This window comes from Mesobacillus sp. MER 48, assembly GCF_023714225.1.
Classification (GTDB): Bacteria; Bacillota; Bacilli; order Bacillales; family Cytobacillaceae; genus Mesobacillus; species Mesobacillus oceanisediminis_A.
This window is the reverse complement of sequence record NZ_JAMAUR010000001.1, coordinates 173,015-230,419: the sequence shown is the minus strand read 5'-3', so window position 1 is coordinate 230,419 and position 57,405 is coordinate 173,015. Positions and strand designations below refer to the sequence as shown.

The 57,405-nt window shown below is 41.4% G+C and carries 59 protein-coding genes (1 of these 59 running past the window's edge); 38 read left to right on the top strand and 21 right to left on the bottom strand.

Annotation, left to right across the window (positions count from 1 at the left end):
• Positions 1-522, top strand: the 3' portion of a protein-coding gene (locus M3593_RS01120; protein WP_144480724.1) for a VUT family protein. It extends 18 nt beyond the left edge of the window; only the last 522 of its 540 coding nucleotides appear in the window; its start codon lies off the left edge, out of view; the stop codon is at positions 520-522.
• Between the two features lie 61 nt (positions 523-583).
• Here M3593_RS01120 and M3593_RS01115 read toward each other — a convergent pair whose 3' ends face one another.
• Positions 584-1,411 carry an SDR family oxidoreductase gene (locus M3593_RS01115; RefSeq protein WP_251540302.1) on the bottom strand — a complete coding sequence of 276 codons (828 nt, stop codon included), beginning with the start codon at positions 1,409-1,411 and terminating at the stop codon, positions 584-586.
• Positions 1,412-1,523: 112 nt separating this feature from the next.
• On the opposite strand from M3593_RS01115, the gene M3593_RS01110 reads away from it, so the two are divergent.
• From M3593_RS01110 to M3593_RS01095, 4 genes are all read left to right on the top strand, one after another.
• On the top strand, positions 1,524-1,814 hold the full coding sequence (locus M3593_RS01110; RefSeq protein WP_251540301.1) for a hypothetical protein: 291 nt from the start codon (positions 1,524-1,526) through the stop codon (positions 1,812-1,814).
• A 193-nt stretch (positions 1,815-2,007) separates the two neighbouring features.
• Positions 2,008-3,042 carry a Delta(5) desaturase DesA gene (desA, locus tag M3593_RS01105; protein ID WP_144480895.1) on the top strand — a complete coding sequence of 345 codons (1,035 nt, stop codon included), beginning with the start codon at positions 2,008-2,010 and terminating at the stop codon, positions 3,040-3,042.
• A gap of 122 nt (positions 3,043-3,164) precedes the next feature.
• Entirely contained in the window at positions 3,165-4,304 is a 1,140-nt protein-coding gene (locus M3593_RS01100) for a sensor histidine kinase (RefSeq protein ID WP_144480730.1), read from the top strand.
• A complete protein-coding gene (locus M3593_RS01095; RefSeq protein WP_144480732.1) occupies positions 4,301-4,900 on the top strand; it encodes a response regulator transcription factor in 600 nt (199 codons plus the stop codon). The genes M3593_RS01100 and M3593_RS01095 overlap by 4 nt, the downstream gene beginning before the upstream one ends.
• A 27-nt stretch (positions 4,901-4,927) precedes the next feature.
• On the opposite strand, the gene M3593_RS01090 is transcribed toward M3593_RS01095, so the two are convergent.
• A complete protein-coding gene (locus tag M3593_RS01090) occupies positions 4,928-5,302 on the bottom strand; it encodes a nucleotide excision repair endonuclease (protein WP_023614140.1) in 375 nt (124 codons plus the stop codon).
• Positions 5,303-5,516: 214 nt separating this feature from the next.
• On the opposite strand from M3593_RS01090, the gene M3593_RS01085 reads away from it, so the two are divergent.
• Positions 5,517-7,073 carry a DEAD/DEAH box helicase gene (locus tag M3593_RS01085; RefSeq protein WP_251540300.1) on the top strand — a complete coding sequence of 519 codons (1,557 nt, stop codon included), beginning with the start codon at positions 5,517-5,519 and terminating at the stop codon, positions 7,071-7,073.
• A gap of 55 nt (positions 7,074-7,128) precedes the next feature.
• On the opposite strand, the gene M3593_RS01080 is transcribed toward M3593_RS01085, so the two are convergent.
• Complete coding sequence (locus M3593_RS01080; RefSeq protein WP_041965366.1) at positions 7,129-7,248, bottom strand: DUF4023 domain-containing protein; 120 nt, start codon at positions 7,246-7,248, stop codon at positions 7,129-7,131.
• A gap of 90 nt (positions 7,249-7,338) precedes the next feature.
• On the bottom strand, positions 7,339-7,881 hold the full coding sequence (locus M3593_RS01075) for a histidine phosphatase family protein (protein ID WP_251540299.1): 543 nt from the start codon (positions 7,879-7,881) through the stop codon (positions 7,339-7,341).
• 118 nt (positions 7,882-7,999) lie between these two features.
• Between M3593_RS01075 and M3593_RS01070 the strand changes: the two genes are divergently transcribed.
• The 6 genes from M3593_RS01070 (at position 8,000) to M3593_RS01045 (ending at position 13,351) form a co-directional block, all read left to right on the top strand.
• Positions 8,000-8,155: a hypothetical protein gene (locus M3593_RS01070; RefSeq protein ID WP_251540298.1), complete on the top strand. Its 156-nt coding sequence runs from the start codon at positions 8,000-8,002 to the stop codon at positions 8,153-8,155.
• An 87-nt stretch (positions 8,156-8,242) separates the two neighbouring features.
• Positions 8,243-9,283: a LacI family DNA-binding transcriptional regulator gene (locus M3593_RS01065; protein ID WP_251540297.1), complete on the top strand. Its 1,041-nt coding sequence runs from the start codon at positions 8,243-8,245 to the stop codon at positions 9,281-9,283.
• A gap of 42 nt (positions 9,284-9,325) precedes the next feature.
• Positions 9,326-11,008, top strand: coding sequence for a glycoside hydrolase family 13 protein (locus M3593_RS01060; protein ID WP_251540295.1), 1,683 nt, complete (start codon positions 9,326-9,328; stop codon positions 11,006-11,008).
• A 165-nt stretch (positions 11,009-11,173) separates the two neighbouring features.
• Positions 11,174-11,899 (top strand): SDR family NAD(P)-dependent oxidoreductase, encoded by a 726-nt coding sequence (locus M3593_RS01055; RefSeq protein WP_251540294.1) that lies wholly within the window; start codon positions 11,174-11,176, stop codon positions 11,897-11,899.
• On the top strand, positions 11,899-12,936 hold the full coding sequence (locus tag M3593_RS01050) for an S-adenosylmethionine:tRNA ribosyltransferase-isomerase (protein WP_251540292.1): 1,038 nt from the start codon (positions 11,899-11,901) through the stop codon (positions 12,934-12,936). The genes M3593_RS01055 and M3593_RS01050 overlap by 1 nt, the downstream gene beginning before the upstream one ends.
• A gap of 64 nt (positions 12,937-13,000) precedes the next feature.
• Positions 13,001-13,351 carry a VOC family protein gene (locus tag M3593_RS01045; RefSeq protein ID WP_144480746.1) on the top strand — a complete coding sequence of 117 codons (351 nt, stop codon included), beginning with the start codon at positions 13,001-13,003 and terminating at the stop codon, positions 13,349-13,351.
• A gap of 44 nt (positions 13,352-13,395) precedes the next feature.
• Here M3593_RS01045 and M3593_RS01040 read toward each other — a convergent pair whose 3' ends face one another.
• Positions 13,396-13,851 carry a DUF2062 domain-containing protein gene (locus tag M3593_RS01040; protein WP_251541218.1) on the bottom strand — a complete coding sequence of 152 codons (456 nt, stop codon included), beginning with the start codon at positions 13,849-13,851 and terminating at the stop codon, positions 13,396-13,398.
• Between the two features lie 269 nt (positions 13,852-14,120).
• On the opposite strand from M3593_RS01040, the gene pssA reads away from it, so the two are divergent.
• Positions 14,121-14,816, top strand: coding sequence for a CDP-diacylglycerol--serine O-phosphatidyltransferase (gene pssA / locus M3593_RS01035; RefSeq protein ID WP_251540290.1), 696 nt, complete (start codon positions 14,121-14,123; stop codon positions 14,814-14,816).
• Between the two features lie 56 nt (positions 14,817-14,872).
• On the opposite strand, the gene M3593_RS01030 is transcribed toward pssA, so the two are convergent.
• On the bottom strand, positions 14,873-15,067 hold the full coding sequence (locus M3593_RS01030; RefSeq protein ID WP_144480752.1) for a CsbD family protein: 195 nt from the start codon (positions 15,065-15,067) through the stop codon (positions 14,873-14,875).
• A gap of 265 nt (positions 15,068-15,332) precedes the next feature.
• On the opposite strand from M3593_RS01030, the gene M3593_RS01025 reads away from it, so the two are divergent.
• Complete coding sequence (locus M3593_RS01025; RefSeq protein WP_251540289.1) at positions 15,333-16,382, top strand: ATP synthase beta subunit C-terminal domain-containing protein; 1,050 nt, start codon at positions 15,333-15,335, stop codon at positions 16,380-16,382.
• 320 nt (positions 16,383-16,702) lie between these two features.
• On the opposite strand, the gene M3593_RS01020 is transcribed toward M3593_RS01025, so the two are convergent.
• Both M3593_RS01020 and M3593_RS01015 read right to left on the bottom strand, forming a co-directional pair.
• On the bottom strand, positions 16,703-17,191 hold the full coding sequence (locus M3593_RS01020) for a hypothetical protein (protein WP_144480756.1): 489 nt from the start codon (positions 17,189-17,191) through the stop codon (positions 16,703-16,705).
• A complete protein-coding gene (locus tag M3593_RS01015; protein WP_251540288.1) occupies positions 17,184-18,632 on the bottom strand; it encodes a sensor domain-containing diguanylate cyclase in 1,449 nt (482 codons plus the stop codon). The genes M3593_RS01020 and M3593_RS01015 overlap by 8 nt, the downstream gene beginning before the upstream one ends.
• A 248-nt stretch (positions 18,633-18,880) precedes the next feature.
• Between M3593_RS01015 and M3593_RS01010 the strand changes: the two genes are divergently transcribed.
• Positions 18,881-19,888: a DUF3231 family protein gene (locus tag M3593_RS01010; RefSeq protein ID WP_251540281.1), complete on the top strand. Its 1,008-nt coding sequence runs from the start codon at positions 18,881-18,883 to the stop codon at positions 19,886-19,888.
• Between the two features lie 436 nt (positions 19,889-20,324).
• Positions 20,325-20,729 (top strand): DUF6188 family protein, encoded by a 405-nt coding sequence (locus M3593_RS01005; RefSeq protein ID WP_251540279.1) that lies wholly within the window; start codon positions 20,325-20,327, stop codon positions 20,727-20,729.
• 379 nt (positions 20,730-21,108) lie between these two features.
• Here the strand turns inward: M3593_RS01005 and M3593_RS01000 are convergent, their stop codons facing one another.
• Positions 21,109-21,474 (bottom strand): hypothetical protein, encoded by a 366-nt coding sequence (locus tag M3593_RS01000; protein ID WP_251540277.1) that lies wholly within the window; start codon positions 21,472-21,474, stop codon positions 21,109-21,111.
• 228 nt (positions 21,475-21,702) lie between these two features.
• On the opposite strand from M3593_RS01000, the gene M3593_RS00995 reads away from it, so the two are divergent.
• Positions 21,703-22,332, top strand: a complete 630-nt coding sequence (locus M3593_RS00995; RefSeq protein WP_144480766.1) for a pyridoxamine 5'-phosphate oxidase family protein — start codon at positions 21,703-21,705, stop codon at positions 22,330-22,332.
• Between the two features lie 48 nt (positions 22,333-22,380).
• Here M3593_RS00995 and M3593_RS00990 read toward each other — a convergent pair whose 3' ends face one another.
• Together M3593_RS00990 and M3593_RS00985 are read right to left on the bottom strand one after the other, a co-directional pair.
• The gene (locus M3593_RS00990) at positions 22,381-23,256 is read right to left on the bottom strand and encodes a glycerophosphodiester phosphodiesterase (protein WP_251541216.1); all 876 of its coding nucleotides are present in this window, start codon (positions 23,254-23,256) and stop codon (positions 22,381-22,383) included.
• 114 nt (positions 23,257-23,370) lie between these two features.
• Complete coding sequence (locus M3593_RS00985) at positions 23,371-24,675, bottom strand: MerR family transcriptional regulator (protein WP_222125087.1); 1,305 nt, start codon at positions 24,673-24,675, stop codon at positions 23,371-23,373.
• A 308-nt stretch (positions 24,676-24,983) separates the two neighbouring features.
• On the opposite strand from M3593_RS00985, the gene aspA reads away from it, so the two are divergent.
• Positions 24,984-26,408 carry an aspartate ammonia-lyase gene (gene aspA, locus M3593_RS00980; protein ID WP_251540276.1) on the top strand — a complete coding sequence of 475 codons (1,425 nt, stop codon included), beginning with the start codon at positions 24,984-24,986 and terminating at the stop codon, positions 26,406-26,408.
• Positions 26,409-26,451: 43 nt separating this feature from the next.
• Here aspA and M3593_RS00975 read toward each other — a convergent pair whose 3' ends face one another.
• Together M3593_RS00975 and M3593_RS00970 are read right to left on the bottom strand one after the other, a co-directional pair.
• Entirely contained in the window at positions 26,452-27,693 is a 1,242-nt protein-coding gene (locus tag M3593_RS00975; protein ID WP_251540274.1) for an MFS transporter, read from the bottom strand.
• A gap of 11 nt (positions 27,694-27,704) precedes the next feature.
• Positions 27,705-28,307 carry a PadR family transcriptional regulator gene (locus tag M3593_RS00970; protein WP_251540272.1) on the bottom strand — a complete coding sequence of 201 codons (603 nt, stop codon included), beginning with the start codon at positions 28,305-28,307 and terminating at the stop codon, positions 27,705-27,707.
• 183 nt (positions 28,308-28,490) lie between these two features.
• Between M3593_RS00970 and M3593_RS00965 the strand changes: the two genes are divergently transcribed.
• Positions 28,491-29,327 (top strand): formate/nitrite transporter family protein, encoded by an 837-nt coding sequence (locus M3593_RS00965; RefSeq protein WP_251540270.1) that lies wholly within the window; start codon positions 28,491-28,493, stop codon positions 29,325-29,327.
• A 60-nt stretch (positions 29,328-29,387) separates the two neighbouring features.
• On the opposite strand, the gene M3593_RS00960 is transcribed toward M3593_RS00965, so the two are convergent.
• Positions 29,388-30,176 (bottom strand): HAD family hydrolase, encoded by a 789-nt coding sequence (locus M3593_RS00960; protein WP_251540268.1) that lies wholly within the window; start codon positions 30,174-30,176, stop codon positions 29,388-29,390.
• A 161-nt stretch (positions 30,177-30,337) separates the two neighbouring features.
• On the opposite strand from M3593_RS00960, the gene M3593_RS00955 reads away from it, so the two are divergent.
• The 7 genes from M3593_RS00955 to M3593_RS00925 all read left to right on the top strand — a co-directional run bounded on the left by M3593_RS00955 (position 30,338) and on the right by M3593_RS00925 (position 37,973).
• The gene (locus tag M3593_RS00955) at positions 30,338-30,484 is read left to right on the top strand and encodes a lmo0937 family membrane protein (RefSeq protein ID WP_144480782.1); all 147 of its coding nucleotides are present in this window, start codon (positions 30,338-30,340) and stop codon (positions 30,482-30,484) included.
• Between the two features lie 1,081 nt (positions 30,485-31,565).
• Positions 31,566-32,195 (top strand): NUDIX hydrolase, encoded by a 630-nt coding sequence (locus M3593_RS00950; protein WP_251540266.1) that lies wholly within the window; start codon positions 31,566-31,568, stop codon positions 32,193-32,195.
• 295 nt (positions 32,196-32,490) lie between these two features.
• On the top strand, positions 32,491-33,315 hold the full coding sequence (locus M3593_RS00945) for a M55 family metallopeptidase (protein WP_251540264.1): 825 nt from the start codon (positions 32,491-32,493) through the stop codon (positions 33,313-33,315).
• Between the two features lie 89 nt (positions 33,316-33,404).
• Positions 33,405-34,337 carry an ABC transporter permease gene (locus tag M3593_RS00940; RefSeq protein ID WP_251540262.1) on the top strand — a complete coding sequence of 311 codons (933 nt, stop codon included), beginning with the start codon at positions 33,405-33,407 and terminating at the stop codon, positions 34,335-34,337.
• A complete protein-coding gene (locus M3593_RS00935; RefSeq protein ID WP_144480789.1) occupies positions 34,337-35,290 on the top strand; it encodes an ABC transporter permease in 954 nt (317 codons plus the stop codon). The genes M3593_RS00940 and M3593_RS00935 overlap by 1 nt, the downstream gene beginning before the upstream one ends.
• A 5-nt stretch (positions 35,291-35,295) precedes the next feature.
• On the top strand, positions 35,296-36,291 hold the full coding sequence (locus M3593_RS00930; RefSeq protein ID WP_144480791.1) for an ABC transporter ATP-binding protein: 996 nt from the start codon (positions 35,296-35,298) through the stop codon (positions 36,289-36,291).
• Between the two features lie 77 nt (positions 36,292-36,368).
• Positions 36,369-37,973 carry a peptide ABC transporter substrate-binding protein gene (locus tag M3593_RS00925; RefSeq protein ID WP_144480901.1) on the top strand — a complete coding sequence of 535 codons (1,605 nt, stop codon included), beginning with the start codon at positions 36,369-36,371 and terminating at the stop codon, positions 37,971-37,973.
• Between the two features lie 65 nt (positions 37,974-38,038).
• Here M3593_RS00925 and M3593_RS00920 read toward each other — a convergent pair whose 3' ends face one another.
• The gene (locus M3593_RS00920; RefSeq protein WP_186326871.1) at positions 38,039-38,209 is read right to left on the bottom strand and encodes a hypothetical protein; all 171 of its coding nucleotides are present in this window, start codon (positions 38,207-38,209) and stop codon (positions 38,039-38,041) included.
• 239 nt (positions 38,210-38,448) lie between these two features.
• Between M3593_RS00920 and M3593_RS00915 the strand changes: the two genes are divergently transcribed.
• The 7 genes from M3593_RS00915 to M3593_RS00885 all read left to right on the top strand — a co-directional run bounded on the left by M3593_RS00915 (position 38,449) and on the right by M3593_RS00885 (position 45,117).
• Positions 38,449-39,369, top strand: coding sequence for a S66 peptidase family protein (locus M3593_RS00915; protein WP_251540261.1), 921 nt, complete (start codon positions 38,449-38,451; stop codon positions 39,367-39,369).
• Positions 39,370-39,388: 19 nt separating this feature from the next.
• Complete coding sequence (locus M3593_RS00910) at positions 39,389-40,477, top strand: mandelate racemase/muconate lactonizing enzyme family protein (protein WP_251540259.1); 1,089 nt, start codon at positions 39,389-39,391, stop codon at positions 40,475-40,477.
• A 3-nt stretch (positions 40,478-40,480) separates the two neighbouring features.
• A complete protein-coding gene (locus M3593_RS00905; RefSeq protein ID WP_251540257.1) occupies positions 40,481-41,410 on the top strand; it encodes a C40 family peptidase in 930 nt (309 codons plus the stop codon).
• A 2-nt stretch (positions 41,411-41,412) separates the two neighbouring features.
• Positions 41,413-42,423 (top strand): ABC transporter ATP-binding protein, encoded by a 1,011-nt coding sequence (locus tag M3593_RS00900; protein ID WP_251540255.1) that lies wholly within the window; start codon positions 41,413-41,415, stop codon positions 42,421-42,423.
• 9 nt (positions 42,424-42,432) lie between these two features.
• Positions 42,433-43,239, top strand: coding sequence for a serine hydrolase (locus M3593_RS00895; RefSeq protein ID WP_251540248.1), 807 nt, complete (start codon positions 42,433-42,435; stop codon positions 43,237-43,239).
• 313 nt (positions 43,240-43,552) lie between these two features.
• Entirely contained in the window at positions 43,553-44,425 is an 873-nt protein-coding gene (locus M3593_RS00890; RefSeq protein ID WP_251540242.1) for a carbon-nitrogen hydrolase family protein, read from the top strand.
• A 20-nt stretch (positions 44,426-44,445) separates the two neighbouring features.
• A complete protein-coding gene (locus M3593_RS00885; protein ID WP_251540241.1) occupies positions 44,446-45,117 on the top strand; it encodes a GNAT family N-acetyltransferase in 672 nt (223 codons plus the stop codon).
• Between the two features lie 342 nt (positions 45,118-45,459).
• Here M3593_RS00885 and M3593_RS00880 read toward each other — a convergent pair whose 3' ends face one another.
• Positions 45,460-45,819 (bottom strand): hypothetical protein, encoded by a 360-nt coding sequence (locus M3593_RS00880; RefSeq protein ID WP_251540240.1) that lies wholly within the window; start codon positions 45,817-45,819, stop codon positions 45,460-45,462.
• Between the two features lie 214 nt (positions 45,820-46,033).
• Between M3593_RS00880 and M3593_RS00875 the strand changes: the two genes are divergently transcribed.
• A complete protein-coding gene (locus tag M3593_RS00875; RefSeq protein WP_251540238.1) occupies positions 46,034-49,525 on the top strand; it encodes a hypothetical protein in 3,492 nt (1,163 codons plus the stop codon).
• A gap of 140 nt (positions 49,526-49,665) precedes the next feature.
• Positions 49,666-50,214: an HD domain-containing protein gene (locus M3593_RS00870; RefSeq protein ID WP_144480808.1), complete on the top strand. Its 549-nt coding sequence runs from the start codon at positions 49,666-49,668 to the stop codon at positions 50,212-50,214.
• A gap of 52 nt (positions 50,215-50,266) precedes the next feature.
• Here M3593_RS00870 and M3593_RS00865 read toward each other — a convergent pair whose 3' ends face one another.
• A complete protein-coding gene (locus M3593_RS00865; protein WP_144480809.1) occupies positions 50,267-50,773 on the bottom strand; it encodes a YhcN/YlaJ family sporulation lipoprotein in 507 nt (168 codons plus the stop codon).
• A gap of 174 nt (positions 50,774-50,947) precedes the next feature.
• Here M3593_RS00865 and M3593_RS00860 point away from each other — a divergent pair, with 174 nt between their 5' ends.
• Positions 50,948-51,670 carry an esterase/lipase family protein gene (locus M3593_RS00860; RefSeq protein WP_251540236.1) on the top strand — a complete coding sequence of 241 codons (723 nt, stop codon included), beginning with the start codon at positions 50,948-50,950 and terminating at the stop codon, positions 51,668-51,670.
• Positions 51,671-51,785: 115 nt separating this feature from the next.
• On the opposite strand, the gene M3593_RS00855 is transcribed toward M3593_RS00860, so the two are convergent.
• Positions 51,786-52,853 carry an AI-2E family transporter gene (locus M3593_RS00855; RefSeq protein ID WP_144480811.1) on the bottom strand — a complete coding sequence of 356 codons (1,068 nt, stop codon included), beginning with the start codon at positions 52,851-52,853 and terminating at the stop codon, positions 51,786-51,788.
• A gap of 207 nt (positions 52,854-53,060) precedes the next feature.
• Here M3593_RS00855 and M3593_RS00850 point away from each other — a divergent pair, with 207 nt between their 5' ends.
• Both M3593_RS00850 and M3593_RS00845 read left to right on the top strand, forming a co-directional pair.
• Positions 53,061-53,207 (top strand): hypothetical protein, encoded by a 147-nt coding sequence (locus tag M3593_RS00850; protein WP_186326872.1) that lies wholly within the window; start codon positions 53,061-53,063, stop codon positions 53,205-53,207.
• A gap of 166 nt (positions 53,208-53,373) precedes the next feature.
• Positions 53,374-53,796, top strand: a complete 423-nt coding sequence (locus M3593_RS00845; protein WP_251540234.1) for a hypothetical protein — start codon at positions 53,374-53,376, stop codon at positions 53,794-53,796.
• Between the two features lie 46 nt (positions 53,797-53,842).
• On the opposite strand, the gene M3593_RS00840 is transcribed toward M3593_RS00845, so the two are convergent.
• From M3593_RS00840 to M3593_RS00830, 3 genes are read right to left on the bottom strand one after another with little or no spacing between them, the layout of a single operon-like run.
• Positions 53,843-55,474 (bottom strand): PhnE/PtxC family ABC transporter permease, encoded by a 1,632-nt coding sequence (locus tag M3593_RS00840; protein WP_251540232.1) that lies wholly within the window; start codon positions 55,472-55,474, stop codon positions 53,843-53,845.
• A 1-nt stretch (position 55,475) separates the two neighbouring features.
• Positions 55,476-56,222 (bottom strand): phosphonate ABC transporter ATP-binding protein, encoded by a 747-nt coding sequence (locus M3593_RS00835; RefSeq protein WP_251540230.1) that lies wholly within the window; start codon positions 56,220-56,222, stop codon positions 55,476-55,478.
• A 9-nt stretch (positions 56,223-56,231) separates the two neighbouring features.
• Positions 56,232-57,089, bottom strand: coding sequence for a putative selenate ABC transporter substrate-binding protein (locus M3593_RS00830; RefSeq protein ID WP_251540228.1), 858 nt, complete (start codon positions 57,087-57,089; stop codon positions 56,232-56,234).
• Positions 57,090-57,405: the final 316 nt, after the last annotated feature.

Sequence of the window (57,405 nt, the reverse complement as noted above, 5' to 3'; positions counted from 1 at the left end):
TTGATTTCAATTATAACTGCCAACGTGATTACAGCGGCACTTGCACCACTTCAGTTTGGTATGTTCATTGTGCCGATGGGTACATTATTGATAGGAGCCACATTCATTTTCCGTGACCTTGTCCAAAATAAGTATGGCCGAGCGAAAACATACATGTTCATTGGCTTGGCTCTTGTATTATCAGCAATTGTTTCTTCGATTCTTGGTGACACTCTTTGGATTGTATTCGCTTCGGCTTTGAGCTTTGCTGTTGCTGAGACGACCGATACTGAAATTTATACGAGGCTAAAACTGCCAATGAGCTGGAGAATCTTCTATAGCGGATTGGTTGGCGGACTGTTGGACTCAATCATATTCGTCGTGCTAGGATTGAGTCCTTTAGGAGCAAACTTCCTGCCATGGGAAGCCGTCCCTGCTGCGATTTTAGGCCAGGTCATCGTAAAAACCATCATTCAGGGAATCGGTGCCATGCTGCTTAATCCAATCAATCATATTTTCAACAATAAAGCAATGTCTAACTAGAGAAAAGGTGCCCAATCTATTGATCGGGCACCTTTTTTATGAAAAGAATCTGCTGGGAGGATTACATATTCAATTTTTTAATAACGATTTTTTCAATCATTTTCCACGGAAGAAGATTTTTTAAAAACAAGGTATTCTTGATGCCTTTACCAATTGGATATCTCAATTGCGGGGAGTTTGCGGATGCAATTCCAGAAACAAGCCTGGCAACATCCTGAGGATTCCCATAACTGGCTTCAGCGGTTTTTAGTTCTTTCATAATCGCTTCCATAGAGGATTCATATGGTGATTGGTCATGCATTGGAACTGCTTCAATGCTTTTCCATATATCCGTTTTAAAGGAACCAGGTTCAATCAAAATTACATCGATTCCAAAAGGCTTTAACTCCAGCCTTAAGCTTTCACTGTATCCCTCCAGAGCATGTTTCGATGCTGCGTAGGCAGACAGGCCTGGGAATCCAAACCTTCCGCTGATGCTGCTCATATTTATGATTTTTCCATACCTTTGCTGACGCATAAAAGGGAGGACGGCCTGAGTGACAGCAATCACTCCAAAAAAATTCGTTTCAAATTGTTTTCGATATGTGTCCACCTCAAGTTCTTCTGAAAAGCCACCTTGTGCATAGCCGGCATTATTGACTAGCAGATCTACTGAATCCAGTGAATGCACGAACCTCTTGAATTCTTGGATTGATTCATCAATCGTAACATCCAACTGAAATAATTGAATCTGATCTGTCACTTTTTCAGCCGCTGCAAGCTCCAACAAATGATCTTTCTTTTTTAGATTCCTCATTGTGGCAGTCACATCATAGCCTGATTTGGCCAGTTCAATTGCGATCAATTTTCCAAATCCGCTTGAGGAACCCGTAATAATTGCATGCTTCATATTTTCTCACCCGCCAGGACAGCTTTTTATCTCATTCTACATTGATAAAGCTCAAGTTGCTATGTATCTTTACGGCCAGCATGGAAAAAATGAATTACTGTGGGTTTGAAGGATGGTGAAGAAAACAGTGACGAAGGAAGAGAGTTTAAAACTATTGGCTTTAATCGAATATATTTATCCGGTAGTGACAGTTAAGAGCGAAACAATTATAGATTGGATGTCTATTTGTGATTCTTTGAAATATAATTTCACATTTGAAAATTTGGTTAAACATATAAGGGTAAATCCGTATCCGCCAACTTTGACAGAAATGATTGATGGCACCGGAAATGATCGAACAAGTTTTGGCTGGGTGAAGGAATATTCGATAAGAGATCAAAAGCGGAATAAACCAACTACATAGAAAAAATTATTAGTAAATGTTAGTACCAGATAATAATCATAAATCCTTGATATTCCAACCTTTTTATTGTAAAAACAAAACGAAACATGACATTTATCATATGTCATACATGACACCTGCTACTGCACAAAACCATTTCCCTTATTTATAATTTAATTAACTAAGAAATCCGAAAGGGGAATTATTGAACAAGATGACAACTAACAACGCAAAAGAACTTAGAAAACAGGTCGCCCCTTATGAAAATTCAAACACTAAAATGAGTATTATTCAAATAGTCAACACTGTCATTCCATTTTTGGCATTATGGTATTTTGCCTATCAAAGTCTGTCGATTTCCTATGGATTGACACTTGTGCTTGCGGCTGCTGCTGCTGGTTTCATGGTCAGGATCTTCATCATCTTCCATGACTGCACGCATCATTCGTTCTTCAAAAACCGTACTGCGAACAAAGTTGTCGGAACCCTCACCGGAGTACTGACTTTGTTTCCCTATAGCCAATGGGGCCATGACCATGCTGTCCACCATGCAACCAGCAGCAATTTGGACAAACGCGGAACTGGCGACATCTGGGTGCTGACAGTCGATGAATATATGGCTGCTCCTGCGTGGCAGAAGCTTGCGTACAGATTGTACCGCAATCCATTCGTAATGTTTGTATTGGGGCCGATTTACATCGTTTTATTCAAGAACCGTTTTAACCGCAAAGGTGCCAGAACGAAGGAGCGCCTTAACACTTATTTGACAAATGTTTTGATTTTTGGAATTTCTGGCCTCCTGATTTGGGCAATTGGCTGGAAGGCATTCTTAATGGTAGAAGGGCCGATTTTCTTCATTGCCGGGATGTTTGGCATCTGGCTGTTCTATGTACAGCATACATTCGAAGATTCTTATTTTGAAGAGGATAAAGACTGGGAGTATGTAAAAGCTGCCGTGGAAGGAAGCTCATACTACAAGCTGCCAAAAGTATTGCAGTGGATCACTGGAAATATTGGCTACCACCACGTTCACCACTTAAGCCCTAGAGTCCCGAACTATAAGCTTGAAGAAGTTCATAATAATACGAAGCCATTGCAGAATGTGCCGACCATCACAATTTCAACCAGCCTGACTTCCTTGCGTTTCCGTCTTTGGGACGAACGAAAGAAGCAATTCATTAGCTTCAGGGAAATGAAAGCATTGCAGCAAAGCAATAAGTTGACGACTCAGACAAAACCGGAACTATAAAACTCGCTCCCCTAATTCTGGATGTATAAAGGCATCTTGAATCAGGGGAGTAATTTTTTGTAATTATATCCATTTCCATTATGATAGAATAGAATCAGCAATCATAAAGCAGAGGTTTTTATATGTTTAAAAGGTATTTCAATTCACTTAGAAGTACAGGAATTTCCCCATACATATGGACTATACTCGGTATTCTTCCCTTTTACTTCATTTGGCAGATGCCAACTATGGCTGGGAAAGCGGCAGGAATCATCCTGACTCTGCTGTTTTTTCTCGTATACTGGCTCGCATTTGTCTCAAGAGGATGGACAGTATACCTATGGACGTGTATCCTGATCGGTATTTCCATTGCATCTGCAAGTCTTTTCAGCTATGTTTATTTTGCATTTTTTATTGTTTATTTTATTGGGAATATAAAAGACCGTATTCCGTTTCTAGTTTTATATTTCATTCACCTGGTAGGGACATCGATTGTCATCAATTTTGAAATCGTCCTCCAGGAAGAGTTCTTTATAAAACAGCTTCCTATCATTGTGATTGTGTGGATCAGTGTGATTCTGCTTCCTTTCAGCATTCATAACAAAAATGAAAGAGGAGAGCTCGAAGAAAAGCTTGAGGATGCAAATAAGCGAATTTCGGAACTTGTTAAGCTTGAAGAGCGTCAAAGGATCGCCAGGGATTTACATGATACTCTTGGCCAAAAGTTGTCATTAATCGGATTGAAAAGTGATTTAGCCCGCAAATTGATCAATAAAGATGCCGAATTGGCAAAAGAGGAATTAAAGGATGTTCAGCAGACGGCAAGGACTGCCCTGAATGAAGTAAGAAAAATGGTGGCAGAAATGAGAGGGATCCGCGTCCGTGACGAGCTCATCCACATCAAACAGATTTTAAAAGCAGCGGAAATCAAGTTTGTCGGAAATGAAGAAGATTTTAATCTCAACAACGTATCTTTGCTTTCTGAAAATATCCTAAGCATGTGCCTTAAAGAAGCAGTTACGAATGTTGTTAAACATAGTTCAGCAACAGAATGCAGCGTTTCCATTCGGCAAACAGAAAATGAACTTGCTGCTGTAGTGAGCGATAATGGAGTCGGCAATATTACGGAAGAGGACCTCTACAAGGGCAGCGGGCTACAGGGCATGAGGGAACGACTGGAATTTGTGAATGGCACACTTGATATTCTTTCAGATAACGGTACGAATCTTAAAATTAAAATACCTAAAGTATTGAAGCAAACCGATAGGGAGGACCAGCTATGATACGTATTGTCATTGCCGAGGACCAGCGCATGCTATTGGGGGCATTGGGGTCTCTGCTGAGTCTTGAAGATGATATGGAAGTCGTTGGCAAAGCGAGCAACGGGGAGGAAGCAGTTGCACTGGCCAAAGAGATAAAACCGGATGTATGTGTGATGGACATTGAAATGCCTGGAAAAACCGGACTTGAAGCGGCGGAAGAATTGAAAGGGCTGGGCTGCAAGATTATCATTTTAACCACGTTTGCCCGATCCGGGTATTTTCAGCGAGCGTTGAAAGCAGGTGTCAGCGGGTATTTATTGAAGGATAGTCCTTCAGAGGAACTGGCGAGCACAATCCGGAGTGTGATGGGAGGAAGACGAGTGTTTGCCCCTGAACTCATGGATGATGTATACAGTGAGGAAAATCCGCTGACCGAACGTGAGATGGAGGTCCTTGAACTTGTGGCCGATGGCAAAAACACAAAGGAAATTGCCGGACAGCTCAGCATTACAACAGGCACGGTCAGAAACTATATTTCCACAATCCTGGATAAACTTCAGGTTACAAACAGGATAGAAGCCATTACCCAGTCAAAGGAAAAAGGCTGGTTTAAGTAATAAGAAGAGCCTGCATGCAGGCTCTTCTTATTTATAAAATACCTTATCGATATTATACTTGGCTTTAAGTACGTTAATAGCATAGGTTTCATAAATTTCTCTGTCGATTGGATCTACCACAGTTATGACTGCAATTTTGTTCACTTCATGACGATGGTTTTTAATTGGGGAGACATTATCCTCGAAATGTTTTTTTACACGAGGTCTAAGCTTACGTGCTTTTCCTACGAACATCAATTCATCGTCAGCGTCAAAGAACATGATGATTCCGCCTTTATCCCTTGGGATCCGGTGGTAATCAGTAAAACCATATTCACTGCTGATCACAGCTTCAACTTTTTCTCCTAATTGCTTGCTTCGTGTGATGACTACATCTGGTGCTGGCAGTTCAATTTTAATCACTTATAATCACTTCCTATTCTTCAATTAGTAAATCGTACCACAGGCAATATCTAAAATCCACATATTATTATTTTACCCAATAGTAGAAGCTTGACAACTCAGGTGAATCTGAAAAATCATTTGCAATATAACCTTGATATTTTCTAACATAAACAGCAATAATGAGAAGGGTGGTTGGGTTCATCCAGCCGAATAAAGAAAGCAGGGATTTATATTGAATCATTTTAAATCATTAGGTATATCAGAATATATTGCAGACACATTAAATCGGAATGGGATTTCTGAGCCTACTTCAATTCAGGAAAAAGCAATACCATTATTGCTGGATGGCAAGGATGTGATTGCTCAGTCTCAGACAGGTACCGGCAAGACTTTCGCTTTTGTGCTGCCCATTATAGAAAAAATCGATATTCATAATCCGAATATACAGGCATTGATTGTTACACCTACGAGAGAGCTTGCTTTACAGATTACCCATGAAATCAAAAAGCTGACGGATGATATAGAAGGAATGAATGTTCTTGCTGTATATGGCGGACAGGATGTAGAAGCGCAGCTGAAAAAACTAAAGAAAAACATCCATATTGTCATCGGTACTCCAGGGAGATTGCTTGACCATATCCGCAGGGAGACTGTCGATTTTTCCAAAGCCGCGTTTCTTGTACTTGATGAAGCGGATCAAATGCTTCATATCGGTTTCTTGAATGAGGTTGAAGAAATCATCAAGCAGACGCCAAAAACAAGACAAACATTGCTATTTTCAGCGACAATGCCTGATGAGATCAAAAGGCTGGCTAAACAACATATGTTCCAGCCTGAGTACATCCAGGTTGAGAAAACCCAGGCTCCGCTAAAAAATATCAAACAAATGGCCATCAGTTCAACGGATCGGTCCAAGCAAGGTGATTTGATTGAATCTTTAAGATCCTATCAGCCATTTCTCGCGGTGATTTTTTGCCGGACGAAAAGAAGAGTAAGCAAGCTGAACGATGTGTTAAAAGCAAATCATTTCAATTGTGATGAGCTGCACGGTGACCTGTCCCAGGCGAAAAGGGAGCAGGTAATGAAGAAATTCCGTGAAGCGAAGATTCAGTACCTTATTGCCACCGATGTAGCTGCAAGGGGACTTGATGTAGAAGGTGTCACCCATGTTTTCAATTATGACATTCCCCTTGATACCGAAAGTTATATCCATCGGATCGGAAGGACAGGAAGAGCAGGCAATGAAGGACTCGCGCTAACCTTTTATACAGCCAAAGATCGATCATTATTGGAACAAATTGAATTGGAACTCAACATCAGGATCGAAAAAAAAAATATGGGGAATGCCAAAAGAGATGAAGATCAATCAGGAGATAAGAGAGTCTCGAAAACGCATAAAGCTGGCGACTATAAAGGAAGGAATTCAAGCTTGAGACGAAGGGGTAACAGTAAACCTGAAAGAGATCATCGAGGCGAAAAAATAGCCGATAAAAAATCAGCCTCCCGCAATGGCAATCGTCCCTCACGCATGGAAGGTCAACAACGCACAGAAAGGGAACAGCCATCGTCAAGACTGGAACAAAGAAGGAAACCAGATAGCCAGGGATCAGGAAAAAACCGTCCAGACGAAAAAAGAGGTGGACAGGCTGAAAATCCATCAAGAAACGGACGGACAAGGAGCAACATAGGAGAAAAGCCTAAAAGGGATAGCAGGAACAGAACCAACTCCAGTTCATCGACAGACCGAGTGGGTCTCAAGAGCAGTTCCAGAAACCGCCGAAAAAGATAACATGAAAATAGACCGCTTTTAAGCGGTCTATTTTTAAAATGTGATGCAAGTATCTTTAATGTTGTTTGTTAGGAAGCTTGTCACTCGGGTTTTCTTTTCCCTGGCGCTTTCTATTCTGTTCATCTTTTCGCTGCTTATCATGCAATTTTTGGACAAATTCGTGTGTGTTCTCCATTTCCGTACCTCCTCATATAACTGGCTCGTCGTTACTTTTTCCATTACAGAGCCGGTTCATTCATGCGCATTCATAAAAAAAGACGCCTAATTATCGCGTCTGGTTGTCAAAAATATAGACTAGGGCATTTTCAGGCTTGTTGAATTTGGGGCCTTTAAAACCTCTTTTTAGCATTTCTTTTCTCAAAAACATCATGATTCCACCATGCCCTACAATCAAAACATCTTCGCCAAGTTCCATTGCCTGATCCAAAACCTTGTTAATCCTTGCAATGACTTCCTGTTTACTTTCCCTCTGAGATTTATGTCCAAAAAACCACGCAATCCTTATTAAGGATACGTGAAGCCAAAGAGGAAGCCGTAAATCAGAGGGAATGACTGGATATATCGAGATTTCTCTAAGTTCCTCCAGAAAAATAATATCTCCATCATAAGCCTTATATGCAGTGGTTTTTGCCCTTGGTAAATCACTGGAATAACAATTACCCCATTTTTGACCTTGATGATCGATTCCTACTTCCTCGATACTTGATTCATTATACTCTTGCTGCCATGACAGCAGCTCCTGGGAAGTCACAAACTTTGCAGGATAGCCTAATGTCACTTTAAAATGACGTAATAACCCAATCTTCATAAATTACCACCTAACAATATTATCATGATAATTAATTCAACAAATCACTTGAAATACCTGCTTAAATTATTTGGTTAGTAACAATAAGATGAGGAACATTAAGGGCAGGGGTGTTTAAATGCCAAGAGGAAAAGAACTGGAACAACTGCCAATGGCAAATTCATTGCCTGGTATGGGAGAAGACCGCAGTAAATATAACCGGGAAATCCTAACCGGTATTACTGAAAATGCTGGAACCCAACCTGCAGAAGATAGCAAAAAAAAGCAAAAGTAATCCGGGAAAGAAATAGTTGATATAAGATTGAAACCATATTATGATTAATTTAGAACGTAAACGTTTACGTAAAGGGTTTGATGGTTAATGAGTCATACAATAAAAGATGTAGCAAAACAAGCGAAAGTCTCTACCGCCACTGTATCAAGAGTTCTTAATGGACTGAGTGGCTTCTCAAAAGAAACCGAAGAAAAAGTGCTGCGAGCCATCAAAGAACTTGGATATCAGCCTAATGCAATCGCCCGTGGATTGGTCAGCAATAAATCCAATACTGTAGGAATCCTATTTCCGGAGGTTTCCAGTCAATTCTCTTCAAATATCCTGCGTGGAGTCGAAGAAGCGGTTCATGATCTGGGCTCAAGTGTGATCGTCTGCAATACAGCCTCACAAGGAAAGCGAACCATGAAGTATTTACAGCTCTTAGCAGAGAAGAGGGTAGATGGTATCCTGTTCGTCAGTGAAAAGATGACTGAGGAATATTACAAGCAACTCAAGTCGATGAAGGTGCCTGTTGTACTTGTTTCAACCGAATCCTACCAATACCCTTTGCCCTTCGTAAAAGTAGATGATAAACATGCAGCATTTACTGCAACTGATTATCTGGTAAAAATGGGGCACAGTAAAATTGGAATGATTGGCGGAAACACTCAGGATCCGATAGCCGGCCAGACAAGAGTAGATGGATTTAAACAGGCTATGGCTTATAATGGGCTCGCCATAATAGAAGAGAGTATCATCCATTCACCGGGATTTTCATTTAAGGATGGTTATATTCATTTTCCGAAACTCCTGGAACAATCACCAGATTTAACAGCAATATTTGCTGCAAGCGATGAGCTAGCTCTAGGCGCGATATCTTCGGCACATAAAGCCGGAATTAAAATACCAGATGAACTTTCAATCATCGGTTACGATAATCTCCCGGTTGCAGAAATGGCAATACCGCCATTGACGACAGTAGCTCAGCCGTTGGAACAAATGGGACGGGTTGCTGCAGAAATGCTTTTTACGATGATGGCCGAGGGCACAATTGTCGAAAGCAGAATCATGCCGCATTCTGTGGTCGAACGGGAAAGTGTAAAAAGGCTTTCGATGAGGCGAGGGATGTTATATGAGCATCAAAATTAAAAACGTAAACGTTTACTTAAAGATTAATTAGGAGTGACTTGCATGAAAAAACATTGGTGGAAAGAATCTGTCATATACCAAATATATCCCCGGAGCTTCAAGGATTCCAATGGTGATGGCATTGGCGACATCCCTGGCATTATTTCTAAGCTTGATTATTTAAAAGAATTGGGTATAGACGTAGTCTGGTTATCTCCTGTATATAAATCTCCTAATGATGATAACGGATATGATATCAGTGATTACCAAAATATCATGGATGACTTTGGGACAATGAAGGACTGGGAACTTCTCCTTAAAGAAATGCATGATAGAGGACTTAAACTGATCATGGACCTGGTTGTAAACCATAGCTCTGATGAACATCATTGGTTTATGGAGTCGAAAAGATCGAAGGATAACCCTTATCGTGATTATTATATTTGGAGACCGGGGAAAGATGGCAAGGAACCGAATAACTGGAAATCCACTTTCAGCGGCTCTGCATGGCAGTACGATGAAAATACTGAAGAGTATTACTTGCATATCTTCAGTAAAAAACAGCCTGATCTAAATTGGGAAAACCCTAAGCTTCGCCAGGAAGTATATGACATGATGAGATTCTGGCTGGATAAAGGGATCGATGGATTCAGGATGGATGTCATCAATTTCATTTCAAAAGTAGATGGACTCCCTGACGCTCCAAATCCTGAAGGAAAAAAATATGTATCCGGAAGCAGATATTTCATGAATGGACCGAGAATCCATGATTATCTTCAGGAAATGCATAGAGAAGCACTTGCTGATTATGATGTAATGACTGTTGGCGAAATGCCTGGTGTCAATGTGGAGCAAGCCAAGCTTTACACTGATGAATCCAGGAACGAAGTCAATATGGTTTTTCAGTTTGAGCATGTTGACCTGGATTCCGGCCCAGGTGGAAAGTGGGATCTCAAACCCTTACAGCTTACTGATTTAAAGAAAAACTTTACTAAATGGCAAATGGGCCTTGAGGATATTGGTTGGAACAGCTTGTATTTGAATAATCATGACCAGCCGCGGATGGTTTCAAGATTTGGGAATGACAAGCAATACAGAGTGGAATCGGCGAAGATGCTGGCCACCTTCCTGCATATGCTGAAAGGAACACCGTATGTTTATCAGGGAGAGGAAATCGGGATGACCAACGTCCGCTTTGACTCGATCGATGATTATAAGGATATTGAGACCCTGAATATGTACGATGAGAAGGTCAATCAGCAGGGGGAAGATCCAGCAAAAGTTATGGAATCCATATATGTGAAAGGGCGTGACAATGCGCGTACACCTTTCCAGTGGGACGATAGCGAGCATGGCGGTTTTACAACAGGAACGCCTTGGATTCAGGTAAATCCAAATTATCCACAGATTAATGCAAGGCAGGCAGTCGCTGATGAAAATTCCATCTACCACTATTATCGGAAGCTGATTCAGTTAAGGAAAGAGCAGCAGATTATTGTCCATGGCCGCTATGATATTCTGCTTCCGGAAGATGAAAACATATATGTATATACGAGGACGTTGAGCTCGCAAAAGCTCCTTGTTATATTGAATTTTACCGGTGAGGAACAAAGCTTCACATTACCAGCAGACCTCCAGGATAAGAAAAGCGATGTTCTAGTGTCAAATTACGAGCCAGCACCTGAATACGTTTCTTCAATTCCCTTGAGACCATATGAAGCGATAGTATACCTTCTGGAACTTTAATAATTAATATGTAATCTGAAAAGGCTGCCATTGTGCAGCCTTTTTTGGGTTCTACTTTGAAAGTTCAGACTAAAGTCGTAGTACATTTCAAGCTTCTCTACGAGGATTCATTTTCTTGGAAATCTTATGATAAAGACAAGAAAGAAATCACAAGGAGGATTGACTATGGTAAAAAACAAAGTGGTGATGATTACTGGTGTCACGCAGGGACTTGGAAGAGCATTGACGTTAAGGTTTGCGAAAGAGGGAGCGAAACTGGCAGTCTGTGCCCGAAGGACAGAGGAGTTGTACAGGGTCAGGGAGGAAGCGGTAAGTTATGGAGTCGAGGTGCTTGCCGTTACGGCTGACATATCGATTCCCAGGGACGCAGAGAAATTCGTCGCTCTCACACTTGAAGCATATGGACGAATCGATGTGTTAATCAATAACGCCTCCATTCTGGGACCTAGCCCCATGCCTCTTTTACTCGATTTTCCCGAGGAGGATTTCACCGAGGTGCTCAAGGTTAACAGCATCAGTCCCTTTTTGGTCACGCGAAGGGTCCTGCCTTCCATGCTGGTAAATAATGAGGGGTCTGTTATAAATGTAACATCAGAAGCAGGTAATGTTGGATATGCCGGCTGGGGAGCATATGGAATCTCAAAATTTGCCGTCGAAGGTATGACCGGGACATGGGCAGATGAACTAAAATCTACGAATATTAGAATAAATATGGTTGACCCGGGTGAAATGGACACCGAGATGCATGCACTTGCGGTTCCAGATTGCGATTATGAGTTAGCACATCCAAATGAGGTCGCTGATGTCTTCCTTTATCTTGCCTCAGATGCCTCAAAAGGGGTCAATGGCCAGAGATTAGAGGCTCAGGCATTTAAAAAGGAGGGATTATAATGCAGACAAAAACAACTGCAACATATGATTTCTTCCTGCCAGATTACCTTAATGCTTCCCATCCGCCGGAAAGGCGGGGACTTCGCCGCGATCAGGTCAGGATGATGGTTTTAGACAGGGAAACTGGCCGTGTTAGTCACGATCATTTTATTCGCCTCGAAAATTACTTGAACCCAGGAGATGTACTTGTATTGAATAACAGCAGAACCATACCGGCTGCCCTGAAGGCAGATTGGATGCGCGACGGGAAGGTAATTGGAACTGACATTGAATTAAGACTAGCCAGAAAAAGGGCTGGAGCCGTTTGGGAAGTCCTGGCTACACAGCAGAATGTAAAAACAGGGGACTGTTTTAAAATATCGGATAAATTAGAAGCTGAGGTTATTGGGGAAGTCTTGAAATCCCCATTAAAAATTATGCAATTCACTCTTCAAGGAGAAAAGTTTTATGATGCAATCTATTCAGTAGGATACCCAGTAAGATACGAGTATATCGAAGTTCCGTGGGAGCTTGATTATTACCAGACTGTTTTCGCAAGCCAGCCAGGGTCAATAGAAATGCCATCAGCAGGCAGGGCGTTCACCTGGGAAATGTTAATGAAGCTCCAGGGAAAAGGGATAAAGCTAGTGTATCTTCAACTTCATACCGGGCTTGGTTATTTGCTTGATGACCTGAATCCTCATTCGCCGGAAGATCTTTATGAAGAATACTCAATAAACCAGGAAGCAATGGATGAAATACTCAAAGCGAAAGCAGGGGGAAGGAAGATTATCGCCGGGGGAACGACCGTAGTTAGGGCGCTTGAAACCGCAGCTGCTGAATCAACCCTGAATGGTTGGACCAATCTTTACGTTAACTCTGAATATCAATTACAGCTCGTGGACGGGATCATTACGGGATTTCATGAACCGAAGGCCAGCCATTTGGATATGCTGACAGCATTCATTAATGAGAATGGCCTATTTGAAGCTTATGCTGCCGCAATTAAAAACAATTATTTATGGCACGAATTCGGTGATATCAATCTGATTATTTAACCGAGTTTAAGATGACACTGTTAGTTTTTGATCATAAGTCACCTGAAAGGAGAGCGGGGGAATAATGAGGTTCCATCATTTAGGGATTGAAGTGAGTGATTTACAGGCTGCGAAAGCCTTTTATGAGAAAATTTTCGGGTTTAAAGAAAATGGAGGACTCCGATTTGGGGGAGAGGATATTTTCTTCTTGGAAAAGGATGGCTTCAAGATTGAACTTATTGGAAACGTGCCCGTATCGGAAAGTGGAGTGTCTATGCATCTTTGCTTTGAGGTGGATCATCTGAATTCTGTTATAAAGGAATTTCGTAGTCGAAATATCATACCTATAGAGGGTCCTTATATTGTGGGGAATTGGAGGACTGTATTTTACCCAGGCCTTGAACGAGAATTAATCGAATTCCTGGAAGTCATATAAATAAAAAATAAGGAGCAGAAAAATCTTAAGAATTTTCTTGCTCCTTATTTTTTTATATCCCATTTTTTTACTATATTCAGGAAGTTTAATCGGTACTTTCTCATGATGGTATAAACGACATAATAGACAATCAAACCGAAGAGAAGGATATTAATAATCATGCCAATGAAGAAAACGGCACCTAAATGCATTCCTGCTTCCATTCCATGTAATGTCATACCAACTGGAGAATGAAAGTTCCCACCTGGAATGACAGTCTCACCCACGACTACATTCAGATAAAACAAAAATGGAAACAGCCAGATCAGAGCTACGCCGCTTATGAAACCTGCCATAGCATTACCCTTGAACACCTTAGCACTTACGGTAGACAGGATGGGTCCCATCCCAAAAGATGGTATGAAATGGATTAAAAAACCCATGGTAAATCCTATTGAAACATTGTGTGCGTTTTCCTTTATTCTTAATAATTTTATAAGAAGAAATTTGATCCTGCGCATATATTTGTTGATCATAATTCACCAACCCCAGATAAGTATACAATTAGAAGAAACATTTTTAAAGCATTTTTTACAGAGGCCATCCATAACATTTCTTACAAAATCTTTTAGGAATTTTTATGATTATATTCTACTCAGGATGAGAATTAATGATATAGTTAAACTATATTTTCGGCGATTAAATGAAAAAATAAACATGTTTGCTAGGCTGCCAGGGTAAAAATAGGCATATGCAGAATTAGATTATGTTCGGAGAGTGATGACAACTGATGCGGTTTACAAAGATGATTCCCAATATGTTCACACTGGGGAATCTGTATTGTGGTTTTCTTTCGATTGGATTTGCGGCTAATGGTCAATTTAACAATGCGGCCATTTTAATATTAATCGGCATGATGCTCGATAGCATGGATGGAAGACTTGCGAGGATGCTGAAGGCGGATAGCCAGCTTGGCAAGGAGCTTGACTCACTTGCGGACATCGTTACCTTCGGTGTAGCGCCGTCATTCCTGGTGTATTATACATATTTCTACCAATTTGGGATATGGGGTCTAATGGTTGCCGGACTATTTCCGCTTTTTGGAGCTTATCGCCTGGCGAGGTTCAACATCAGCACGGATAAATCATCACTTAATTACTTTATTGGCGTTCCAATCACTGCTGCAGGCGGAATCATGGCCATCCTTACCCTATTCGGGCACTTGATTCCTAATATCGTTACGACGGTTGTCTTTACAGCTCTCAGCTTCCTGATGGTCAGCAGGGTGAGGATTCCTAGCTTTAAAGAAGTTCCGCTTCCAAAATACGGTACCATTGTTACCATTTTTCTTGGGTCTTTGTTATTTGTCATATGGAAAGGGACGTATGGACAATTCCCATATTTGATTTATATTGCAACACCGTTATATATAGCCTATCTTGCATACCGGTTTGTAAAGGGTAAAAATAAGAATAATGTTGAGTAGAACAACAAGAAAACGCCTTCGCTCGTTGCGAAGGCATTTTTTCTTATTTATAGCTATTAATCTCTTGAAGAATCGTTAAATGCGCGTGATACGTCCTCTTTTAAATCCCCGGCGGTTTCTTTCAATTTGCCTTTTCCTTTATCAAGACGGCCTTCCGCTTCCATGGATTCATTGTTGGTCACCTTGCCAAATTGCTTCTTGGCTTCACCTTTTACCTGATCGAAAGCGCCTTTTGTTTGTTCGTCATTCATTGTTTTGCCCTCCTTTAATTGTGTATATTCTTTTATACCCGTTTAAAGGGAGGACAAACTCATAAGACTTCTGTGAAAGTAACTCTAGTGAAAATAGCTTGATGTTGAGTACAGTTACACAAATCGATAAGCATTTAATTTATTTAGGTGAACTGCCTTTTATGCACACGAAAAGTTAATGAGTAAAAAAATTACTTTAGAGAGTAATTAATCGTTGCTTTATAGAGTAAAAATGATTACTATTAAAAGTAAGGAGGAGGAAGCGATGGAAAAACTTAGATTGAATGTGGCTTTACTGAGGAAGCGAGTACCTAATCTTACTACCGCAGCAAAATCTGTCGGACTAAGACCTGCTACTGTTTCAAACCTATCTACGGGTAAAATTCCCGTTGGCAGGGCGGAGGTACGTACAATTGTGGCACTGGCGGAGCTTGCTGGCTGCACCCTGGATGAACTTATTTTAAGAGGGGAGAGTGTGGAAATGATCGAAACTGGTATTAAAATCTTAGACTTATTTGCTCCAATTGCAAAAGGCGGGACAGTTGGCCTGGTCGCACGGCCGGGTATGGGCCAATTAGTAGTATTGGCTGAAATGCTGCACAGATTAAAAATGGAAGGGTATAAGACCATTCTTCTCAATCCAAAGGACAACCATCCTGAAATGAACGACATCCTTGATGATGTTGACTTTGTGGCTAATAGTATAGAAGAGACTTTTAACATGATGATTTCTGCAGGGGTTGACAAGAAATTTGTACTTACAGCTGATCGTGCATATGTTTTATCAGGAGAGATGTACACCCTGCAAGAAATGCTTGATGATAAAGACATAACAGAAGTAACAACATTCTTGCTCGATTTAAAAGGAGAAGCAGTGGATGATGATCTTCCATATGGACCGCTCGATACTTTGTGGCAATTCGATGCTGATTTGGCTGCAAGACATAAATATCCGGCCGTAAATCCTATCTACTCTACATCTTCCATCCTTGAGGGTTCTTATCTAGACCCCGTTCACCATGGCGTACAGCAAAAAGCACAAAAATTACTCCGCCGATATCGGGAGTTGCGTTCGATCGTTACGGTTCACGGTGTCGGCCGTCTGCCGGAATCCGAACTTCAAGTCTATAAGCAAGGTGAAAAACTGGAGGCCTATTTGACTCAGCCCTTTTATGTTGCCGAACCTTATACTGGGAAAAAAGGTGTAACAGTAGGATTAAAAGAAACTTTATCTGACGTGAAAAAAATTCTTGAAAGCTCTCCAAGTGAGTTTAATGCAGAAGACCTCCAATTTATTGGTAAAATCGAATCTTGATCAGATAATTGAGAAAAGCCCGAGGTGCCTAGGGCTTTTTATCGTTCACCAGCTGAATATTCATGCTTAACATGGATTTGTATGTTTTGAAGACGGGGATTGCAATGAAGAATTTGCGCCATGTATTGGTCAATAATTCCATCCATTTGTTGATGGTTTTTTGGGCTGCACTGCTGAAAAAATGGATTTATCGTTGATTGGAAAGCCCAGATAAAGATTCACTAAAAGAATTAAAAGAGCCGGCAATTAATTAAAACCGGCTCTTTCCGTTTTTATTAGATATGCATTTAACAGTGAGGTGTTCTTTGACCTTTGGCTCCTTAATAACGGCCTACTTGCAGCTGCTTGAACACCTCATCCCGAACCTCTTGCAGGGTGTCAGGGTGGAGCAGCTTTGTGGTACTAATTTTTAAATAAGCCTCTTCATCAATACTGCCTTCTTGCTGAAGCTTATCTAAATGGGGAAGCCGGAAATTTCCGATTGGCAAATATGCGAGATATAGTTTTTCTCCTTCATGGTCCAAAGATATTTTTATTCCCTTTAACTCAGGATAAAAAAAGGATGAGTAATCCTGTTCGATGATCAAGTCCTCTTTCACCGCCGCTTTTATATAGGGAAGAGTAGTAGGAAGTGAAATGAAATAGATCATCTGGTCATAAGAGTAATGTAAATCAGCTATTCTGATAGCATATTGGGATGTGACCCGCTTCGAGTAATTCTTCATCGAAAGGGTATACATCGGCCTGCTTGTCATTATAGATGTCAAAACGAAGACCAATGCAGCGATAATAAATGTCAGTTCAATCAATGCAAACGAACTCCTTAAATGTGACCACCGTATTTTTTCCAGATCTTTTTGCTTTATAAAGTGCTTGATCGGCTGCCTCAATGAGTTCATTTTTACTCGTGATGGCAGGGTGATCTGTACATGCTATTCCAATGCTTACAGTTAAAATGCCATGTGGTTGGGTTTCCTCGCCGGGAAAGCTTGCTGCTTCTACATTTTTTCGAATGGTTTCCGCCATTACTTCTGCTTTTGGTAGAGGTGTTCCCGGTAAAAGCACAACAAATTCCTCACCGCCAAACCTGAAGGAGAAATCACCAGCTCTTAATGAATTCTCTATGACACGTGCAAGTTTCATCAACACCTCATTACCAAGGAGGTGTCCATTCTTATCATTAAAAACCTTGAAATAGTCAATATCGAAAATAATCAATGACAAAGGGCCGGGACCTTTTGCATCATCTGGAAAGTAATCATCAAGAATAGTCTGGAATGCGCGCTGGTTTAGGAGCCCCGTAAGTCCATCTCTCAAGGCCATTTCTTCAATCTGTTGATAAAGTCTGGCATGGTCAAGCGCGATGGCCGCCTGGTTGGCAAGCGGCAGAATATTCTCAGTATCTATCAATGTAATCGGACGCTTGTTAACAATATTGTCTATCAAAAGGATTCCGATATTTTTCCCCTGATTAATCAAGGGGATGACCGCAAATTCATCCGTTTGGAACAGGCTGTTAATCAGTGCCTGGGAGGAATCGGTTTCATCGATCTCCTTCACGATCACCGGCTGTTGTCGTGTTAATGATTGGCTAAAGACATTTTGGCCATCAAGCGGAATATCCAGTGACCGAAGTATTGAATTCAATTCAGGATCAGTGAAGTTGCTGTCGAAATTATGTTCAATCAAGTCGCGCAGCTTCAATTTGTCTTCCGATATCTTCTCCCAAACTTCATAGCCTTTTTTTACATCCATCGGCCCTACACCGACTACTCCTTTTAAAGAATTTGTTTCATGTGATGACAAGAAAATCATTGCCCGATTGAAGCCTAGTCCATGACCCGCAGTAACCGAAGTCAGGATTACTTTCAATAGCATATCCTGCTGAAGAGTTCGCTGCATGGTCGTACTTACTTCACGGAACACTTGTAAATGCTTTGATTGATTCATGAGCATATTTGTCCACAACTGATGATTGGTTCCCTTTTTATCGATTTGTTGTGAAACATAACCTGCTGCTGAACCAATTGCAAAATACACCGGGATAAGGAGTATCGGGAAAACTTCAGCCTGAAAGAAAACAAGGGAGGTGCTTAATCCAGCGGCAGTTAATCCGCCTATCAGGTTGAAGGAGGATCCTGCTAATGCAATAAAAAAGAGAACCATCCATATTAAATGGTTTGTTCCAAAAAGCAAACCAGAAATTTCGACAAGCAACAGAGAGGCGAGGACCAGGATAAGTCGATTCAACAAAGCGCTTACATGGAATCTAATGATATTCGCTAATCCAGCTAACCCGCCGGAGATTAGGATTATAAAAAGAAGTTCAATCAGAGTGCTCACTCCTATATGGGACATCTTAAGTCCATTTTACTATTTATTTCATATGGACTCGGTTTTTTTCACTATAAAGATTTTTATCTAAATTAGTTATGTAATAAATAAAAAAAACTGAATCAGAAATAATAATTATATCATCGAAGTATCGGGGTGAGAAGATGGAAGATAAGACGAAAATCGACTTAACAGCTGCAGAAATGTCCAGTCTTTGGACACAGTATATAAACGATACGGTTTCAATCTGTGTATTAAGCTATTTTTTGAATAAAACCGAAGATAACAGAGTAAAAGAAATCGTCGAATTTGCCCTAAATGCTTCACGAAAAAACATTTCTCTTGGACAGGAGATTTTCGATGGAGAAGGATTTCCCTATCCGGTCGGTTTTACAGCAAAAGACGTGAATGTCCATTCCCCAAGGCTCTTTTCTGATACGTTTGTGATGATGTATCTTAGGTATATGTCCATTCTTGGCATGGCTGCAAACGCAGCGGCAATCGGTCTCGGTACACGGCCTGATGTTATCCTCCTGCATAAAAGCGTATTAAAATCGGCAATCCAGCTGCAGGATAAGACCAGGGAATTGATGCTTGAACAGGGTACTTACATAAGGCCTCCATTTATATCGGTTCCGGATAAAGCAGAATTTGTGGAAAAACAAAAATTTCTTTCCGGATTGAAAAATAGAAGGCGAGCATTGACTTCTATAGAAATTTCACATTTATTCTTGAATATACAGACAAATCAAATAGGCAAGGCCTTGATTATGGGTTTCATCCAGGTAGCTCAAGATAAAGAAGTAAAGGGATACTTACAACGAGGAAAGAAAATCGCCCATAAGCATGGAGATTTATTCAGTGATATTCTTAAGCAGAATGATATACCAGCTCCGATGTTCTGGGACTCGGCAGTAACAGATACGACAACACAAATTTTCTCGGATAAGCTGATTATGTTTCATGTTTCGTCGATGATAGCAGCTGGAATCGGTAATTATGGTGCAGCAATGGCGGCAAGTCCGCGAAAAGATATTGGAATACAGTATGCATCATTGATCCCCGAAATCGCATTATATGCTGAGGACGGTGCGAATATCATGATTAAAAACTCCTGGTTGGAGGAACCCCCGATGGCAGACGAGCGAGACGTGCTTTCCGGACAGAAATAGGCTTAATTTGATATAATTAGAAAAATCTATTGCCAAAATCAGTAACTCTATTTTTAAGAGAATATAACTTAATAAGAACGCTAAATAGCAGTCCAGTTTGTAACTCAATTGGACTGTTTCTTTTTGTTGAGAAGTGAATCAGCGCGGTTATTCGTACCCATTTAGACATAGTGACAAAAGTTATTATCAGCATGTAAAATTTATATTACTATATTTGTTTTAATTGGTAAAATAAGGTTTATATAAGTTTGTATTTTCAACTTTCTACGACGAATAGTTAAATAAGAAACCTAGATATCCTAAGAGGGATTTCTTTTTCGGTAAAGAATACTAAGAATAGAATGTCGCTTTGTTTTAAAAAGCTCTCTTATAGCAGCTTTAAGTTTTTCGTAAAAGAACTCTGATTAAATGATTTCTATATAAAGTAGGGACGAAAATGTATAGAAAATTAAGTAATATTGACTTCAATTCTTTTATAGGCCAGAAAGTAATAGAGGTAAGGGTGGATAAGAATCTACCTTTAGTAATGATTTTTGAATCAGGCAGATTAATAGTTGAATGTCCTTGGAGGCTGCATGTTAAGAAAGAAATTGCCATTGGGTATTCAGACTGTATCCACTCACCTGAAAGATACTCTCATAAAAAGATTGAAAAGATACTAATGGAAAAAGGAATAGTTAAAATCCTTCATTTTGATGAAATATCTGATTTAGTTGTGGAATTTGAGGGTGATGTTATTCTTGAATTGTTCCATGACAGTAATTATTTTGAAGGGTGGCAGTTAAGTGGAGACAAAGGGTTTGATTTAGTATCTTTACCAGGAGGTTCTTATTCGGATTAGTTAAGCACCGCCATCGTACGATTGTTTGGTGGCTTTATTATAACAATGGATTTAGCAGTAATACATCCTTGATTGTACTAATGGAAACTCTTTATATCAAAATTTATATTGACAAGTAGGTGCTTTAAATTAAAAGAGGTTTTGAAGAAGTCGTAAATAGTTGGTTGGAGTGTTAACAAGCACGTATAGTTTCTAATGGATATCAGAATAACAATTGTGTAAAACGCTACTTAAAGTAACGGGTATGCTAGGAAAATTAATGAGTGAAAATGCTTGGAGATTCACTACCCCAAGCATTTTTCTTGCTAATTCCCTTTTAATTAGCATTTGCCGTTTAGAACAGAAGTCGTTAAAAAATGGGAAAGGTACTTTTTTACGTTCATTGACTTGGATTCAAATTCGGGAATTTGACCGGGGTATTTAATGATAGTTGATCCCGGTAGGAACGATAAGCCACGACACTGTGAAAGTTTGAATGAACATCTAACTGAAGAATCTTAGAGCCATTTGTTTCTAAATAATACTTCATTTGTCCTTGCGCAAGCTCATAGAATGACAAAGTAATCCCCAAATAGTGTTTCATGGACACTTTACTGTCAGGATGTTTCATGACATAATCTGCAATTTGTTGTACCGAAGCTGATGGTGTGGAGGTGATGGAATAAAAAGTCTCCTTTGCATTGCTATACGCTTGGTTTAAAGTGTTTCTTGCTTTTTCAAGAAATTGGTTAACAGCATTGTTCATATTTGTACCTCCAACTCTATTTAAGATGTTAATTAATATACCCTTCTAATTTCATTAGAATCCATATACTGGTTCAAATTTGAGAAGAAAAAGGCGGGAGATTAGTTGCTGTGGTAAAGTAATGCTTAACCAAAGTGTTTTATGAACATTCTTAGGATGAGTTTAAAACAATTCGTTATAATATGATGATTAAAGTGGTAAGGATTTACATAAACAGAAAACGGGGGAATGAGGGAATTGGATCATACGATCAAAAGCTTTGATGAATTAAGAGAACGATTCGGGGAACCAAGTGAACTGGCAAAGCGCAAGGTCATTTCTTATGTGGATGAGCATTGCCGCAACTACATATCAAAATCACCCTTTTTAATTCTTTCCACTTCGGATAAAGACGGCTGCAGTGATGCCTCTCCCAGAGGAGATACTCCAGGGTTTGTGCTGATTCTCGATAAAAATAGGATTGTGATACCAGACCGTCCCGGAAACAAAAGAATGGACTCGCTGAAAAATATTTTATCGAATCCACAAGTTGGCTTATTATTCCTTATCCCAGGTATGTCGGAAACATTAAGAGTCAATGGCAGGGCAAGCCTTACACTTGATCCTGAATTGCTGGGAAGGATGGCAGCAGGAGGGAAAAATCCACTGTTAGGTATAGAAATAGAGGTAGAAGAATGTTTCATACAGTGCGGAAAAGCATTAAGACGTTCTGGATTATGGGTTCCCGAAAGCTGGGCAGATCCTTCCACACTGCCATCAGGGGCTGAAATACTTGCTGCTCATTCCAAATTGCCCGGCACGACTGCGGCCGAAATAAAAGATAGATTAGAAGATGGGTATAGGAATAGATTGTATTAGGATTAAAAAAGCTGCCCTTTGGCAGCTTTTTCTAAAGCATTTTAATTTTCAACGTTTCTTGATTTTCTCCCGGTAGACTTCGTACAGGCGGTCAGGATAATTAGTGAACATCCCGTTTACACCCCAATCAAGAAGCATTTCCATATCTTCCTTTTCATTGACTGTATAAGGAAAAATCAGTAATCCAGAATCAGAAATCTTTTTTATATACGCAGGATTGGCAGCAGTGTAATGCAACCCAACACCTACAGCATATTCTTGCAATTTCCCGATTTCACTATCCGTTATAGTAGCTGGAGCATAATAGGAAAGTAATTGGATTAATGGAATCGATTCATCGATTGCATGGATTTTCCGCAAACTTGCAGAACTGAATGACTGGATGATCACATTGCCAGCTTTATTTTCGGCACCAATCAGTTGATACTCATTCAGAAGGTCAATCAACTTTTGTTCCATTTCGGGATAGACATCAGGTGATTTTGTTTCGATAAAAAATTTCGAATCAGAGCCGAATTTTTCAAGGATTTCCCCAAGCATCGGGATCTTAAGCCCCTTGAATTCAGTTTTCGCTTTATCCGGAAAAGCTTCATTGAACCAGCTGCCTGCATCAAGCCGCTTGATTTCTTCCAGTGTTAAGTTTTTAACCAGTCCAGTCTTGCCTGTAATCCGGTCAATCGTTTCATCATGCAGGGCAATCAATTCACCGTCCCTGGTCATTTGCAGATCGATCTCAATGTAATCGCCATTCATTGCCTTTCCTAATTCATAAGATGGGAAAGTGTGTTCAGGCGCATGACCAGAAGCACCACGGTGTGAGATATTGATATCTTCCATTCCATTAATTGAGGAACTGGCTGCTTGTGGAGACAGATTCCACGGTAAAAAAATGACCAACGCAATAGTTCCCAGCCAGCGATTCATACGGCCCACTAGTTTTCCCTCCAGATTCATTTGCATTTGCTGTACGATATTCTTTTGCTTGAATCCTGTTCTAGTGTAACTATTATTTACAAATTGCCTGGTTATATGCTGATTCTATTTCCAAACCTTCCACCAGTTTCTTTTTGCCTGTTTTGAAGCGGCTGTTTCCCTGAAACTGTCAACCATACCTTTGAACATTTCATCGCGCTGTTTGATTTCCTGTCTTAATTCTTCCCGTTCGCTCTGTAGGGTACGGACCAAATATTCGCGTTCTTGGTTGATGACTTGATTCAGATTGGCCAACTCCTGATTTGTAGTTTCCCGACTGTTGGAAACATAATCAGCAAGAATCTTGAATTCCTCGGAGACCGTTTCGGTCGTTTCGTTCAGACGCTTGGCAAGATTGGATATATCCTTGTTAGTGCCAGAAGATAGCTGATCAACAGTACTTGCTAATTTTAAAATTTTCTCATTCGTTCCTTTATACGTTTTTGTCATATTGGACGTAAGCGTCGCAATTCGTTCGGAGGTGCCTTTTGAAACATTCGTAAGGCTTCCTGTAAGTGCATTTATTTTTTCAGAAGTACCCTTTGAAACCTTCGCAACACTCTCAGTCAGTTTAGAGATTTTTTCACTTGTACCTTTTGAGCTTTTCTGGATAGTTTCAGATAACTGGGTAATTTTTTCAGTGGTACCATGAGAAGCTTTGGTAACCCGCTCCGATAATTTGGTGAACATTTCGGAAGTACCCTTTGAAACCTTCTCGAGATTGGCATTAATTTCGGAGGTGCCTTTCGAAACATTCGTAAGCTCGGATGAAATGGTTACGAGCCGTTTGGAACTATCTTCTGAAGTCCTGTTCACTGTTTCTGAAAGCACCGTTATATGCTCATTGGTTCTTTCACCGGTTTTATAAATTGAATCCGACAGGGATTTAACTGTAGTGAGAGTTCCTTTGGAAATTTCCTTTTTTACCTCTTCAATGACTTCTTTTCTAATACCATTTCTGATCTCTGCCTTGACTTCTTCAATCAACGAATCTTTATATTGCTCCATTGCCTTCATGAAATCACTATATTCATCCTGGCTGTAAGAAAGGGAAGTGCCAGGCGATTCAGGCTTAATTGTCAGGCTGTTAGGATTGTATTCCTGGTCGGGAAAATGGTTTGTCTCCATATGATGCTGCAGAAGGTCCCTAATCATATCTTTGCTGAGATTTTTATCCCGCATCTGTTTTATTTTCATCAGTTGATCTATTTCAACATCCGTATAGAATCTTGCTCCCTGCTTCGTTCTGGGAACAACAAGCAGGCCGGACAGGTCCTTTTCCCATTGTCTGATGGTTCCAGACGGAACATTAATTTTCTTGGACACCTCTTTAATTGTATATGCCTTCGTGAATTGAGTGTCAGTCATCATGCCCATTCCTTTCTGAATTGTATTATGAAAAATCAGTGTCCTATTACAATTCAGCAAATGTATTCCTGTTTTCCTGCATGATGACAAAAGCTATCAAAACTAGTGGGATTTCTGCATAACAACCAATAAAGGTACAGAGTTTGCATTCGATTCCCAAGAAAAAAGTTTGATTTGTCGTGATGAATTTATGATTTTGATTTACAATAGTCATGTAAGCCCAATAACTAGGCTGAGGGATAAAAAAATTGTCGGAAATTGATTGCCCTCAATACTTAATCTAAATCTGAAGCTTTTTGGAGGGGTAGGAAATGACTGAAGTAAAAGTCAGGATAGAAAAAGACTTCCTTGGAACAAAGGAAGTATTGGCAGATGCATATTATGGCATCCAGACATTAAGAGCAGTAGAAAATTTCCCGATTACCGGGTACAGAATACATAGTGAATTAATTAAGGCAATGGCCATGGTAAAAAAAGCAGCGGCATTAGCAAATATGGAAACAGGAAGACTGTATGGCGGACTTGGTGAGGTGATCGTAAAGGCGGCTGATGAAATTATCCAGGGTCAGTGGCATGATCAATTCATCGTTGATCCGATTCAGGGTGGAGCAGGAACCTCTATCAATATGAATACGAATGAGGTCATTGCGAACCGTGCATTGGAATTGCTAGGGGAGAATAAGGGTGATTATTTTACCCTCAGCCCGAACTCTCATGTGAACATGGCTCAATCGACTAATGATGCTTTTCCTACAGCAATCCATTTATCCGTGCTGTCGCTGCTGGACAAGCTTTTAGATACGATGAATATCATGCGCGATGTTTTTTCCCAGAAATCAAGAGAATTTGATGGAGTAATCAAGATGGGCAGGACTCATCTGCAGGATGCTGTGCCAATTCGCCTCGGTCAGGAATTTGAAGCCTATACCCGAGTCGTTGAGCGAGATATTGAAAGAATCAAGCATACCCGTGGCCACTTATTCGAAGTTAACATGGGGGCTACAGCAGTTGGAACAGGCCTTAATGCCAATCCAAAGTACATCAAGAATGTTGTCCGTCACCTTTCTGAGATCAGCGGATATCCATTGAAGAATGCAGATCATCTAGTCGATGCCACTCAGAACACAGACGCATATACAACGGTATCAGCGGCATTAAAGGTTTGTATGATGAATATGTCCAAAATTGCCAATGATTTACGCTTGATGGCTTCTGGACCAAGGGTCGGTTTTAATGAGATTTTCTTGCCATCAAGGCAGCCAGGTTCTTCTATCATGCCTGGAAAAGTGAACCCGGTTATGCCAGAGGTCATCAACCAGGTCGCATTCCAGGTCATTGGGAATGACCATACCATCTGCCTTGCTTCGGAAGCAGGCCAGCTTGAGCTTAACGTCATGGAACCTGTTCTCGTTTTCAACCTGATCCAATCAATCAGTATCATGAACAATGGTTTTAAGGTGTTTACAGATCATTGTCTTGTTGGAATCGAAGCAAATAAGGAAAAGCTGGAAAAAGATGTGGAAAGAAGCGTTGGCATTATAACCGCTGTAAATCCCCATCTTGGGTATGAAGCGGTATCACGAATAGCCAGGGAAGCCATCCTCACCGGTAAATCGGTAAGAGAGCTATGTCTGGCATATGATGTACTGACAGAGGAAGAACTGGATTTGATCCTGAATCCTTATGAAATGACGAATCCCGGGATAGCCGGTGAAGAGTTGCTGAATAAAGATTGATTGCAAACAGCCGTTGTCCTGACCGACAACGGCTTCGTTTGTTTTAGGCTCCAATACTTCTTGTATCAGCGGTTTTTCTTAAAAGGAAGGCTAAAGCAAAGGTACCGAGGAAAAAGGTAGAAATGCCAGCACCGACGAGCACCCCTGAAACACCAATCCATTTAGCCAACAAGGCACCTGCAGCAGGAGCGACTAGCATCGAGAATGTCTGCAAGGATGCGGCTGCAGAAGACACCCTGCCCATAATATTCTTGGGTGTTTCTGATTGCAGTACATATCCATATGGAACACCTTCAGCAGAAGCAAGGATCCCAAGCAGGAATGCACCAGCCATCCATAATATTTTCGGAAGTTCGAAAACACCATACACACCTACTCCGATAAGAAGAATGAGAATGCCGCTCATGACAGAAGCTGAAGCCATCAGGTGGATCGGCTTATTTTTCCAGCTTGTAAATCGTCCGAGGAGAAGGGCTCCGACTACGCTGCCGAAACCAACAGAACTTACCAGCAAACCAAATTCCTCTCCAGCAAACCCAAGATTTTGTGCGACAAAGACAAACAAACCATCATAGAGAAAAATAATGAAGAAGGCAATGGAGGAAAGGATGATTGCTGACTTTAGTATCCTGGCAGTGAAGATGTGTCTTATGCCTTCTGTGAGGTCTTCCAAATAAGAAGTTTGATGTTGTTTCTTTATGGAAGCTTCTGCTTCGATTTTTGGCAGGGCCATCAAAATCGCAACCGCAATCAGAAAGCCTGCGGCTTCAAAGATAAAGGGGCTTCTTACACCGGAAAGCGCGATCAATCCACCGCCCAGGGCCGGGCCGATGATTTTCATAGTATTGACTGAAAGCTGGCTTAAAGTCACAGCTTCCGGCAATTCATCTTCAGGAACGATATGCCTGATCGCACTTTGTCTAGCAGGATCATAGAGTGCGGCAACCGTTGCCTTAAGAAATACAAACAACAGGAGTACATAAAGGTTCGGCGCGAAAAACACACCAACAACAAAAAGGATTCTAAGTAATAAGCAAGTGATCATCAATGTCTTCTGGGGAAGTCTGTCAACAAAAACACTGGCTAGCGGGCCGATGATCACCCAGGGAATTCCCATGACGATGATTACTGAAGCGATTGCTGCTTCTCCCAGTCCCCAATGGTATGCAACGATTACCTGTATCGCAATAAAATCCAGCCAATTCCCCAAATCTGAAAACACCTGTGCCCCAAAAAGTGAACGATAAGCTTTGTTCTTCAACGGTTTAAAGATACCAGCCTCCATATTCCATCCTCCTAATGGCCGTTTTTAAGCGCTTTTTTTCTTCGTTCCATTTGTTTTTCGCCAAGTTTTTTCGGATCCTGGCCTTCAGGCAGTTCATCATTCTCGATTAAGAAGAGCGATTCTTTTATCCAAGTAAGCTCAGCCTCAAGTTTTAACTCGGCATATCTCATTGAAAGCATTCCGACACCGTTAATATATGAAGTATTATTTTGTTTCCATTCTTTGACGAAATTCAGGATTTCCTGTGACTCCTTTGCTCTTTCTTTTAGATGTTCGGCCAGGATTGTAATATCCATTTGGTTATGCCAGGCAGCCATCTTCATGAATAACTCATCCTTAATAGCTGGTGGTTCAGGTCTTCTGGCAAGCCAGCTTTCCAATTCAAACCAGCCTTTACCGGTCAGCTCATAGAGTTTTTTCTTTCGCCCTCCAGTCTCTGATTCAATGGTGGTGATGAATCCCTCTTCTTCAAGCTTTTTAAGTTTGGGATAAAGACTGCCGTAACTCATGCCCCAGAATAGACCCGCTGCTTTATGCTCAAATTCGGATTTGATGTCGTAGCCGGTGCTTGGACGGAAGCTGATGACTGCAAGGATGGAATGTTCAATTGACATGTTCAGCACTCCTTTATGATTATATATATCATTTTGATATATCAATATGATATGTTTATTTATAAAAAATGTCAAAACATAATGAAACACCGTTTTTTTGTTGGACAAAGGGGAATTAATTCATTAAAGAAATGTTCAATTATCAAAAGGAAATAATGCATCTAAACGACAGGAGGAATAAAATTGGCATTTCGTAAACCCCATGAAATCGCACAAGTGACTATTGACTCTGGCACATATAAGGCTGCAATGCCCGTGAAGAATATGCTTATTTTGGGTTTTCTCGGAGGAGCGTTTATCGCTATTGGCTATCTTTTGGACATCAGGGTGATCGCAAACCTGCCGCATGAGTGGGGGACATTCGGAACATTCCTAGGTGCCTCGGTTTTTCCCCTAGGACTGATTTTGATCCTTCTTGCTGGAGGAGAACTGCTTACGGGGAATATGACAGCCATTTCGATGGCCAGTCTCGCTAAGAAGGTAAAAATGAAGATGCTATTGAAAAATTGGTTTTGGATCACTTTAAGCAATTTTGTAGGTGCTCTATTTGTAGCCTATTTTTTTGGCCATATTGTAGGTTTGACGGAGACTGGTCCTTATCTTGAAAAAACAGTCTCTGTGGCAGGGGCAAAACTGGATGCTGGTTTTTGGGCGGCCTTTATTTCAGGAATTGGCTGTAACTGGCTTGTTGGTCTGGCGGTTTGGCTTTCATATGGTGCTTCCGACATGACCGGGAAGGTATTAGCAATCTGGTTCCCGATTATGGGCTTCGTTGCCATTGGATTCCAGCACGTTGTTGCAAACATGTTCGTGATTCCGGCAGCAATTTTTGCGGGTTATTATAGTTGGGGTGAATACTTCACCAACTTTGTGCCAGTATACTTGGGCAACGCAGTAGGCGGTGGTGTGTTTGTGGCTTTGATTTATTGGATGAGCTATAAAGATACCATTAAAAGGCAAGCTGAACAGCCCGAAAATGAATTTTCAAAAGCAAGCGCGAAGAAAAGGGCGATAAGGTAAACAAAAGGAGCCTCTAACTTGAGGTTCCTTTTTTATATTGCGGGTCTGTATTTGTGGCTATTATTCGATTAACCCAAGTGACTTTAATCCGTTATATATTCCTGAATTGGTGACAGAAGTGGTTTTATGTTTGGCATGCTGAAACAAATCAGGGTGTGCATTGCCCATCGCAAATCCTTCTCCTGCAAAGGCCACTATTTCCTTATCATTCATACCATCTCCAAAAGCAATCGATTCCTCACGTTTTATACCAAGCTTTTTCAAAAGAAATTCCACGCCAATTCCCTTATTAACTTGATCGCGAATGACATCGAAACAGTGTTGCATGCCCTCAACGTTCACTTGGGATAAATGGATTCCATCATTGAACTGGTAAAGGGAGTAATCTTTGTTTCCCGCTGTGATGATTGTCATTCCAAGAACATCTTCAATGGCATCCTCAGTAAAAATATCATTCTGGCGCAAATAAAAATGTTTTTGAAAGGCTTGGACCGCATCCGGCTCTAGGCTGGTAAAGTAATTTTTTGAATTCGAATAACAGACCACCTCATGATCATTATCATCGGCAATGTCCAGGATGTATCTTACATCCTCAGATTTCATAGGTTCTGCAAAAATGGTTTCTCCTTCATATATGCCCAGCGCACCGTTATATCCGATAAAAGAGGTAATCTGAAGTTCCTCTGCAAGATCCGATATTTCGTGGAGCGGGCGTCCTGTAGCCAATACCACCTCAATATTTTGTTTTTTCATTTCCTTAATGGCTGCCCTTGTAGAATTCTCAATCGTGTCATCAGGCGTTAAGATTGTTCCGTCTATATCCAAAAATAAAATCTTGTATGGTCCCATGTGAATTTCTCCTGTCATGAATGAATAGTTTAAGTTTTACACAACGACACATATGTTATCAAATATTTATCATGTCTCCAGTTAGAGGGCAGCTTGTTTAATAAAAATTTCAAAAGGGTAAACTTTAACCAAGACAACAACAGGGAAGGAGATGTTTGCCAATGTTATGGACAATTGCAGCAATATTGCTGGTACTCTGGGTGCTGGGGCTGGTTTTTAAGGTAGCCGGCGGAATTATCCACATCCTCCTCGTAATTGGCATCATATTGATTGCATACAAAGCAATCAAAGGACGATCAACAGGTTGATTATCGAATTAAGGGCAGCGGCAAATTTGTCGCTGTCTTTTGCTTTGCTAGAGGCGGAACCAGCGGTTTGTATAATAGACATCATATTGGTGACTTGATTTTCCAGTAAGTGGAGATTGGAGTCGCCAATGAGGGATATTGGTGACTTGATTTTCCAGTAAGTGGAGATTAGAGTCGCCAATGAGGGATATTGGTGACTTGATTTTCCAGTAAGTGGAGATTAGAGTCGCCAATGGAGATTATTGGTGATCTGTTTTACCAGTAAGTGGAGATTAGAGTCGCCAATGGAGGTTATTGGTGACTAGTTTTCCCAGTAAGTGGAGATTTGAGTTACCAATGGAGGTTATTGGTGACTTGATTTTCCAGTAAGTGGAGATTGGAGTCGCCAATGAGGGATATTGGTGACTTGATTTTCCAGTAAGTGGAGATTAAAGTCGCCAAGGGAGATTATTGGTGATCTGTTTTCCCAGTAAGTGGAGATTAGAGTCGCCAATGGAGGTTATTGGTGACTAGTTTTCCCAGTAAGTGGAGAGTTGAGTTACCAATAGAGGTTATTGGTGACCTGTTTTACGAGTAAATGGAGATTAAGGTAACCGATAGAGGTTATTGGGGACCTGTTTTACCAGTAAATGGAGATTCGAGTTACCAATAAAGGTTATTGGTGCCCCTGTTTTTCCAGTAAGTGGAGTTTTATGTCGCCAATGGAGCTTGTTTGGAGACCTTTTTTTTCCATTATGTTGAGATTAGAGTCACCAATAGATCTTATTAGTGACATGTTTATCCGGTATATAAAGATTCAAATCACCAATGAAGCTTTTTGCGCTTTATTTTCTATTAAATGATTTTATCAATGGAAACATTTTGATTAAGGATATTGGATTCGCCAATAAGGATAAATGTGTATCGGATGAAATAGTTTTAAGTGATTTTTGGCAACAACCTTGTTTACTCAGGATTTTTAAAAACTCTTCTTAGATTATTTTTACTCTGTAAAATATCAAGAGCCGTTTCCTTTATTTTCAATGGTTTTTCATAATACAATAAAGACATATACTTATACGAGGAGAGTGGATGTCCAATAATGAAAATTCAACAAATATCAGAAGCTTTATTGGGGCGTACACCCTCAATATTGGGACATGAACAATTTATGAAATTTGCTGTACTGCTGCCGTTGGTGGAGGTCAATAATGAGGTTCATATCTTGTTTGAAGTACGGGCACTTACACTTAGAAGGCAGCCTGGCGAGGTTTGTTTTCCCGGCGGCAGGATTGAAAAGGGAGAGGAACCAAGAGTAGCTGCTGCAAGGGAAACGTCAGAGGAACTGGGTATTAAAGAGAGTGAGATCACCAATATGATTCCATTGGATTTTATGGTGTCAGCTTTTGGTACCATCATCTACCCGTTTGTTGGAACGATAAATAACCCAGAGTCAATCAAGCCGAGTGAAGCCGAGGTGGGTGAGGTTTTCACTGTTCCCCTGGCATTTTTCAAAAAGAATCAGCCGGCTACATATAAAATTAATTTCCAGGTCGAACCAGAGGATGGATTTCCGTTTGACTTGATTATCGGTGGAGAGAATTACAACTGGCAGACCAGATCAATGGATGAATATTTTTATAGGGTGAATGGCAAGGTGATCTGGGGGTTGACAGCACGGGTACTGACTCATTTCCTTGAACTGATGGAACAAGAAAATATTAGAGATTAGGAGTGCCATTTCTGGCGCTCCTTTTTATTCCTGAATACCATTATTTTGAAAAAGCTGTTTCGTAATCACAGGCTTCAAAAAATATTAATTAACTATTCAGTTTCTATCCAGATTAAATAAACTTGACACCCAAAAATTATTATTACATAAATAGTTTTTTACCTGTATTTACTTTTAGTGACAATACTCCTATTTATTAGTAATTGCAGAAATTTATAGGAGAAAAGGTTGCGGTTGGTAGATTTATTATTTATAATTTTAAGATAATTATTTATTTATAGAAAGTTGGTTGAAAATGAAGTTGTACATATCAGTGGACATGGAAGGGATCACCGGATTGGTAGACCATACCCATGTGGATTCATCTAAACACAATTACGAACGTAGCCGGAAAATCATGACCCAGGAAGCGAACTATGTGATCACTAAGGCTTTTGAAACCGGATGTGAGGAAGTCATCGTCAATGACAGCCATTCTAAAATGAATAATCTGTTGATTGAAGATCTTCACCCTGATACCCAGTTGATAACCGGTGATGTGAAGCCCTTTTCTATGGTCCAGGGATTGGATGACAGTTTTAAAGGAGCAGTGTTTGTCGGCTATCATGCCAGAGCTTCAATGAGCGGCGTTATGTCACATTCAATGATATTTGGTGTCCGCCATATGTGGATCAACGATGTTCAAATTGGGGAACTCGGATTTAATGCATATGTGGCAGGTTATTTTGGGGTACCAGTTATCATGGTGGCTGGTGATGATGGAGCGGCAAGGGAAGCAGAAGCCTTGATTCCCAATATCACCACGGCTGTTGTAAAAGAATCAATTTCGAGATCTGCAGCAAAATCGTTAACACCTGTCAAAGCTGGGGAACTTCTTGCTGAGAAGACAGAACAGGCGATTAAAAATATCGGCAAAATGAAACCGCTTACTCCGCCGGAAAATCCGGTCTTGCGAATCGAATTTGCTAATTATGGACAGGCAGAGTGGGCTAATCTGATGCCGGGAACGGAAATAGAAGTGGGAACGACCATTGTCCGTTTTCAGGCAAAGGATATTCTAGAAGCCTATCAAGCTATGCTTGTGATGACAGAGTTAGCCATGAGAACAACTTTTTCGTAAGCAGTGTTTTCGCTATCTTGATGCCTGAGCTTTCATTAAGACCGTCAAAGACATCTGCTGACATGAAGACATGATAAGGAAGTGAGTTAATGCTGCAATACATAATCAAACGGCTGGGCTCTATGGCGTTGACTTTATTGGTCATCATTACACTGACCTTTTTCTTGATGCACACTATACCTGGTTCACCTTTTAACGAAGAGCGGGCGACAAGCGAGGCTGTACAAAAAAACCTCGAAAGTTTTTACCATTTGGATGAACCGCTTTATGTTCAATATATCTTGTATTTAAAGTCAGTTGTTACTTTCGATTTCGGACCGTCTATTAAAAAATCCTCCCAAACCGTGAACGAAATGCTGGGCCGAGGATTTCCGGTTTCGTTTGAACTGGGAATGGTCACGCTCATTGTGGCAATCTTCTCAGGAATTCTGTTGGGAATCATCGCAGCCCTGCGGCATAACGGCATTATCGATTATCTTGCAATGACCATTGCGGTGGTCGGGATCTCCGTCCCTAACTTTGTGATGGCCACGCTTTTGATCCAGCAGCTTGCCGTGACCTGGCAAATCTTGCCCGTCGCCACTTGGACCAGCCCGAAGCATATGATCCTGCCTACATTGGCACTTGCGACCGGACCAATGGCCATCATCGCCCGTTTGACGAGGGCGAGCATGCTGGAGGTTTTGACTCAGGATTATATCAGGACAGCGAAAGCAAAAGGGCTTTCCCCTGTAAAAATTGTGTTCAAACATGCGTTGAAAAATGCTTTGCTTCCGGTAGTAACCATTTTGGGATCCCTGGCGGCAAGCATTTTGACAGGTACCTTCGTAATCGAAAAAATCTTTGCGATTCCGGGCATGGGCAAGTACTTTGTCGAGAGCATCAACCAGCGTGACTATCCTGTCATTATGGGAACCACGATTTTTTACAGTACTGTGCTGATCGTGATGCTTTTCCTGGTTGACCTGTCATACGGAATCCTGGATCCGAGAATCAAACTTCATAAAAAGGAGGGGAAATGATGGCTCTGCGAAAACATCAGGAACATCAGACAAATTCGTCGATTCCCGATGACTGGTTTGTTCCTATAGAAAAGAGTGACTCAGAAGCAGAAGCTGTTGTCAGGCCCAGTCTCTCGTATTGGCAGGATGCCTGGAGACGCCTCCTGAAAAATAAACTGGCAATGATGGGATTGTTTTGCTTATCAGGTTTGACCTTTATGGCTATTTTCGGGCCACTCATTTCACCACATACAGTCGACCATCAGGATTTAATCAACCAGAACCTCCCGCCATCCAGTGAACATTGGTTTGGTACTGATGAGCTGGGTCGCGATGTATTCACACGTACTTGGTACGGGGCACGAATATCCTTGTTCGTCGGCATCGCAGCGGCTTTGATTGATTTTGTCATTGGCGTCATCTATGGCGGTATTGCTGGCTATAAGGGCGGCAGGACAGACCATTACATGATGAGGGTCATTGAAGTGCTTTATGGACTGCCGTATTTGCTGGTGGTGATTCTAATCAGCGTTGTGATGGGACCAAGCCTGGCTACGATCATATTTGCTTTGACGATAACAGGATGGATAGGAATGGCGAGGATTGTCCGCGGTCAGGTCCTGCAAATCAAGAATTATGAATACGTTTTAGCGTCTAAGACATTCGGTACAAAAGCAGGGCGGATCATCCGCAAAAATCTTCTTCCCAATACGATGGGACCGATCATCGTTCAAATCACCCTTTCCGTTCCATCGGCAATCTTTGCTGAAGCATTCCTTAGCTTCCTTGGTCTTGGAATCCAGGCACCGCTGGCGAGCTGGGGTTCAATGGCCAGCGATGCTTTGCCGGTCATATTATCGGGTGATTGGTGGAGGCTGTTTTTCCCGGCATTCTTCATCTCTTTGACGATGTTCTCGTTTAATGTGTTAGGTGATGGGCTTCAGGATGCACTTGATCCGAAGCTAAGGAGGTAAGCACCATGGAAAAAGTACTTGAAGTAAATGACCTTCATGTTTCATTCAAGACATATGGGGGCGAGGTAAAAGCCGTCCGCGGTGTCACTTTTGATTTACATAGGGGAGAAACCCTGGCTATCGTTGGAGAATCTGGATGCGGTAAAAGCGTAACTTCGCAAAGCATCATGAGACTGATCCCAGAACCGCCAGGGAAGTTTGATGGAGGGTCGATTCTTTTTAAAGGGAAAGACCTGTCAAAATTGAAAGATTCAGAAATGCGAAAAATACGCGGATCGGATATTTCGATGATTTTCCAGGATCCGATGACGGCACTGAATCCAACCTTGACGATTGGCGACCAGCTTACTGAAGGAATCCTGCAGCATATGAAGCTGACCAAAGAGCAGGCGAAAAAAGTAGCGGTTGATATGCTGTCCCTTGTCGGGATCCCCAGTCCGCATGTCCGGTTAAAACAATACCCGCATCAATTCAGTGGAGGCATGAGGCAAAGGATCGTTATCGCGATGGCGCTAGTATGTCAGCCAGAGGTTTTGATTGCGGATGAGCCTACAACCGCACTTGATGTGACCATCCAGGCGCAAATCCTGGAATTATTCAGGGATATTCAGAAAAAGACAGGCGTATCAATTATCTTGATTACCCATGATCTTGGTGTAGTGGCTCAAGTGGCTGACCGGATTGCTGTCATGTATGCCGGCAAGATCGTTGAAACAGGTACCAGAAGAGAAATCTTCTATAATCCACAGCACCCGTATACTAAAGGGTTATTGAACTCTGTACCCCGTTTGGATGTAGAAGGAGAGGAATTGATTCCAATTGGAGGTACACCGCCAGATTTGTTTTCTCCGCCTGTGGGATGCCCGTTCACAGCAAGATGCCCATATGCGATGTCAGTATGTGACAGAGTATATCCTGATCAGACCAGCCTTTCGGATAGCCATGCAGTAGATTGCTGGCTTCAGGATGAGCGTGCCCAAAAGCTGCTCGCAAACAAATAATGGTCAAACAGGCTTTTGCCTTTTGATATAAAAGAAGTTCAACTTAAGGGGGAGACAAAGTGAAAAAGATCTTAACAATGTTAATGGCAGCATTGCTTGTGTTCACGATGGCGGCATGTACCGCCAATAATGAAGCTGGCAAAGAAACAGAAAAAGACAGTGGCGAAAAAGGCGGCGAAAAGGTACTTCACCTGAATAACGGGCAGGAGCCTACATCGTTTGATCCGCCAATCGGTTTCGATTCCGCATCATGGAATTCGTTGAACAACCTGATGGAAGGCCTGACACGACTTGGCAAAGAACATCAGCCAGAAGCTGCGACGGCAGAAAAGTGGGATGTATCTGAAGATGGAAAAACATACACATTCCATATCCGTAAAGATGCAAAATGGTCTAATGGTGATGATGTAACAGCAAATGATTTCGTATTTGCCTGGAAACGTCTGCTTGATCCTGCGACTGGTTCATCTGCAGCATTCCTGGGTTATTTTATCGAAGGCGGAGAAGATTTCAACAGTGGCAAGGGGCCTGCTGAAGATGTCAAAGTAAAGGCTGTTGACGAAAAGACGTTCGAAGTTACTTTGACAAGTCCACAGGCATACTTTCTTAGTGTAATTGCTAACCCGGCTTTCTTCCCGGTGAATGAAAAAGTTGCGAAGGAAAATCCAAAATGGTTCGCAGAAGCGGAGTCATTTGTAGGCAATGGACCTTTCAATCTGGCAAGTTGGGAACATGATACGAAATTCGTCATGGAAAAGAATGACCAGTACTGGGATGCAGAAAACGTTAAACTTGACCGTGTTGAATGGGCGATTGTTGATGACACAAATACTGAATATCAAATGTATCAGGCAGGGGACCTTGACGTCTCAGACGTACCTGCTGAACTGAGCGAAAAGCTGTTTAAAGAAGGAAAGGTCCAGGTTGAAGACCAGGCAGGAGATTACTTCTACCGCTTCAACGTTACGAAGGAACCATTCCAAAACGTGAATATCCGTAAAGCGTTTGCACTTGCTGTGGACCAGCAAAAAATTGTTGATTTTGTAACAAAGAACAAAGAAGAAGCAGCTTATGGTTTTGTATCTCCAGGATTCCAAGATCCATCAGGCAAAGATTTCCGTGAAGTAAATGGAGATTTTAACAAGACAGACATTGAAGAAGCTAAAGCATTGCTAGAGAAGGGTATGGAAGAAGAAGGGTATTCTGAACTTCCAGACGTTACCCTGACTTATAGCACAGACGATACTCATAAAAAGATCGCAGAGGCATTGCAGCAAATGTTCAAGGAAAATTTGGGAGTGGAAGTCAAGCTAGCGAACATGGAATGGAATGTTTTCGCAGAAGACCAGAAAGCACTGAAGCACCAGCTTTCACGAAGCTCATTCCTAGCTGACTATGCAGATCCAATCAACTTCCTGGAAAACTTCCAGACTGGACACTCCATGAACCGTACGGGCTGGGGAAATCCGAAGTATGATGAATTGATTCAAAAAGCGAAGAACGAATCTGATGAAACGAAACGTTTTGAATTAATGTACGAAGCTGAAAAGATTCTTTTTGAAGAAGCTCCAATCTTCACTGTTCATTTTTACAATCAGGTATATCTTCAAAACGAAGCTGTAACTGGTGTTGTGCGCCACCCAGTAGGATATCTGGAATTGAAGTGGGCCGATAAGAAGTAATGATTCTAAGAAAGGGGTGTTCGTCTTGGAACACCTCTTTTTAATAGTACATAAAATAGGCTCTGTTAAACAAGACTGTTGATTTTCGTTCCAGGCGCTTCGCTTTCCGCTGGAAGATATGAAAAAGACCAACTGCCGTCTTTTTCATAAGCAATTCTTCCTTGGGGCTGGCGCTGAGCCTCCTCGTCGCTTTGCTCCTGCGGGGTCTCACCTGACCAGCTAAGCCCGCGGGACATTGATAAGCTTCTTCGAACCTGCCCACGCACGATGGAAATGCGTTAGCATTTTCGGAGGAGTCTACGCGCCTTCCACTACAATCAACAGGAGTAGAATTAGAATTTAGCTTTAACAGAGCCATTAATTAATATCCTATAACATACTATTCTTTTTTCACGGAAAGATTTTGATTTTACCATATTAATGGAATTATATATCTTATGAACTTGTCCAAAATGACTAAAGGGAGTTGATTGACATGGCAATTAAGCCCAACCGTTTGAATAAAGGTGATACTGTTGCAGTCATCGCGCCAGCAAGTCCGCCAAATAAAGAAAATTTGAAGCGAGGCTTAGCCTTTATTGCTGAGCTTGGTTTGAACTATAAATTAGGTAAATCATTATACGAAGAATATGGTTATCTTGCTGGCGATGATCATGCGAGGTTGGAAGATTTACATGAAATGTTCCTTGATGACGAGGTTAATGCGATTATCTGTGCCGGAGGTGGTTATGGCACCGCACGAATCGCATCATCTATAGACTATAAACTAATTGAAAAACATCCAAAGATATTCTGGGGTTACAGCGATATCACATTTTTACACACAGCCATTCGGCAGAAGACAGGCCTCATCACATTTCATGGTCCCATGCTTGCCTCGGATATTGGCAAAGAAGGTGCCCATCCACTATCCAAAGAGACATTCCGGCAATTGTTCCAGCCAGCAGAATTGCGATATGGTCTTGATCTTTCGCAAATAGAAGAACTGGTAAGGGGTGCAGCTGAAGGCCCGTTGGTCGGCGGCAATCTATCACTCCTATCAAGTTCAATGGGGACGCCATTTGAAATTGATACAAAAGGCAAGATCCTGTTGATTGAAGACATTAATGAAGAACCGCGTGCTGTTGATAGGATGCTTAATCAGTTGTATATGGCAGGGAAATTACAGGAGGCAACCGGAATTATTTTAGGTGATTTCAATAATTGTGTTCCGGAAAGGGACCTGTCATTATCCTTGGATGAAGTCATCGAACACTACATTAAGCTCGCGGGCAGGCCTGCACTAAAGGGATTCAAAATGGGTCACTGTGCACCGCATATTGGAGTCCCGTTGGGAGCGGCTGCCAGAATGGACACCGAAACAAAACATTTATTTGTCGAGAGTGGCATTAACTAGTACCGAAGGAGATAAGGATATGATTATTGAAAAGATTGAGACATTCCGCACAGCAGTCCCTCTGAATAAGCCTTTTAAAACGGCTCTTCGTACAGTTACTGTAGCTGAAGCGACTTTTGTTAAAATCACATGTGATAATGGGATTGTTGGCTGGGGTGAGGCACCTCCGACTTTGGTGATTACTGGAGACAGTCTTTCTGGCATTGAAGCAGGAATCAATGATGTAATCCGCCCTTTCTTATTAAATCAAAATCTTCTTGGCTATGAAGCTATTTTTCAGGGGTTAAAAACAATCCTTGTCAATAACACAAGTGCGAAGGCAGCTGTAGATATGGCATTGTACGACTGCATCTCTCAAAATTGCGGTCTTCCGCTCTATCAACTTCTCGGCGGCTTCAGGAATGAAATCGAAACAGATTTTACCGTCAGCGTGAATAGTCCCGAAGAGATGGGTGACGATGCAGTTGAATACGTGAAGAATGGGTTCAATGTCCTGAAGGTTAAGGTAGGTATTGGCGAGATATCTACAGACATTGCGAGGATCAAAGAAATCCGCAACAGGGTCGGCAAAGAGATAAAAATCCGTCTTGATGCGAACCAGGGTTGGAAACCGAAGGATGCAGTCAGGGCAATTCGAAGCATGGAGGATGCGGGTCTGGACATCGAACTGGTAGAACAACCCGTAAAAGCCGAGGACCTCGACGGCCTGAAACAGGTCACAGATTCGGTTGATACATTGATCATGGCCGATGAAAGTGTATTTTCACCAAAACAGGCATTTGAAGTGATCAGAAGGAGAAGTGCAGATCTGATTAATATAAAGTTAATGAAATCAGGCGGAATTTATCAGGCTCAAATCATCAACCAATTGGCTGAAACAGCCGGGATCGAATGCATGGTAGGCAGTATGATCGAAACCAAGCTCGGTATCACGGCTGCTGCCCATTTTGCCGCCAGCAAGAAGAACATCACTCGCTTTGATTTTGATGCACCATTAATGCTTGCAAAAGAATCCATTTCAGGCGGGATAAAGTATAATGGCAGAAAAATAACACTTCCCGAACGAACAGGCCTTGGGATTGAACAAGTCTTTTTGAAGGAGGAATGATCAATGGAAAGCAATAATTTTTGGCTCGTCAATGTACCGGTAGCAACTCTTTGGACTTCCTATGATTCTTCAAGGGAAATCGATGAAGCTGCTGTATCAGGGAACGTTAATTTGGAAGAATGGCTCGAAAAACTCACGTATGAACTGAGGCTGCAATTATGTGATGATAACCTCGTTCAATCACAGGTTTTATTCGGCCAGGAAGTTTTGATCATTGATGAAAAGGATGATTGGGTCCATGTCGTTATCCCGGACCAGCCTTCAGGCAAAGACAAAAGAGGTTATCCGGGCTGGATCCCAAAAGATCAGCTGATTCAACAGTCTGATTGGTATATCAAGAAAGGCCAATTTGCTGTGGTAACCTCCAGGAAAGCTTTGCTTTACTCAGAGCAAAATGAAAAATTGATGGAATTAAGCTATCAGACAATGCTGCCTGTCGTGGAGGATGTCGTCGACCGCATCCGCGTCAAGACGCCAACAGGAATCGGAATTTTGCGGACAGAGGATGTTGAAGTCCATCCATCTGAAAAAGAAATTCCGCAAAAGAATGGCGATGCAATCGTTGCAGCGGGCGAGCAATTCCTTGGGCTGCCATATCTGTGGGGAGGAATGAGCAGCTATGGATATGATTGCTCTGGATTCAGCTACAGTATGTGCCGGGCCAATGGTTGCATTATCCCGAGGGATGCCCATGAACAGGCAGCAGCCGGCATGAACATTGACATCCAGGATATCTTGCCAGGTGATTTGCTTTTCTTCGCTTATGAAGAAGGAAAAGGACAAATTCATCATGTAGGCATCTATTATGGAGATGGGAAACTTCTTCATTCTCCCAATACAGGTAAGAACATTGAAATCATTCCGCTAGAAGGTACAATCTATGAAAAAGAACTCTGTGCAGCTAGACGCTACTGGAAGAATACGGAGGCATAAAAATGAACAATGAAGTCCTATTAAGTGTCAGAGATTTGAAAAAGCATTTCACCATGGGTAAAAATGAAGTACTGAAAGCTGTAGATGGTATATCCTTTGATATTTATAAAGGTGAGACATTTGGGCTTGTCGGAGAATCAGGCTGTGGCAAATCCACTGCCGGAAGGACCATGATTGGCCTGTATGACCGCACAGATGGAGAAGTCATTTTTAACGGCAAGAATGTGCATACATTATCTCAAAAAGAGAAATTCCAATTCCACAAGCAGATGCAAATGATTTTTCAGGATCCGTACGCATCCTTGAACCCGAGATCCACAGTCAAAGAAATCATTGCCGAACCAATGGAAGTCCATGGATTAGTTCCAAATAAAAAGGAACGTCTTGAACGCATCTATCAACTGCTCGAGGATGTTGGCCTGAATCGGGATCATGCAAATCGTTATCCCCATGAGTTCAGCGGCGGTCAGCGTCAAAGGATAGGAATAGCAAGAGCACTTGCGCTCGATCCGGATTTCATCATTGCTGATGAACCGATTTCCGCACTGGATGTATCTGTACAGGCGCAAGTAGTGAATCTGCTGAAAAGACTGCAAGCGGAAAAAGGATTGACATATTTATTCATCGCCCATGACCTTTCTATGGTAAAGCAAATAAGCAACAGGATTGGTGTCATGTATCTTGGCCACATCGTCGAGCTGACCGTAAGCAGCCAGCTGTATAATAAACCGCTTCACCCATATACCCAGGCATTATTATCGGCCATCCCAATACCTGATCCTGATATCGAAGACCAGAGAGAACGCATCATTCTTGAGGGAGAACTGCCTAGTCCGATGAATCCGCCAAGCGGTTGTGTTTTCAGGACAAGATGCAAACACGCAATGGAAATCTGCGCCGAGAAGAAACCGGTCTGGCAAGAAATCGATAAGGACCATTTTGTAGCTTGTCATCTATATAATGAAGATGTAGCCAACGATAGGAATAAGGAAATGTTAGTAAATATCAGGTAAGGGTTTGGTATGATGCACATTGAAGAATTAGAGGATCAACTAGTAAAAGAACTCGCCAGTGGGAAAGGCCAGGCGAGTTTGTTTTTAGAAATTGAAGATAGGATCATAGAGTTTAACAGTACCGAAGTTTTCCGGTCAGCGAGCCTGATAAAACTGCCGATCTTATTTGAGGCTTTGAGGCAGTTGGAGGAAGGAATTCTGCAGCCGGATAGGCTGCTAAGTGTCAGGCAAGAAGACAAAGTGGGAGATACAGGGGTCCTGCAAGCAATGAACACACAGCAGATAACCATTCATGACCTGTTGACCCTTATGATAATCGTTTCGGATAATTCAGCAACGAATTTGGTGATCGACCTGATTGGAATGGCCCCGATTAATTCGACAATTTCAAAAATCGGGATGAAAAACACGATTCTGAAGCGAAGAATGCTAGATTTCAAAGCTGCTCAAGCCGGAAACGATAATTTCACCACTTCTGCGGATATTGTACTTTGCCTGAAAGAAGCTTTAGAAGGCCAATGGTTGAAGAAGCAATCAAGAGATTTATTCACTGCTTTGCTCCTTCAGCAGCAATTTAAGGAAAAACTGCCTGCTTATATGGATCAATCTTTAATGGAAATTGGAAATAAGACTGGAGAATTGACTGGTATTGAGCATGACTGTGCTTTTATCACTTATGGAGACAAAAGAGCATATGCCGCTGTCCTGATCGATGGCCTGGAAGATAATGAGACAGGAAAATCGATAATTCGGCAAGTTGGAAAGCAGATAAACAGCTATATTTCAGGAATTTCGACAGGGAACCCCAATTATTGATAGCTATTGATATTAAAAAGATATAAATTGCTAGCAGCTTGCTATTAAGCGGGGTGGGTATGAATTATTAAGTGCAAGCGGATATACAATGATTATGGTCCCGCTTGGTTTTACCAATAAAATTTTCTCGAAATGAAAAAGAACGAGGGTTCACTCTCGTTCTTTTTTTCATGAATTCTTATCTGTTCATATTAATATGGTTTTTTTAATCAAAAATATATCCAAAAAAAATAAAATGTACTATAATGATTTTCGTATTTCTGAAGTTTTGATTTCAAGATGCTATTTCTTTATTATACAGGGGGAATGATGGATGAAAATGAGGGTTTCCGCAGTCCAATACCATCTTCACACGATCAGGTCGTTTGAAGAGTTCGCTCAGCAATGTGAGCATTATGTTAAAACAGCACAGGAATATGGTTCTGAGTTTGTATTGTTTCCTGAGTTCTTCACTACTCAATTGTTATCAATCGGCAGTGAACAGGGTACAAGACTGACCATCAATGAACTCCCTGGTTTTACTGAACAATACTTAAACCTGTTCCAGAATTTCGCTTTGGAAACAGGCATGCATATCATCGGAGGAACACATGTCATCGCGCGAGAAGGAAAATTATATAATGTGGCACATATGTTTTATCCCGATGGAAGGATCGTTGAACAGGCAAAGCTCCATATCACACCAACTGAAGTGAATGAATGGAATATGAGTGCGGGAGAGGATTTCAGGGTATTTGATACAGAAAAGGGGCGAATTGCTCTTTTGACCTGCTATGATATTGAGTTCCCGGAAATTGTCAGAATGGCTAAAGCTAAAGGTGCTGATGTTATATTTGTACCTTCCTGCACGGATGACCGACATGGTTTCCACCGTGTTCGTTATACAAGCCATGCACGGGCGATCGAAAATCAAGTTTATGTAGTTTTGACCGGCACAGTCGGTGCGTTGCCGACGGTCGATTTTATGCGTGCCAACTTTGGCCAGGCGGCAGTCATCACACCAAATGATATCCCATTCCCTCCTAAAGGTCTTCAGGTAGAAGGAGAACTGAATGATGATATGGTCGTTACTGCAGACCTTGACCTCGAGCTTTTGTACGAAGTAAGGGAGCGAGGTGCTGTGACAACTTGGCGTGACCGTCGAACAGATCTTTATCCAGACTGGGAAGAAGCAGAAAAAATCTAACTCGAGAAGGAGCATATTAGATGGAGTATATCCGTGTTAGCAGCATTGAAGATCCCCTTTTTGCCAAACTCCATAACTTAATGAAAGAGGTTTTCCCCCCTGAGGAAGTTTTGGGATTTGATCTGTGGAAAGAACCGCTTGAAGACCCGGGAATCCGTGTTTTCGTTGCCCTCCATGAAGAAGAAGTCGTGGGGGTAACTGAATACCGCTATTACCCGGATTGGAATATCGCAATGACAGACTTCACGATTGTCGGCAAACCGGGCCTTAGCATTGGGCGCTTTCTAGCCAATAAAAGAATGGATGATCTGCAAAGCCTAGCAGCTGAGCAGGGTGTAGACTTATTCGGGATGTTTGCTGAAATTTATGACCCTTATCGTAAAACAGACCACGAGTTTGGCGGCGTAAAAACAATGGACCCATTTGTTAGACGCGAAGTACTTTCGCACCTGGGTTATAAGCGATTGGATTTAGATTATGTCCATCCTTCATGGGAAAATGACGGAGAAGCTGTAGAAGGGTTGGATTTATGCTTCATGCCGGGTGATGAGGAAACCATTGAATTGCCGGCAGCTTTAATCACAGACTTCTTGACGACTTATTATTCTGTACTCGAAAAGAAGCCAGAGAAATGGATCAAGATGGTGGAGCAGCTTAAGAGGAAAGAAACAGTGTCCTTGCTGCCTCTATAATGTATACGGACTAGCAGTAATCGAAACTGCTGGTCTTTTAATATGCAAGTAGAATGAAATGACGTAGGCAAAAGCAATTTATACAGTGGTCCGCAATAACAGGATAGAACCATTTGGTTTTATCTTTTTTTTATTGCTCAGATTGCGATCGGCGTAGTATCCAAACGGTGTCCGTCTCAGAAATACACTTCCGTTGCTATTAGTACCTGGTGATAATTCCAGGTAAATCTGTTGTGAAAAAGTGCTTAAAATCCATAAAAATAGGGCGATGCTATTCTAGAAAACAACATTATTATGTTGAGATAATATTTTTAGATAAACAAAAAAACGGCCAAAGCCGTTTTAAAAAGCGTATTGAAAAATTCCATAATATAATGGTGCGACAGTACTCAAACCAACCAATCTCGCTGCCACTGGCATTGATTCCTCATCTTCATCAAAGCCAAAATCACCGGCAAAACGTTCAGCAAAGAAAATGGTGAATACCACATCCCACAGTAGTCCAAGAATAAATACCATTTTCCACACCAACGTTACCAGCATTTCCGTTTCAGTTACATATCCGAATAGACCCATCCAGGTTATGATCGAAACAATGAAGTCAAGTCTGGTGATATTGTTCTTGTATTTTCCTTTAATTAAAAACCAGATTGCCGTTGTCCCCAGAAACCCGAGATAAATTACCCATAAAAAATCAGCCATCTTATTAACCTCTAAATCTCTTAATATTTTTTGTGATTATTTATTTTAAACCTGTACCACTTTGCTATTATAAAGGGATTTAGGCATGAATGGAACAGAGTTTGTCGAAAAAACACGTATGGAAATTCCTGATAAAATATTGAATTATTTTATTAATGGTGTAAAATTACACTAAATGATCAGATTGGGATTATACAGGAATAGAGGGATAAAAATGGAATTCACTCCTAAAGAGGAAAGACGGAGAATTTTCCGTGATGAGCTCTATCATTTAAAGGAGCTAGGTTATGTTTCTGAACAGGAACATGACACCGTCGCTGAAGCGTATAATGAATATTTCATTGATTTGCTTGCCAGGGAACAGCAGGAGAAAGAGAAGGTAAGAACAGTCAGAAGTGCGGATCAACATAGTATTAAATCGGTAAAAACGAAACAGCAGGTTAAACACACAAGTAATGTTCATAATTCATCTGAAAATAAAGTGGAAACGAAGCCGAAATCGGTGAAAATCAGGCCTAAGAAATCTCCAGAAGACATTCGTGAACGGAATATATCCTGGTCTTTGAATATTGGGGTAATTATGCTCTTAATCGGCGGCCTGTTCGTGGCGACAAGCAATTGGGACACAATGACTTCCTGGATGAAAGCTGGATCGATCGCCCTTGTCTCGGTGTTATTTTATGGTATCGCCTATATAAGCTACACTGTGCTGAAAATCGAAAAGACCGCATTCGCGTTTGTGGTACTTGCAAGTTTATTTTTGCCTATTTTCACTCTGTCACTGGGTTGGTTTGAATTGCTAGGTCCTTATTTATCATTTTATGGTGAAGGAAGATTCATTTTAGGAACAATCAGCAGTTCAATTCTGATTCCGATTTATGCCATGCTTGCCAGGGGATTATCATCAAGACTATTTGTATGGTTTACGTTTATTTCATCTTCGATTGCGGCTGCTTATGTACTGAGGGCAACAGGTCTTGAATCAGATGGGTTTTACCTGGGATTGGTGATTTTCAATGGGATTTTGATCACTGGGTATCACCAGCTCAAAAAGAAAGGCCGTCTGCCTCTTTTCACAAGGGAACTTGCCGTTTATTCACAGGCTAACTTAGTCTTATCAACTTTGTTGATGCTCTTTTTCTATGAGAATCAGTTTTTCAATGGATTCAGTTTGATTTTAACTTCCATTGTTTATCTATCCATGATTTTTGTGATTGGCCAAAAGCAGTACCATTTTGTGTTCAGCACTATGTTAGTGTATGGTGCTTATCAAATCTTAGAAAATTGGCGTCTTACAGAAGTGAGTCCTATCGGCTATGCGCTTCTTGGATTTGTCTTTCTATTATTGCCAAGATTGTTCGGGGACCAATTTTCTTTGAAAAAGGCTTTCCAAATGACAAGTGCAGTTGTATCAGCTTTTGCGTTCCTCTTCATAACCGCTGAGGGACTGATGATGCACTCACAAAATCCGTCGCTGGTTTTATTTGTGGCTTACCTGCTGATTGCTGCTAATTTCATTTATCTTGCAAATGCAGATAGAAATATGATCTTTGCATATCTAAGCCCGATATTTCTTGCGGCCGCATTGTTTGAAGTGGTGTTGAAGCTGCAAAACTGGATTCAATTCGAGAATCTAACACTGCCGTTATACTTAATTGGTCTGGTCCTTTTTATGACCTTTGGCTGGCTGCTTCAACATAAGCAGCTTCAGGTCATTAAAACCAGCTCGCGTGATATTGGGTTGTTGATTATGCTTTTCATGGTCCTTATTACTTTTTCGATGTTTGGCTGGTGGGAGCTGGGACTGATGTTCATGCTCACGAGCTTTGTATTTTACAGCATGCGGAAAATCGATTCTAGGAATCTTATCCCTACTTTGGCTCAGTGGGCTGTTCCAGTCTGCCTTGGTTTGGCTGTTGCCTCATTTGGAGAGGGAGTAAGGACCCAATCCAGTATGTATGATGATTTTATTGGAATGGCAGGAAACTTTGCGATGGCAGGAATCTTGCTTTTAGCTGTTCACAGGGCCTTTAGGAAAATGAAAGATTCCGTTCTAGCCAAAAGTTCCTTCTTCACTGCCCATGGTTTTTATGCTGTCAGCCTATTCTTTACGTTCGTTTCACATATTGACAGCATATATGGCGAATCACTTATCTGGTTTGTCGGCATTTTCATGTCACTGCTGCTTTACTTTGCGGTCAGGGAAAGAATAATAGTATTTTTGCCGGGAATCATTATCCTTGTCTGGTATCTGATCACTGTAAATTCAATAAGTGAAGAGATTATATTCTTTAATGACATAGCGGAGTCACTTTTAATGCCAGCAGGAGGATGGCTGCTGCTGGGCATGGCAGCAGGGCTGCGGGGTAAGGAAACGCGACTGGCAACAGGTTTTGCCTGGGTTGGAAATATATATTTAATTCCTCTCATGGCATTTAACTTTTTCTATTATGAAGATACTGCGGTGTGGAGCTACCTGGTCGCAACAGCTGTATATGCTGCAAGCCTTATATTCGCGAAGAAAGAATGGATGATCAAATCCTTCCTGTATGGAGCGTTCACTACATTATTTATGGCAACCAAGACTGGGATCAGCTATTTTACAACAGAAGAATCGAGTCAATATGCTTTTCTGATGGTCAGTATGTTAATCACAGTCATCTGGTTCTTTTCATCCAGGGATTTTAAAAACAGAACACAGTTTTATCTGATTCCGTTTTCGCTATTGGGAATCTTAAAATTTCTCGTCGCCTATCCATACACATGGGTTTTATATGGTATAACGATTGGTTATGCGGTGATTGTATTGGTCCTGCTCTGCCGATTTAAGTGGGATTTGATTGCCATTGCACCGTTGCTGATGATTTTTTACGGAACAATCCAGTTTATGTTCCTGTCCAATCTTCATGTGTTTTTCGAGATTGCCATCCTTGCTGCCTTTGGAGTCACGACTGTTTTACTAGGAACATGGCTGTATAAGCATTTTTGGGAGAGTGGCGGTGTTTATGGGCTGAAGAGTCTAGATGCTTATACAATCGTTGGCTTCCTGTTCATCTGCTCAATCGCACCACTTCACACTGAAACGTACTGGGCACTGATTATTCATGGTCTGCTTCTTTCAGGAGGATTATGGCTTCAAAAAAACAGGATCAACGGTGTGAATTCTGAGTGGATTCTTTTTCTGGCAGGAGCCTATTTACTGGTACCGTATTATACGGCCATTGGGCAAATCGAAGTTCCAGCTTTATTAGAAAGGGAGGTATATGTATTGCCGTTCGTGGGGCTAGTCATCTTCATGCGACGGATGTTCAAAAAGCAAAATGCAAAGATTATAGACTATATTCAATGGGCAGTTCTCGTGATTGTCTCTCTGCTGCTAATTCAGGATGGGTTGGCAAGCAACACGGTCTATGATGCATTGACTCTTGGGTCCTTGTCGCTTGTTTCCATGCTTGTGGGTATGTGGCTGAGGGTAAAATCGTATTTCTTTGTTGGAGCGGGGGTCTTGCTTTTGAACTTGTTCCTGCAAACGAGACCTTTCTGGGGAAACCTTCCGTGGTGGGGGTACCTCCTGATTGCAGGCTCAATCCTTATCAGTGTCGCAAGTTTTAATGAATGGAACAAACAAAAGGGAGCTAAAGGAGAGAAGACCATTTTAGTAAGGATAAAAGAGAGTGTAAGAAAGAAGTTGAAAAACTGGAACTAATGACAGACTGCCGGCAAAGGGACTTCTTTGCCGGTCTTTTTAGCGTTACAAAGATAAGGAAGGTTTTAAGTGTGCAATTTTTCTTTAATTCTGTTAACATTCATAAAAATAAGCAAATCACTATGTATGGAGGTCAGCCAATGAGAGATGTCACTCTTTTGGATATATATGAACACCATATTGCCCAAAAGTATTTGAAACGTTCTGGAATGGCGCATGCAATCGCAGTTGCCTATCATGCGTTCCAGCTTGCCAAGGAGCATAATGTGGATGTAGATATGGCTGCCAAAGCTGGGTTCCTTCACGATATCGGCCATTTTACCTGGTACAAAAACGGAAAGTGGGATTACGAATTATACCGGAAGAACGATATCCACCCTATAAAAGGAGCGGAAAGAGCGCACAAGCTCCTGATCAGACTGGGTGAAAACCCCGTACAGGCGAAAGCCACTTCACTTGCCATCCTTTTCCACACAGACTCTTTTTTGCCTTCGAATGATATTGTCCGTACTCCGCTCCAAAAAGTCGTAAAATGGGCGGATGAAAAAGACGAAGAAGAAGGCGGTGAACACCATTACCGAAAAATAGATCACGATCGGGCGAAACAAAGTATTATCCGGCTTGATAAAATGATTGATGCAGAATTGTCGAAAGGGGCGGACAGCGGGGAAACCAGCCTGCCTATTTAAGTGATGATAAGGGCACCGGATATGTTCCGATGCCCTTTCACTCCGGATTGTTTTAACGATTTACAGGGAATGTCCTTTCAATCGTATCATTAAAATCTTCTGCGAGCCCTGGGATCGGTCTTCTGCTCTGCAGCTGATCACGATAATCCGACATTTCCACAACAAAATCTGCATTTGATGATACATAAACTTCCGAAATCGTTTCATCGGCGGCTTTAATTTGGCTGGTGATCTCATCGTATACGTCGTCGGGAACAGATTCAGTATTGCCATCCTCCAGCACAACAGCTACATAGGCTTGTCTCTGGATAGAAATGACGGTAGCGCTCTGCACATCCTGAAGCCTTACTACTTGATCCTCTAAGTCATCCTCGACCCTCATCCTGTATGTCTGATTATAAGAAGCAGAGCGGTATTCCTCATTAACATTTTGGATACGCGGGCTATTCTCCCCGTAAACTTGAGGATTTCCTGCTCCTTCATCTGTATAAGTATTGCAACCAGCAATCAAAAAGGCCGGTGCTAAAAGTGTCAGGAATGACGAGTTGACGCGATTCATTGGCAAATCCTCCCTTATATCAAATTGGGAATAGACTGCCCAAATAAATCCCTTTTTATACGGTTTCAAATCAATCTTGCTGAATTCATATATTCCTTTTTTTATTTATGGAATTTTACGAAATCAATTCCATAAGATTTATAGATTATATATTTAGGAGGATTGATATAAGCAATGATCAGGGGATTTATAAGTTTATCTGTTTCGATTGTCCTGCTCCTTGTTCTTGTTTCACCCGCCGGTGCAGCCAAGAGGGTTACAGCGGCCTCTGAAAAAGATCCGGTTGTTTTTGTCCATGGGTTTACAGGTTCATCATCGAGTTATGATGATATGAAACAATGGCTTGTCAGCCAGGGATGGCCATCAAACTATCTGTTTGCTATCCAATATTCGAATACAACTGGAAGCAATATTAATAACGCGTATGAATTGGAATCGTTCATTAAAAATGTCCTTCGGCAGACAAAAGCATCGAAAGTAGACATAGTCGCCCATAGTATGGGTGGGTTAAGCACTCGCTATTATGTGAAGTACCTGGATGGTGCCCAGAATGTCGATGACGTTATAACTTTAGGTTCACCGCATCATGGAACAAATTCTTCTTATTTCGGCTTATGGACTGAGGGAGCAAGGGAAATGGTGCCAGGGAGTGCTTTCCTGAATGATTTGAACAGTGTTGATGAAACCCCAAATGGAAATGATTCTACCTCAGTTATCCAATATACATCGATATTCAGCAGTGCCGATACGGTTATTAACCCGTATACGAGTTCGATTATTGATGGAGCAGACAATGTGGAAATTAGCGGTGTTAGCCACAGTGGCCTGCTTACAGACTCGTCCGTTCGACCATTGATTCTTAATGGACTCCAGGATGGCGGGGAGAACTCTAATTAAGGAAAGACTAAGAACCCAGTTCCGTACTAAGTACACGGTACATGTAAAAAAATGCAAGTTCCTGCTTCCTAATACCAAAAAAGACAGCCAGAGGAATTTGGCTGTCTTTTTCAGGTTATATCTTTTTATCTCGAAGTTTATAGAACTTCCAAACATCCTTGATGATGATCTTTACCACCGAGTATAGTGGTATGGCAATCAGGATGCCGATAAATCCATACAATGATCCGGCTGCAATCAAAATCAGGATGACGGTAATTGGGTGGATGCTGAGCTTTTTCCCCATTACCTGCGGAGTGACAAGATTACCCTCCAGCTGCTGCACGACCACCAGCACGATGAGCACCTTAAGCGCCATTAATGGACTGTTCGTTAATGCAATGAACAGCGCCGGAATGATTCCTAAAAGGGGGCCTAAAAATGGAACGATAGTTAAAAACATTGCCAAGACCGCAAGCAAGAGAGCGTAGTCCAGGCCGATAAATAAATATCCTAAGTACATTAAAATACCGTCAACCAGTGCGATTATGAATTGTCCTGTTACATAGGTAAACAAGGTTTTATCAATGTCCGTTAAAATTTTATTTCCTTCCTGTGCATGTTCACTGGGTATATGCTTTAGAATATATGGTCTTAATTTTTCATCATCCTTCAGGAAGAAAAAAGCCAGGAAAGGTACTACGACTAGAACAGTTGCAATACTCGTAATCACGGAAAATAATGTCATGATATTTTCCCCGAGATTTTGAGAGAGCTTGCTTAAATAATTTAAAGCCTTCTGCTTGATTTCATCTGCCTTGATAATTCCTATTTTATTGTCATTGATGACTTTTTGGGATTCTTCTGTAACCTCGTCGACTTTTTCAGGAAAATTTTCTGTCAGGGCGCTAATCTCTTCTCCCAATAGGGAGCCTGCAAAATAAGATAAGGCTGTAAATAATCCTGCTACAAGGGCGAACACGATTAAAATACTGGCGATTTTAGGGAGATAGCGGCTTATCCATTGAACCGGCTTACGTAAAATATAATACATCAGGCCTGAGATCAGGACCGGAAAGAAAATGGCGATTATAAAATTTTGCAGAGGCGAGACGAAGTAATCAATTTTACCAAAAAGAAAGATGATTAGCAGTATCAGGATAAGACCTGTCGAATATTTAAAAAAAGGCCGTTGAACCCACATTTCATTACCCCCTGGTTATTATATCTCCTAATTACATACCTTAAAGGGCCACTCGTTAAACAATGGTTGTCATATAGTGGACAGCTGCTGCATATATTATTAAAAATTGGTAGTTTGATAGTTTATTTAACGGGTAAATATTCAGGTCTGAGAAAACAGAATTACAGAAAATGCCAATGGTCATCTTGTGTGTAAAGGGGTCTCTGTATGGTTGCAGTAGAAGAACATCTTTTGTTTATCAAGGAATTAGGCCGTTTGTTCGATGAATATGCGCATTGTGAAGACAGTGATGTGAAAAACGAGATTTATAAAGACATTCAGTTAATTGGTGAAGCAATAAACATTAGCAACTAATATAGATTCTGGCAGGCCCTTAGAAAAGGGACCTGCCGTTTTTATTTTTCACGTTTGGGAGTTAAGGGGGCGGTCACGAAAAAGTCGAAGATTTGGCGGATATTTTGGAAAATCCGGCGCACTTCCATCATATAAATGGAACAAGCATATGAAAGGGGAGGGTGTAATGAGAATTGACCTTTCAAAAGATCAATTTTTGACGCTTGTCAAGCTGTTGCAGCTTGGAAATTGGCCGCTTGGACTGACGGAAGCAAATCATGGACTGGCCGAAAAAGCAGAGGACCTGGAACAGTATATTTTTTCCCTTGCAAGGGACTTTGAAGCTGGTGAAGAAATATACTTTGACAATGAAGAGGAGTATTACTATCTTTCCGATAGCCTTAAAGAAACAGTCGAAGCCATTATCGATGAATATGAGGAAGATGTCTTTTGGGACCAGCTTACGCATAAATTGGAAACGATTGATTTAAAACGTGAAGTCGATTTCAATTCTACGATTGAAGAAAAAATTAATCGACTATTCCAGCTGAAAGCCCGCTATGAAAAATACTTCCTTGAAAATGGGCTGGACAAGTTGGATCTTCTATAAGGTTTTTAAATGGAAAAGATTAAACCCGGCCTTTTACTGGCCGGGTTTATTTTATGAAGAATCTTGCTTTTTCCGAAATATAGTCTGCAGCAAAGACAAGAACAAGATAGAAGAACAGTAATAGTGTGATATCTGTATAATGGAAGAAGCTCATGCTTAATTTGAATTGCTGTCCAAGTCCGCCTGCTCCAACGAAGCCAACTACGATAGTGGTCCGCATGATTACCTCCCATCGGTAGAGTATATACGTCAGGAAACGGGGAAGCGCAGCCGGCAGGACACCGTATAATAATAATTGGACCCTGCTTGCACCGCAGGATGCCAGGTTCCTCACCGGGCGGGAATCTAAATCCTCTATTACCTCGGCCAACAGCTTGCCAAGAATTCCATAGTTATGAAGGGCAAGTGCTATCGCACCAGGCAGAATTCCAGGCTTGAAAATAAAGATGATAATCATAGCCCAAACCAGTTCCGGAACGGCCCTTGTGAAAATATACCCAGCCCGCACACTACCGAATGACAGCCATCCATACCATTTTTTTGACAGGGTAATCGACCCGTCTGCCACATTCCTGGCTGCAGGAATCATTGTTAATATGGCTGCAATGGTTGCAAACCCAGTGGCCATTATACTCATCACTAATGTTTCCCATGTAAGGGAAACAGCATTGGACCAGCTGTCACTGCTCAGAAAAGCCGGCTGATCTTCACCAATCCCAATTAGCCCTTTGAAGAACTGACTGGAGTATTGGAGATTTTCTTTTGTGAATAGCATTGATAGGCTAGCATTTTCGATGGTGTAAATGGAAAGCCAAGATCCAATGGCGAGTAGAATCATTGAATAGAAAGAAATTTTCAGCTGTTTTTTTTCTGCGTTTGCTGAATTCAGATTCTTCCTTAAAAGATTGCTCCAGACATCGATAAGGATGACAAGAAGGATCAGGAAGAACACAAATGTCCATACTTCATTATATTGTAAATCATCAAGGCTTAATTGTATTTGGTAGCCCAGCCCGCCAATGCCTACAAAACTCATGATGGCTGATGAACGAACCGCGCATTCAAAACGGTACATGGCATAACTTACGATGCTTGACCTGACCATCGGAAGGTATCCGTAAAATAGTGTCTGGAATTTGCCTGCGCCAGCAGCTTCCAATGCCTTGATTGGTTGTGTCGGGACGTCTTCTAGCATGTCTGCAAAAATCCTGCCAAGAATCCCCCCATAAGGGATGGCCAAGGCAAAAATAGCGGCAAAGGGGGAAAGGCCGATTGAAGCAACGAACAGCCAGGCCCAAACAAGCTCGTGGATTGCTCGCATGAAGCCAAGCTGACCTCTGAAGAATACTTTTACATGCCGCTTTGTTTTTAAATTGGATACAAGGACTCCAGAAGCAAGGATTCCCCAGAAAAAAGCAATGACAAGGGCCAGGCTCATTCCTGCCACAGCATAGCTTAGCGTCGTCCAGGTGGACTCCAGGGCAAGCTGGAGTATATCCTTCGATAAATCTGGACTGAAAAATGCCGTTGCAATCTGTTTGGCCGTTTTTATTCCTCCGCCATGAAACAAGTCCTTGTTCCAATGTATGGATGTCAGACTCCAAAGAAAGGCCAGCAAGAGGAGAAGACTAAGTATCTTTCTTTTATGAAGTTCGAATTTCCACCAGCTTCTCTCCATGTTACTCTTGCTCCTTCAGTTTGTACAAGCTGGCAATTTGAGCGTCTGATACGGATGATGAAGGCAAATCGAAGAAAATTTGCCCATCTTGCAGTGCGACCAAGCGATCGAAGTATCTTTTTGCATACTCAACGGAATGCAGACTGGCAATCAATGTTTGATTTTCCTCTGATGCGATTTTGACAAGGAGTGCCAGGATGTCCTCGGCACGAGCAGGATCAAGTGATGCGACAGGTTCATCCGCCAGTACGATCTCAGGGCTCTGGACAAGCAGCCGGGCAAGGGCAACACGCTGCTGTTCCCCACCTGAAAGGGCAGATGTTCGTTCATACAGTTTTTCACTCAGACCCACACGTGTAAGAGCTCGAATTGCATCATCCTTATCCTGAGGAAACAACATGGATAGGAGAGATTTTATGATGCCCCATTCTGATAATTTTCCTGCAAGTACATTATGAATCACCGGCAATTCCCCTATAAGGTCAAATTGCTGACGGATGATTCCGATCTTTTTGGCCCGTTTTTTCTGGTCGGTCATTTCAGCCAACAGCTGGCCGTCAATCGTAATTTCTCCTTGATCTGGCGATAAGTTAGCGGCAAGCAGATTCAGCAAAGTCGTCTTTCCTGCACCACTTGGCCCGATCAAAGCGATTAATTCACCCTTTTTTACCGACAAAGAAAGGGAAGATAAGGCTATCTTCCGCTCGTAAACTTTTTCTATATTTTTTACCTCAATGAATTCGCTCATGAAGTCCACCTACTTGATGATCTTTAGTTGCTTGGCGACCTCTTCGATTGCTTTATAATTTTCATTATTTGTTTCAATGAATCGATCGGTTTGCAGTAATTCCATAATTTCATTGTCTTCTTTAGTCATTGATAGAATCGCATCTTTGATTTTCTTTTTTGATTCTTCATCTGCGATGTTGACAGTCCAGTTGTAGTCAAAATACTCAGGAGTTGTGTAGAATACTTTTACCTTTGATTCATCGACCTTGCCTTCTTTGACAGCTGCTTCCCAAACAGAAATATTCAATGCTCCTGTCTCGTAGGCTCCAGATTCAACTAGCTTATAAGTTTTATCGTGGGAACCTGAGTAGTTAGGTTTCCCATCAAGGTCTTGATCAGCGTCAATGCCTGCTTCCATCATGAAGTAACGAGGCATCAGGTGCCCCGAAGTTGAACTTTCGCTGCCAAATGTAAAAGATTTACCTTTTAAATCTTCAAGACTATCAATCTCACTATCTTTTTGGGCAATAAAAACAGACTTGAATTTTTCATCAATCGGCCTCTGTGCGAATGCTTCAGCCTCTGGAACTAAATTTCTAGCCTGGACACCCGTCAATCCTCCAAACCATGCAAGCTGAATTTCTCCGCGTTGAAAAGCAGTTACTAAAGCTGAATAATCCACAGAAGGGACGTACTCAACATTCATACCTGTCTTTTTGCCCAGGTCCTGTGCAAAGTCTTCCATGCTCCTGTTCAAATCAGCTGCGTTTTGATCCGGAATTGCGCCAATCTTGATTGTTTTCTTTTTAGCTTCTTCGGTATTTTCCCCAGCACAGCCCGAAAGAGCAGTCAGCAGCAAGATTGCTGCGATCATAAGTTTTTTCATTTTCTCATCACCTATATAAATAAATTTTATAACCTTTATAAAATTTATCAATAACTAGTGAATAACTCAATACATTTCGCTAACTTTTTTATGAAAGGTGGAATTTTCTAGGCCGAAGCATCTCGGTAATTTTCTCTATTGGGTTTTTAGCTGCGGAGTGTGAGGGTTTGGACAATCCAGCTTTTATTTCAATAGTTTTTGTCAGAATGCTGTCCTGGTTCGAACCTATCAGCAGCTATTCGTTGAGATTTTGTCTGAAGTAGGTGCAAGTTGGGACGTTTCAGTGGCTTTCCGATGGGATTTTTTCCGAAGCAGG

Bases quoted from the DNA above. Each gene is read 5' to 3' on its own strand.
- M3593_RS01115 (WP_251540302.1), bottom strand. From the start codon at position 1,411: ATGAAGCATGCAATTATTACGGGTTCCTCAAGCGGATTTGGAAAATTG.
- M3593_RS01110 (WP_251540301.1), top strand. From the start codon at position 1,524: ATGGTGAAGAAAACAGTGACGAAGGAAGAGAGTTTAAAACTATTGGCT.
- desA (WP_144480895.1), top strand. From the start codon at position 2,008: ATGACAACTAACAACGCAAAAGAACTTAGAAAACAGGTCGCCCCTTAT.
- M3593_RS01100 (WP_144480730.1), top strand. From the start codon at position 3,165: ATGTTTAAAAGGTATTTCAATTCACTTAGAAGTACAGGAATTTCCCCA.
- M3593_RS01095 (WP_144480732.1), top strand. From the start codon at position 4,301: ATGATACGTATTGTCATTGCCGAGGACCAGCGCATGCTATTGGGGGCA.
- M3593_RS01080 (WP_041965366.1), bottom strand. From the start codon at position 7,248: ATGGAGAACACACACGAATTTGTCCAAAAATTGCATGATAAGCAGCGA.
- M3593_RS01075 (WP_251540299.1), bottom strand. From the start codon at position 7,881: ATGAAGATTGGGTTATTACGTCATTTTAAAGTGACATTAGGCTATCCT.
- M3593_RS01070 (WP_251540298.1), top strand. From the start codon at position 8,000: ATGCCAAGAGGAAAAGAACTGGAACAACTGCCAATGGCAAATTCATTG.
- M3593_RS01065 (WP_251540297.1), top strand. From the start codon at position 8,243: ATGAGTCATACAATAAAAGATGTAGCAAAACAAGCGAAAGTCTCTACC.
- M3593_RS01060 (WP_251540295.1), top strand. From the start codon at position 9,326: ATGAAAAAACATTGGTGGAAAGAATCTGTCATATACCAAATATATCCC.
- M3593_RS01055 (WP_251540294.1), top strand. From the start codon at position 11,174: ATGGTAAAAAACAAAGTGGTGATGATTACTGGTGTCACGCAGGGACTT.
- M3593_RS01050 (WP_251540292.1), top strand. From the start codon at position 11,899: ATGCAGACAAAAACAACTGCAACATATGATTTCTTCCTGCCAGATTAC.
- M3593_RS01045 (WP_144480746.1), top strand. From the start codon at position 13,001: ATGAGGTTCCATCATTTAGGGATTGAAGTGAGTGATTTACAGGCTGCG.
- M3593_RS01040 (WP_251541218.1), bottom strand. From the start codon at position 13,851: ATGCGCAGGATCAAATTTCTTCTTATAAAATTATTAAGAATAAAGGAA.
- pssA (WP_251540290.1), top strand. From the start codon at position 14,121: ATGCGGTTTACAAAGATGATTCCCAATATGTTCACACTGGGGAATCTG.
- M3593_RS01030 (WP_144480752.1), bottom strand. From the start codon at position 15,067: ATGAATGACGAACAAACAAAAGGCGCTTTCGATCAGGTAAAAGGTGAA.
- M3593_RS01025 (WP_251540289.1), top strand. From the start codon at position 15,333: ATGGAAAAACTTAGATTGAATGTGGCTTTACTGAGGAAGCGAGTACCT.
- M3593_RS01010 (WP_251540281.1), top strand. From the start codon at position 18,881: ATGGAAGATAAGACGAAAATCGACTTAACAGCTGCAGAAATGTCCAGT.
- M3593_RS01005 (WP_251540279.1), top strand. From the start codon at position 20,325: ATGTATAGAAAATTAAGTAATATTGACTTCAATTCTTTTATAGGCCAG.
- M3593_RS01000 (WP_251540277.1), bottom strand. From the start codon at position 21,474: ATGAACAATGCTGTTAACCAATTTCTTGAAAAAGCAAGAAACACTTTA.
- M3593_RS00995 (WP_144480766.1), top strand. From the start codon at position 21,703: ATGAGGGAATTGGATCATACGATCAAAAGCTTTGATGAATTAAGAGAA.
- M3593_RS00990 (WP_251541216.1), bottom strand. From the start codon at position 23,256: ATGAATCGCTGGCTGGGAACTATTGCGTTGGTCATTTTTTTACCGTGG.
- M3593_RS00985 (WP_222125087.1), bottom strand. From the start codon at position 24,675: ATGATGACTGACACTCAATTCACGAAGGCATATACAATTAAAGAGGTG.
- aspA (WP_251540276.1), top strand. From the start codon at position 24,984: ATGACTGAAGTAAAAGTCAGGATAGAAAAAGACTTCCTTGGAACAAAG.
- M3593_RS00975 (WP_251540274.1), bottom strand. From the start codon at position 27,693: ATGGAGGCTGGTATCTTTAAACCGTTGAAGAACAAAGCTTATCGTTCA.
- M3593_RS00970 (WP_251540272.1), bottom strand. From the start codon at position 28,307: ATGTCAATTGAACATTCCATCCTTGCAGTCATCAGCTTCCGTCCAAGC.
- M3593_RS00960 (WP_251540268.1), bottom strand. From the start codon at position 30,176: ATGGGACCATACAAGATTTTATTTTTGGATATAGACGGAACAATCTTA.
- M3593_RS00955 (WP_144480782.1), top strand. From the start codon at position 30,338: ATGTTATGGACAATTGCAGCAATATTGCTGGTACTCTGGGTGCTGGGG.
- M3593_RS00950 (WP_251540266.1), top strand. From the start codon at position 31,566: ATGAAAATTCAACAAATATCAGAAGCTTTATTGGGGCGTACACCCTCA.
- M3593_RS00945 (WP_251540264.1), top strand. From the start codon at position 32,491: ATGAAGTTGTACATATCAGTGGACATGGAAGGGATCACCGGATTGGTA.
- M3593_RS00940 (WP_251540262.1), top strand. From the start codon at position 33,405: ATGCTGCAATACATAATCAAACGGCTGGGCTCTATGGCGTTGACTTTA.
- M3593_RS00935 (WP_144480789.1), top strand. From the start codon at position 34,337: ATGGCTCTGCGAAAACATCAGGAACATCAGACAAATTCGTCGATTCCC.
- M3593_RS00930 (WP_144480791.1), top strand. From the start codon at position 35,296: ATGGAAAAAGTACTTGAAGTAAATGACCTTCATGTTTCATTCAAGACA.
- M3593_RS00925 (WP_144480901.1), top strand. From the start codon at position 36,369: ATGTTAATGGCAGCATTGCTTGTGTTCACGATGGCGGCATGTACCGCC.
- M3593_RS00920 (WP_186326871.1), bottom strand. From the start codon at position 38,209: ATGTCCCGCGGGCTTAGCTGGTCAGGTGAGACCCCGCAGGAGCAAAGC.
- M3593_RS00915 (WP_251540261.1), top strand. From the start codon at position 38,449: ATGGCAATTAAGCCCAACCGTTTGAATAAAGGTGATACTGTTGCAGTC.
- M3593_RS00910 (WP_251540259.1), top strand. From the start codon at position 39,389: ATGATTATTGAAAAGATTGAGACATTCCGCACAGCAGTCCCTCTGAAT.
- M3593_RS00905 (WP_251540257.1), top strand. From the start codon at position 40,481: ATGGAAAGCAATAATTTTTGGCTCGTCAATGTACCGGTAGCAACTCTT.
- M3593_RS00900 (WP_251540255.1), top strand. From the start codon at position 41,413: ATGAACAATGAAGTCCTATTAAGTGTCAGAGATTTGAAAAAGCATTTC.
- M3593_RS00895 (WP_251540248.1), top strand. From the start codon at position 42,433: ATGATGCACATTGAAGAATTAGAGGATCAACTAGTAAAAGAACTCGCC.
- M3593_RS00890 (WP_251540242.1), top strand. From the start codon at position 43,553: ATGAAAATGAGGGTTTCCGCAGTCCAATACCATCTTCACACGATCAGG.
- M3593_RS00885 (WP_251540241.1), top strand. From the start codon at position 44,446: ATGGAGTATATCCGTGTTAGCAGCATTGAAGATCCCCTTTTTGCCAAA.
- M3593_RS00880 (WP_251540240.1), bottom strand. From the start codon at position 45,819: ATGGCTGATTTTTTATGGGTAATTTATCTCGGGTTTCTGGGGACAACG.
- M3593_RS00875 (WP_251540238.1), top strand. From the start codon at position 46,034: ATGGAATTCACTCCTAAAGAGGAAAGACGGAGAATTTTCCGTGATGAG.
- M3593_RS00870 (WP_144480808.1), top strand. From the start codon at position 49,666: ATGAGAGATGTCACTCTTTTGGATATATATGAACACCATATTGCCCAA.
- M3593_RS00865 (WP_144480809.1), bottom strand. From the start codon at position 50,773: ATGAATCGCGTCAACTCGTCATTCCTGACACTTTTAGCACCGGCCTTT.
- M3593_RS00860 (WP_251540236.1), top strand. From the start codon at position 50,948: ATGATCAGGGGATTTATAAGTTTATCTGTTTCGATTGTCCTGCTCCTT.
- M3593_RS00855 (WP_144480811.1), bottom strand. From the start codon at position 52,853: ATGTGGGTTCAACGGCCTTTTTTTAAATATTCGACAGGTCTTATCCTG.
- M3593_RS00850 (WP_186326872.1), top strand. From the start codon at position 53,061: ATGGTTGCAGTAGAAGAACATCTTTTGTTTATCAAGGAATTAGGCCGT.
- M3593_RS00845 (WP_251540234.1), top strand. From the start codon at position 53,374: ATGAGAATTGACCTTTCAAAAGATCAATTTTTGACGCTTGTCAAGCTG.
- M3593_RS00840 (WP_251540232.1), bottom strand. From the start codon at position 55,474: ATGGAGAGAAGCTGGTGGAAATTCGAACTTCATAAAAGAAAGATACTT.
- M3593_RS00835 (WP_251540230.1), bottom strand. From the start codon at position 56,222: ATGAGCGAATTCATTGAGGTAAAAAATATAGAAAAAGTTTACGAGCGG.
- M3593_RS00830 (WP_251540228.1), bottom strand. From the start codon at position 57,089: ATGAAAAAACTTATGATCGCAGCAATCTTGCTGCTGACTGCTCTTTCG.